The 53,381-nt window shown below is 59.8% G+C and carries 65 protein-coding genes (1 of these 65 running past the window's edge); 40 read left to right on the top strand and 25 right to left on the bottom strand.

The genetic code is table 11. The features are described from left to right. The 31 genes from tuf to bfr form a co-directional block, all read left to right on the top strand. Window positions 1-1,164 (top strand): elongation factor Tu (gene tuf, locus ACTJK7_RS18845; RefSeq protein ID WP_440780296.1); only part of this gene is annotated, 1,164 nt, incomplete at its 5' end. 157 nt (window positions 1,165-1,321) lie between these two features. Then, the gene (gene rpsJ / locus ACTJK7_RS18850; protein ID WP_003186070.1) at window positions 1,322-1,633 is read left to right on the top strand and encodes a 30S ribosomal protein S10; all 312 of its coding nucleotides are present in this window, start codon (window positions 1,322-1,324) and stop codon (window positions 1,631-1,633) included. An 80-nt stretch (window positions 1,634-1,713) separates the two neighbouring features. Continuing rightward, entirely contained in the window at window positions 1,714-2,349 is a 636-nt protein-coding gene (gene rplC, locus ACTJK7_RS18855; RefSeq protein ID WP_007955641.1) for a 50S ribosomal protein L3, read from the top strand. 12 nt (window positions 2,350-2,361) lie between these two features. Next, on the top strand, window positions 2,362-2,964 hold the full coding sequence (gene rplD / locus ACTJK7_RS18860; RefSeq protein ID WP_003228735.1) for a 50S ribosomal protein L4: 603 nt from the start codon (window positions 2,362-2,364) through the stop codon (window positions 2,962-2,964). Next, window positions 2,961-3,260 (top strand): 50S ribosomal protein L23, encoded by a 300-nt coding sequence (gene rplW / locus ACTJK7_RS18865; RefSeq protein ID WP_002555488.1) that lies wholly within the window; start codon window positions 2,961-2,963, stop codon window positions 3,258-3,260. Before rplD ends, rplW begins: the two co-directional genes overlap by 4 nt. Window positions 3,261-3,274: 14 nt before the next feature. Then, entirely contained in the window at window positions 3,275-4,099 is an 825-nt protein-coding gene (gene rplB, locus ACTJK7_RS18870) for a 50S ribosomal protein L2 (RefSeq protein WP_003186055.1), read from the top strand. Window positions 4,100-4,115: 16 nt separating this feature from the next. Beyond that, complete coding sequence (gene rpsS / locus ACTJK7_RS18875; RefSeq protein WP_011336172.1) at window positions 4,116-4,391, top strand: 30S ribosomal protein S19; 276 nt, start codon at window positions 4,116-4,118, stop codon at window positions 4,389-4,391. An 11-nt stretch (window positions 4,392-4,402) separates the two neighbouring features. Further along, complete coding sequence (gene rplV, locus ACTJK7_RS18880; RefSeq protein ID WP_003103908.1) at window positions 4,403-4,735, top strand: 50S ribosomal protein L22; 333 nt, start codon at window positions 4,403-4,405, stop codon at window positions 4,733-4,735. Between the two features lie 13 nt (window positions 4,736-4,748). Continuing rightward, on the top strand, window positions 4,749-5,435 hold the full coding sequence (gene rpsC / locus ACTJK7_RS18885; protein WP_003176422.1) for a 30S ribosomal protein S3: 687 nt from the start codon (window positions 4,749-4,751) through the stop codon (window positions 5,433-5,435). Window positions 5,436-5,447: 12 nt separating this feature from the next. After that, window positions 5,448-5,861 (top strand): 50S ribosomal protein L16, encoded by a 414-nt coding sequence (rplP, locus tag ACTJK7_RS18890; protein WP_003228729.1) that lies wholly within the window; start codon window positions 5,448-5,450, stop codon window positions 5,859-5,861. Continuing rightward, entirely contained in the window at window positions 5,861-6,052 is a 192-nt protein-coding gene (gene rpmC / locus ACTJK7_RS18895) for a 50S ribosomal protein L29 (protein WP_002555481.1), read from the top strand. The genes rplP and rpmC overlap by 1 nt, the downstream gene beginning before the upstream one ends. 2 nt (window positions 6,053-6,054) lie before the next feature. After that, window positions 6,055-6,321 carry a 30S ribosomal protein S17 gene (gene rpsQ / locus ACTJK7_RS18900; RefSeq protein ID WP_003194644.1) on the top strand — a complete coding sequence of 89 codons (267 nt, stop codon included), beginning with the start codon at window positions 6,055-6,057 and terminating at the stop codon, window positions 6,319-6,321. 23 nt (window positions 6,322-6,344) lie between these two features. Then, complete coding sequence (rplN, locus tag ACTJK7_RS18905) at window positions 6,345-6,713, top strand: 50S ribosomal protein L14 (protein ID WP_002555479.1); 369 nt, start codon at window positions 6,345-6,347, stop codon at window positions 6,711-6,713. An 11-nt stretch (window positions 6,714-6,724) separates the two neighbouring features. Beyond that, window positions 6,725-7,039 (top strand): 50S ribosomal protein L24, encoded by a 315-nt coding sequence (gene rplX / locus ACTJK7_RS18910; RefSeq protein WP_003186046.1) that lies wholly within the window; start codon window positions 6,725-6,727, stop codon window positions 7,037-7,039. A gap of 20 nt (window positions 7,040-7,059) precedes the next feature. Further along, complete coding sequence (rplE, locus tag ACTJK7_RS18915; protein WP_003210069.1) at window positions 7,060-7,599, top strand: 50S ribosomal protein L5; 540 nt, start codon at window positions 7,060-7,062, stop codon at window positions 7,597-7,599. Window positions 7,600-7,612: 13 nt separating this feature from the next. Next, complete coding sequence (rpsN, locus tag ACTJK7_RS18920; RefSeq protein ID WP_007955639.1) at window positions 7,613-7,918, top strand: 30S ribosomal protein S14; 306 nt, start codon at window positions 7,613-7,615, stop codon at window positions 7,916-7,918. 209 nt (window positions 7,919-8,127) lie between these two features. Further along, window positions 8,128-8,520 carry a 30S ribosomal protein S8 gene (rpsH, locus tag ACTJK7_RS18925; RefSeq protein WP_011336171.1) on the top strand — a complete coding sequence of 131 codons (393 nt, stop codon included), beginning with the start codon at window positions 8,128-8,130 and terminating at the stop codon, window positions 8,518-8,520. Window positions 8,521-8,532: 12 nt separating this feature from the next. Then, the gene (rplF, locus tag ACTJK7_RS18930; RefSeq protein ID WP_011336170.1) at window positions 8,533-9,066 is read left to right on the top strand and encodes a 50S ribosomal protein L6; all 534 of its coding nucleotides are present in this window, start codon (window positions 8,533-8,535) and stop codon (window positions 9,064-9,066) included. 10 nt (window positions 9,067-9,076) lie between these two features. Beyond that, window positions 9,077-9,427: a 50S ribosomal protein L18 gene (gene rplR / locus ACTJK7_RS18935; protein WP_003186037.1), complete on the top strand. Its 351-nt coding sequence runs from the start codon at window positions 9,077-9,079 to the stop codon at window positions 9,425-9,427. 3 nt (window positions 9,428-9,430) lie between these two features. Then, a complete protein-coding gene (gene rpsE / locus ACTJK7_RS18940) occupies window positions 9,431-9,931 on the top strand; it encodes a 30S ribosomal protein S5 (RefSeq protein ID WP_007955637.1) in 501 nt (166 codons plus the stop codon). Between the two features lie 2 nt (window positions 9,932-9,933). Continuing rightward, entirely contained in the window at window positions 9,934-10,110 is a 177-nt protein-coding gene (gene rpmD / locus ACTJK7_RS18945; RefSeq protein WP_003176408.1) for a 50S ribosomal protein L30, read from the top strand. Between the two features lie 3 nt (window positions 10,111-10,113). Continuing rightward, window positions 10,114-10,551 (top strand): 50S ribosomal protein L15, encoded by a 438-nt coding sequence (gene rplO, locus ACTJK7_RS18950; protein ID WP_003228720.1) that lies wholly within the window; start codon window positions 10,114-10,116, stop codon window positions 10,549-10,551. Continuing rightward, window positions 10,552-11,880, top strand: coding sequence for a preprotein translocase subunit SecY (gene secY / locus ACTJK7_RS18955; protein ID WP_003228718.1), 1,329 nt, complete (start codon window positions 10,552-10,554; stop codon window positions 11,878-11,880). It abuts the gene before it with no gap. 27 nt (window positions 11,881-11,907) lie between these two features. After that, a complete protein-coding gene (gene rpmJ, locus ACTJK7_RS18960; RefSeq protein ID WP_002555468.1) occupies window positions 11,908-12,024 on the top strand; it encodes a 50S ribosomal protein L36 in 117 nt (38 codons plus the stop codon). Window positions 12,025-12,154: 130 nt separating this feature from the next. Continuing rightward, a complete protein-coding gene (gene rpsM / locus ACTJK7_RS18965; RefSeq protein WP_009045849.1) occupies window positions 12,155-12,511 on the top strand; it encodes a 30S ribosomal protein S13 in 357 nt (118 codons plus the stop codon). Window positions 12,512-12,541: 30 nt separating this feature from the next. Continuing rightward, window positions 12,542-12,931 carry a 30S ribosomal protein S11 gene (rpsK, locus tag ACTJK7_RS18970; RefSeq protein ID WP_002555466.1) on the top strand — a complete coding sequence of 130 codons (390 nt, stop codon included), beginning with the start codon at window positions 12,542-12,544 and terminating at the stop codon, window positions 12,929-12,931. Between the two features lie 18 nt (window positions 12,932-12,949). Then, window positions 12,950-13,570, top strand: coding sequence for a 30S ribosomal protein S4 (gene rpsD / locus ACTJK7_RS18975; RefSeq protein ID WP_011336168.1), 621 nt, complete (start codon window positions 12,950-12,952; stop codon window positions 13,568-13,570). Between the two features lie 26 nt (window positions 13,571-13,596). After that, on the top strand, window positions 13,597-14,598 hold the full coding sequence (locus tag ACTJK7_RS18980) for a DNA-directed RNA polymerase subunit alpha (RefSeq protein ID WP_003186012.1): 1,002 nt from the start codon (window positions 13,597-13,599) through the stop codon (window positions 14,596-14,598). A gap of 42 nt (window positions 14,599-14,640) precedes the next feature. Further along, a complete protein-coding gene (gene rplQ, locus ACTJK7_RS18985; RefSeq protein WP_007955635.1) occupies window positions 14,641-15,027 on the top strand; it encodes a 50S ribosomal protein L17 in 387 nt (128 codons plus the stop codon). 238 nt (window positions 15,028-15,265) lie between these two features. Beyond that, window positions 15,266-16,720 carry a catalase gene (locus ACTJK7_RS18990; protein WP_108563379.1) on the top strand — a complete coding sequence of 485 codons (1,455 nt, stop codon included), beginning with the start codon at window positions 15,266-15,268 and terminating at the stop codon, window positions 16,718-16,720. A gap of 149 nt (window positions 16,721-16,869) precedes the next feature. Then, complete coding sequence (bfr, locus tag ACTJK7_RS18995) at window positions 16,870-17,337, top strand: bacterioferritin (protein ID WP_064382244.1); 468 nt, start codon at window positions 16,870-16,872, stop codon at window positions 17,335-17,337. Window positions 17,338-17,402: 65 nt separating this feature from the next. Here the strand turns inward: bfr and uvrA are convergent, their stop codons facing one another. Further along, entirely contained in the window at window positions 17,403-20,237 is a 2,835-nt protein-coding gene (gene uvrA / locus ACTJK7_RS19000; protein WP_011336165.1) for an excinuclease ABC subunit UvrA, read from the bottom strand. Between the two features lie 191 nt (window positions 20,238-20,428). On the opposite strand from uvrA, the gene ACTJK7_RS19005 reads away from it, so the two are divergent. Both ACTJK7_RS19005 and ACTJK7_RS19010 read left to right on the top strand, forming a co-directional pair. After that, window positions 20,429-21,826 carry an MFS transporter gene (locus ACTJK7_RS19005; RefSeq protein WP_007955631.1) on the top strand — a complete coding sequence of 466 codons (1,398 nt, stop codon included), beginning with the start codon at window positions 20,429-20,431 and terminating at the stop codon, window positions 21,824-21,826. A gap of 9 nt (window positions 21,827-21,835) precedes the next feature. Continuing rightward, the gene (locus ACTJK7_RS19010; RefSeq protein WP_007966163.1) at window positions 21,836-22,354 is read left to right on the top strand and encodes a single-stranded DNA-binding protein; all 519 of its coding nucleotides are present in this window, start codon (window positions 21,836-21,838) and stop codon (window positions 22,352-22,354) included. 75 nt (window positions 22,355-22,429) lie between these two features. Here ACTJK7_RS19010 and ACTJK7_RS19015 read toward each other — a convergent pair whose 3' ends face one another. The 7 genes from ACTJK7_RS19015 to ACTJK7_RS19045 all read right to left on the bottom strand — a co-directional run bounded on the left by ACTJK7_RS19015 (window position 22,430) and on the right by ACTJK7_RS19045 (window position 27,606). Further along, complete coding sequence (locus tag ACTJK7_RS19015; protein WP_323151263.1) at window positions 22,430-23,587, bottom strand: glutathionylspermidine synthase family protein; 1,158 nt, start codon at window positions 23,585-23,587, stop codon at window positions 22,430-22,432. A 2-nt stretch (window positions 23,588-23,589) separates the two neighbouring features. Beyond that, window positions 23,590-24,282 carry a DUF1190 domain-containing protein gene (locus ACTJK7_RS19020; RefSeq protein ID WP_108563377.1) on the bottom strand — a complete coding sequence of 231 codons (693 nt, stop codon included), beginning with the start codon at window positions 24,280-24,282 and terminating at the stop codon, window positions 23,590-23,592. A 17-nt stretch (window positions 24,283-24,299) separates the two neighbouring features. After that, entirely contained in the window at window positions 24,300-24,725 is a 426-nt protein-coding gene (locus ACTJK7_RS19025; protein WP_074691674.1) for a DUF350 domain-containing protein, read from the bottom strand. A gap of 13 nt (window positions 24,726-24,738) precedes the next feature. Next, window positions 24,739-25,389, bottom strand: a complete 651-nt coding sequence (locus tag ACTJK7_RS19030; protein ID WP_323151264.1) for a DUF2491 family protein — start codon at window positions 25,387-25,389, stop codon at window positions 24,739-24,741. A gap of 124 nt (window positions 25,390-25,513) precedes the next feature. Beyond that, the gene (locus ACTJK7_RS19035; protein ID WP_064382239.1) at window positions 25,514-26,212 is read right to left on the bottom strand and encodes a PspA/IM30 family protein; all 699 of its coding nucleotides are present in this window, start codon (window positions 26,210-26,212) and stop codon (window positions 25,514-25,516) included. 17 nt (window positions 26,213-26,229) lie between these two features. Then, entirely contained in the window at window positions 26,230-26,898 is a 669-nt protein-coding gene (locus tag ACTJK7_RS19040) for a YjfI family protein (protein ID WP_011336160.1), read from the bottom strand. A gap of 153 nt (window positions 26,899-27,051) precedes the next feature. Beyond that, window positions 27,052-27,606 carry a cysteine hydrolase family protein gene (locus tag ACTJK7_RS19045; protein ID WP_440780303.1) on the bottom strand — a complete coding sequence of 185 codons (555 nt, stop codon included), beginning with the start codon at window positions 27,604-27,606 and terminating at the stop codon, window positions 27,052-27,054. Window positions 27,607-27,706: 100 nt separating this feature from the next. Between ACTJK7_RS19045 and ACTJK7_RS19050 the strand changes: the two genes are divergently transcribed. The 3 genes from ACTJK7_RS19050 to ACTJK7_RS19060 all read left to right on the top strand — a co-directional run bounded on the left by ACTJK7_RS19050 (window position 27,707) and on the right by ACTJK7_RS19060 (window position 30,735). Next, window positions 27,707-28,702 (top strand): GlxA family transcriptional regulator, encoded by a 996-nt coding sequence (locus tag ACTJK7_RS19050; RefSeq protein WP_440780304.1) that lies wholly within the window; start codon window positions 27,707-27,709, stop codon window positions 28,700-28,702. A gap of 178 nt (window positions 28,703-28,880) precedes the next feature. Next, the gene (locus tag ACTJK7_RS19055; RefSeq protein WP_323151267.1) at window positions 28,881-29,987 is read left to right on the top strand and encodes a DUF3182 family protein; all 1,107 of its coding nucleotides are present in this window, start codon (window positions 28,881-28,883) and stop codon (window positions 29,985-29,987) included. After that, the gene (locus ACTJK7_RS19060; RefSeq protein WP_064382234.1) at window positions 29,977-30,735 is read left to right on the top strand and encodes an alpha/beta hydrolase family protein; all 759 of its coding nucleotides are present in this window, start codon (window positions 29,977-29,979) and stop codon (window positions 30,733-30,735) included. The genes ACTJK7_RS19055 and ACTJK7_RS19060 overlap by 11 nt, the downstream gene beginning before the upstream one ends. Here ACTJK7_RS19060 and ACTJK7_RS19065 read toward each other — a convergent pair. The 5 genes from ACTJK7_RS19065 to ACTJK7_RS19085 all read right to left on the bottom strand — a co-directional run bounded on the left by ACTJK7_RS19065 (window position 30,723) and on the right by ACTJK7_RS19085 (window position 36,038). Further along, window positions 30,723-31,724 (bottom strand): lysylphosphatidylglycerol synthase domain-containing protein, encoded by a 1,002-nt coding sequence (locus tag ACTJK7_RS19065; protein ID WP_011336156.1) that lies wholly within the window; start codon window positions 31,722-31,724, stop codon window positions 30,723-30,725. The two genes, ACTJK7_RS19060 and ACTJK7_RS19065, sit on opposite strands and share 13 nt — an antisense overlap. Then, the gene (gene clsB / locus ACTJK7_RS19070; RefSeq protein ID WP_011336155.1) at window positions 31,721-33,007 is read right to left on the bottom strand and encodes a cardiolipin synthase ClsB; all 1,287 of its coding nucleotides are present in this window, start codon (window positions 33,005-33,007) and stop codon (window positions 31,721-31,723) included. The genes ACTJK7_RS19065 and clsB overlap by 4 nt, the downstream gene beginning before the upstream one ends. Beyond that, the gene (locus tag ACTJK7_RS19075; RefSeq protein WP_440780305.1) at window positions 33,004-33,801 is read right to left on the bottom strand and encodes an endonuclease/exonuclease/phosphatase family protein; all 798 of its coding nucleotides are present in this window, start codon (window positions 33,799-33,801) and stop codon (window positions 33,004-33,006) included. Before ACTJK7_RS19075 ends, clsB begins: the two co-directional genes overlap by 4 nt. Next, complete coding sequence (locus ACTJK7_RS19080) at window positions 33,798-34,724, bottom strand: DUF72 domain-containing protein (protein WP_440780306.1); 927 nt, start codon at window positions 34,722-34,724, stop codon at window positions 33,798-33,800. Before ACTJK7_RS19080 ends, ACTJK7_RS19075 begins: the two co-directional genes overlap by 4 nt. 102 nt (window positions 34,725-34,826) lie before the next feature. Further along, window positions 34,827-36,038: an MFS transporter gene (locus tag ACTJK7_RS19085; RefSeq protein ID WP_440780307.1), complete on the bottom strand. Its 1,212-nt coding sequence runs from the start codon at window positions 36,036-36,038 to the stop codon at window positions 34,827-34,829. A 243-nt stretch (window positions 36,039-36,281) separates the two neighbouring features. On the opposite strand from ACTJK7_RS19085, the gene ACTJK7_RS19090 reads away from it, so the two are divergent. Beyond that, window positions 36,282-38,387, top strand: coding sequence for a mechanosensitive ion channel family protein (locus ACTJK7_RS19090; RefSeq protein WP_323151272.1), 2,106 nt, complete (start codon window positions 36,282-36,284; stop codon window positions 38,385-38,387). Between the two features lie 151 nt (window positions 38,388-38,538). On the opposite strand, the gene ACTJK7_RS19095 is transcribed toward ACTJK7_RS19090, so the two are convergent. After that, complete coding sequence (locus ACTJK7_RS19095; protein WP_440780308.1) at window positions 38,539-42,834, bottom strand: DEAD/DEAH box helicase; 4,296 nt, start codon at window positions 42,832-42,834, stop codon at window positions 38,539-38,541. Window positions 42,835-43,012: 178 nt separating this feature from the next. Between ACTJK7_RS19095 and ACTJK7_RS19100 the strand changes: the two genes are divergently transcribed. After that, window positions 43,013-43,897, top strand: a complete 885-nt coding sequence (locus ACTJK7_RS19100; protein WP_074691645.1) for a sugar nucleotide-binding protein — start codon at window positions 43,013-43,015, stop codon at window positions 43,895-43,897. Then, window positions 43,890-44,819: an NAD-dependent epimerase/dehydratase family protein gene (locus ACTJK7_RS19105; RefSeq protein WP_108563365.1), complete on the top strand. Its 930-nt coding sequence runs from the start codon at window positions 43,890-43,892 to the stop codon at window positions 44,817-44,819. The genes ACTJK7_RS19100 and ACTJK7_RS19105 overlap by 8 nt, the downstream gene beginning before the upstream one ends. Before the next feature lie 178 nt (window positions 44,820-44,997). Here ACTJK7_RS19105 and ACTJK7_RS19110 read toward each other — a convergent pair whose 3' ends face one another. From ACTJK7_RS19110 to ACTJK7_RS19145, 8 genes are all read right to left on the bottom strand, one after another. Beyond that, the gene (locus ACTJK7_RS19110; protein ID WP_064382225.1) at window positions 44,998-45,696 is read right to left on the bottom strand and encodes an OmpW/AlkL family protein; all 699 of its coding nucleotides are present in this window, start codon (window positions 45,694-45,696) and stop codon (window positions 44,998-45,000) included. Between the two features lie 247 nt (window positions 45,697-45,943). Then, complete coding sequence (locus ACTJK7_RS19115) at window positions 45,944-46,462, bottom strand: DUF3299 domain-containing protein (RefSeq protein WP_064384123.1); 519 nt, start codon at window positions 46,460-46,462, stop codon at window positions 45,944-45,946. A gap of 11 nt (window positions 46,463-46,473) precedes the next feature. Beyond that, complete coding sequence (locus ACTJK7_RS19120) at window positions 46,474-47,739, bottom strand: ABC transporter permease (RefSeq protein WP_064382224.1); 1,266 nt, start codon at window positions 47,737-47,739, stop codon at window positions 46,474-46,476. A 1-nt stretch (window position 47,740) separates the two neighbouring features. After that, the gene (locus tag ACTJK7_RS19125) at window positions 47,741-48,451 is read right to left on the bottom strand and encodes an ABC transporter ATP-binding protein (RefSeq protein WP_007955587.1); all 711 of its coding nucleotides are present in this window, start codon (window positions 48,449-48,451) and stop codon (window positions 47,741-47,743) included. 14 nt (window positions 48,452-48,465) lie between these two features. Continuing rightward, entirely contained in the window at window positions 48,466-49,059 is a 594-nt protein-coding gene (locus tag ACTJK7_RS19130) for a DUF2796 domain-containing protein (protein ID WP_064382223.1), read from the bottom strand. Window positions 49,060-49,215: 156 nt separating this feature from the next. Then, the gene (locus ACTJK7_RS19135) at window positions 49,216-49,782 is read right to left on the bottom strand and encodes a hypothetical protein (protein ID WP_064382222.1); all 567 of its coding nucleotides are present in this window, start codon (window positions 49,780-49,782) and stop codon (window positions 49,216-49,218) included. Beyond that, window positions 49,779-50,738, bottom strand: a complete 960-nt coding sequence (locus ACTJK7_RS19140; protein ID WP_064382221.1) for a hypothetical protein — start codon at window positions 50,736-50,738, stop codon at window positions 49,779-49,781. The genes ACTJK7_RS19135 and ACTJK7_RS19140 overlap by 4 nt, the downstream gene beginning before the upstream one ends. Further along, entirely contained in the window at window positions 50,735-51,316 is a 582-nt protein-coding gene (locus ACTJK7_RS19145) for a PAAR domain-containing protein (RefSeq protein ID WP_223290664.1), read from the bottom strand. The genes ACTJK7_RS19140 and ACTJK7_RS19145 overlap by 4 nt, the downstream gene beginning before the upstream one ends. 125 nt (window positions 51,317-51,441) lie before the next feature. Between ACTJK7_RS19145 and ACTJK7_RS19150 the strand changes: the two genes are divergently transcribed. Then, window positions 51,442-51,801, top strand: a complete 360-nt coding sequence (locus tag ACTJK7_RS19150; protein ID WP_108563362.1) for a hypothetical protein — start codon at window positions 51,442-51,444, stop codon at window positions 51,799-51,801. A 4-nt stretch (window positions 51,802-51,805) separates the two neighbouring features. On the opposite strand, the gene trxA is transcribed toward ACTJK7_RS19150, so the two are convergent. The 3 genes in view from trxA to ACTJK7_RS19165 are tightly spaced (at most 39 nt apart) and all read right to left on the bottom strand, a layout consistent with a single transcriptional unit that may run on beyond the window. Then, window positions 51,806-52,678 (bottom strand): thioredoxin, encoded by an 873-nt coding sequence (gene trxA / locus ACTJK7_RS19155; protein WP_007955581.1) that lies wholly within the window; start codon window positions 52,676-52,678, stop codon window positions 51,806-51,808. Between the two features lie 39 nt (window positions 52,679-52,717). Beyond that, on the bottom strand, window positions 52,718-53,374 hold the full coding sequence (locus ACTJK7_RS19160; RefSeq protein WP_085747612.1) for a class I SAM-dependent methyltransferase: 657 nt from the start codon (window positions 53,372-53,374) through the stop codon (window positions 52,718-52,720). After that, on the bottom strand, window positions 53,371-53,381 hold the 3' portion of the coding sequence (locus ACTJK7_RS19165; protein ID WP_011336139.1) for a YbaY family lipoprotein. 454 nt of this gene lie beyond the right edge of the window; only the last 11 of its 465 coding nucleotides appear in the window; its start codon lies off the right edge, out of view; it ends in the stop codon at window positions 53,371-53,373. The genes ACTJK7_RS19160 and ACTJK7_RS19165 overlap by 4 nt, the downstream gene beginning before the upstream one ends.

Genomic DNA, 53,381 nt, shown 5'->3' on the forward strand with positions numbered 1-53,381 from the left:
CCGCACGTCAACGTTGGCACCATCGGTCACGTAGACCATGGTAAAACCACGCTGACCGCTGCTCTGACTCGCGTTTGCTCCGAAGTTTTCGGTTCGGCCGTAGTTGAATTCGACAAGATCGACAGCGCTCCAGAAGAAAAAGCTCGCGGTATCACCATCAACACCGCGCACGTTGAGTACAACTCGAACATTCGTCACTACGCTCACGTTGACTGCCCAGGTCACGCTGACTACGTGAAGAACATGATCACTGGTGCTGCGCAGATGGACGGCGCGATCCTGGTTTGCTCGGCCGCTGATGGTCCGATGCCACAAACCCGTGAGCACATCCTGCTGTCCCGTCAGGTAGGCGTTCCGTACATCGTGGTTTTCCTGAACAAGGCTGACCTGGTGGACGACGCTGAGCTGCTGGAACTGGTTGAGATGGAAGTTCGCGACCTGCTGTCCACCTACGACTTCCCAGGCGACGACACTCCGATCATCATCGGTTCGGCTCGTATGGCGCTGGAAGGCAAAGACGACAACGAAATGGGCACCACCGCTGTTAAGAAGCTGGTGGAAACTCTGGACAGCTACATCCCAGAGCCAGAGCGTGCTATCGACAAGCCATTCCTGATGCCAATCGAAGACGTATTCTCGATCTCGGGTCGCGGTACTGTTGTAACCGGTCGTATCGAGCGCGGTATCGTTCGTGTTCAAGACGCCCTGGAAATCGTTGGTCTGCGTGACACTACCACCACCACCTGCACCGGTGTTGAGATGTTCCGCAAGCTGCTGGACGAAGGTCGTGCTGGCGAGAACTGCGGCGTTCTGCTGCGTGGCACCAAGCGTGACGACGTTGAGCGTGGTCAGGTTCTGGTTAAGCCGGGTTCGGTTAAGCCGCACACCAAGTTCACTGCAGAAGTTTACGTTCTGAGCAAGGAAGAAGGCGGTCGTCACACTCCGTTCTTCAAAGGCTACCGTCCACAGTTCTACTTCCGTACTACTGACGTGACCGGTAACTGCGAACTGCCAGAAGGCGTTGAAATGGTAATGCCAGGTGACAACATTCAGATGACTGTTACCCTGATCAAAACCATCGCGATGGAAGACGGTCTGCGTTTCGCAATCCGTGAAGGCGGCCGTACCGTTGGTGCTGGCGTCGTAGCTAAAATCATCGAGTGATCTCTTTATTGAGTCAGCTTTGATGAGTTGAAAAAGCCCCCGCTTAGCGGGGGCTTTTTTATTGGGTTGACACCTATCTGGGGCGTCTATAGAATTGCGCCTCCTTTTAACGGGCGTATTGCGCCCGGTGGGAATAGCAGCCGGAGTCTGAAATCCAATGCAAAATCAGCAAATCCGTATCAGGTTGAAGGCTTTTGACCATCGCCTGATCGACCAATCAACCCAGGAAATCGTGGAAACCGCGAAACGTACTGGTGCTCAAGTGCGTGGTCCAATTCCACTGCCTACCCGTAAAGAGCGGTTCACCGTTCTGGTTTCCCCGCACGTCAACAAAGACGCGCGTGACCAGTACGAGATCCGCACTCATAAGCGCGTTCTGGACATCGTCCAGCCAACGGATAAAACCGTTGATGCACTTATGAAGCTTGATCTTGCGGCCGGTGTGGAAGTGCAGATCAGCCTCGGCTAAGACTCGGTCTTGGTCGTGTAACGCTCTGAAATGGGCGGCCATAGCGGGTGAAAGCCCCGTACACTCATGAGGTTTACAACATGACTATTGGTGTAGTCGGTCGTAAAGCGGGTATGACCCGTATTTTCACCGAAGAAGGTGTCTCCATTCCGGTCACGGTCATTGAGATCGAGCCGAATCGCGTCACCCAGTTCAAAACTGAAGAAACCGATGGCTATCGTGCAGTGCAAGTCACTGTCGGCGAGCGTCGTGCTTCCCGTGTAACAGCTGCTCAGGCTGGCCACTTCGCCAAGGCGAACGTTGCCGCTGGTCGTACCGTAATGGAATTCCGCCTTGAAGAAGGCGAGTACCAGGCCGGCGATCTGATCAACGCTGAAATCTTCGCTGCTGGTCAACTGGTTGATGTAACCGGTCAGTCCAAAGGTAAAGGCTTCCAGGGTACGATCAAGCGTTGGAATTTCCGCGGGCAAGATAACACCCACGGTAACTCCGTATCCCACCGCGTCCCAGGCTCTATCGGCCAGTGCCAGACTCCTGGTCGTGTATTCAAGGGCAAAAAAATGTCCGGTCATATGGGCGCTGAGCGCGTGACCGTGCAGTCCCTGGAAGTAGTGCGCGTGGACGCTGAACGCAATCTGTTGCTGGTCAAGGGTGCTGTTCCTGGCGCTACTGGCGGCAACCTGGTTGTACGTCCAGCAGCCAAGGCTCGCGGTTAAGGGGAAGCTGACATGCAATTAAATGTAAATGACGCTCAAGCGATCGAAGTTTCCGAACTGACATTTGGCGGCGAATTCAACGAGACGCTGGTTCACCAAGCAGTCGTGGCCTACATGGCCGGCGGCCGTCAAGGTAGCAAGCAGCAAAAGACCCGTTCCGACGTTCGTGGTGGCGGTAAGCGCCCATGGCGTCAGAAAGGTACTGGCCGTGCTCGTGCCGGTACTATCCGTAGCCCAATCTGGCGCGGCGGCGGCACCACTTTCGCAGCTCGTCCACAGGATCACTCCCAGAAGCTGAACAAGAAGATGTACCGCGCAGCAATGCGTTCCATCCTTGCTGAGCTGGTGCGTACTGATCGTCTGGTCGTGGTTCAGGATTTCGCAGTTGAAACTCCGAAAACCAAAGACCTGCTGGGCAAACTGAACAACATGAGCCTGACCGACGTTCTGATCGTGTCGGACGCTGTTGATCAGAACCTGTACCTGGCTGCTCGCAACCTGCCGCACGTAGATGTGCGTGACGTGCAAGGTTCCGATCCAGTTAGTCTGATCGCATACGACAAGGTGTTGATCACCGTGTCGGCCGTGAAGAAATTCGAGGAGCTGCTGGGATGAACCAGGAACGCGTATTTAAAGTTCTGCTTGGCCCGCACGTTTCCGAGAAGGCTACGGTTCTGGCAGACAAGAAAGGCCAGTTCGTTTTCAAGGTTGCTACTGACGCAACCAAGCTGGAAATCAAGAAGGCCGTCGAAAGCCTGTTCAGCGTGAAAGTTGAGCGTGTTACTACCCTGAACGTTCTGGGTAAGAGCAAGCGCACCGCTCGCGGTCTGGGCAAGCGTAATGACTGGAAGAAGGCAGTTATCTCCCTTCAGCCAGGCCAAGATCTCGATTTCAGCAGCAGTGCTGAGTAAGGAAGGGGTGCATCATGGCAATCGTTAAATGCAAACCGACTTCCCCTGGCCGCCGTTTTGTGGTCAAGGTGGTCAACCAGGAGCTGCATAAAGGCGCTCCTCACGCACCGCTGCTCGAGAAAAAGTCGAAGTCTGGTGGTCGTAACAACAATGGCCGTATTACCACTCGTCACATCGGTGGTGGTCATAAGCAGCATTATCGTCTGGTCGACTTCCGTCGCAACGACAAAGATGGCATCGCTGCCACTGTCGAGCGTATCGAATACGATCCAAACCGTACTGCTCACATCGCTCTGCTGCTGTACGCAGATGGCGAGCGTCGCTACATCATCGCCCCTAAAGGCGTGAGCGCTGGCGACCAGCTGATCGCAGGTGCTCTGGCGCCGATCAAGCCGGGCAACGCTCTGCAACTGCGCAACATTCCAGTTGGTAGCACCGTACACGGCATCGAACTGAAGCCAGGTAAGGGCGCACAAATCGCTCGTTCCGCTGGTGCTTCGGCTCAGCTGATCGCTCGTGAAGGCGTTTACGTGACCCTGCGTCTGCGTTCCGGTGAAATGCGTAAAGTACTGGCTGAGTGCCGTGCGACCCTGGGCGAAGTCTCGAACTCCGAGCACAGCCTGCGTTCGCTGGGTAAAGCTGGTGCCAAGCGCTGGCGTGGCGTTCGCCCAACCGTTCGTGGTGTTGCCATGAACCCGGTTGACCACCCACATGGTGGTGGTGAAGGTCGTACCTCTGGTGGTCGTCATCCGGTATCGCCATGGGGCTTCCCGACTAAGGGCGCGAAGACTCGTGGTAATAAGCGTACCGACAAAATGATCGTCCGTCGTCGCAAGTAAATAGAGGGATACGACAGTGCCACGTTCTCTGAAAAAAGGTCCTTTTATTGATCTTCACCTACTGAAGAAGATCGAAGTGGCGGCGGAAAAGAACGATCGCAAACCAATTAAGACTTGGTCGCGTCGTTCGATGATCCTGCCACAGATGGTCGGTCTGACCATCGCAGTACACAACGGTCGTCAGCACGTCCCAGTTCTCGTTAACGAAGACATGGTCGGCCACAAACTGGGCGAGTTCGCCGGTACCCGCAACTATCGCGGGCACGTGGCAGACAAGAAAGCCAAGCGTTAAGGGGTAAGGAAATGGAAGTAGCCGCTAAGTTGTCGGGCGCTCGAATCTCCGCCCAGAAAGCCCGCTTGGTCGCCGACCAGATCCGCGGGAAGAAGGTGGGCGAAGCGCTCAACCTGTTGGCTTTCAGCAGTAAGAAAGCCGCCGAGATCATGAAAAAAGTGCTGGAGTCGGCCGTAGCCAACGCCGAGCATAACGAAGGCGCAGACGTTGATGACCTGAAGGTCAGCACCGTTTTCGTCAACGAAGGGCGTTCGCTGAAGCGCATCATGCCACGTGCCAAAGGCCGTGCTGATCGCATCGTCAAGCGGTCTTGCCATATCACTGTCAAGGTTGCTGACAAGTAACGGAGTCGAAGAGATGGGTCAGAAAGTACATCCCATTGGCATTCGCCTGGGAATCGTCAAGGAGCACACCTCCGTCTGGTACGCAGACGGTCGGACTTATGCGGACTACTTGTTCGCTGATCTGAAGGTGCGTGAATACCTCCAAGACAAACTAAAAAGCGCGTCCGTAAGCCGTATCGATATCCATCGTCCGGCCCAAACTGCACGCATCACCATCCACACCGCTCGTCCAGGTATCGTTATCGGGAAGAAAGGTGAAGATGTTGAGAAACTGCGTCAGGACCTGACCAAGCAAATGGGTGTGCCTGTGCACATCAATATCGAAGAGATCCGCAAGCCGGAACTCGACGGTATGCTGGTTGCGCAGAGCGTAGCTCAGCAGCTGGAGCGTCGTGTAATGTTCCGTCGCGCCATGAAGCGCGCTGTACAGAACGCCATGCGCATTGGTGCCAAAGGCATCAAAATCCAAGTGAGCGGTCGTCTCGGCGGTGCTGAAATCGCACGTACTGAATGGTATCGCGAAGGTCGTGTGCCACTGCACACCCTGCGTGCCGACATCGACTATGCCAACTACGAAGCTCACACCACTTACGGTGTGATCGGTGTAAAGGTTTGGATCTTCAAAGGCGAAGTAATTGGTGGTCGCCAAGAAGAGCTGAAGCCACAAGCACCAGCGCCTCGTAAAAAAGCTGCTAAGTAAGGGGTACGCCAAATGTTGCAACCTAAGCGTACGAAGTTCCGCAAGCAGATGACCGGCCACAACCGTGGTCTGGCACTGCGCGGTAGCAAAGTCAGCTTCGGCGAGTTCGCGCTGAAGTCTGTAGCTCGTGGTCGTCTCACCGCTCGTCAGATCGAGTCAGCGCGTCGTGCTCTGACCCGTCACGTAAAACGTGGCGGCAAGATCTGGATCCGTGTATTCCCGGACAAGCCGATCTCCAAAAAGCCTCTCGAGGTTCGTATGGGTAAAGGTAAGGGTAACGTGGAGTACTGGGTTGCCCAGATTCAGCCAGGCAAAGTCCTGTATGAAATCGAGGGTGTTTCTGAAGAGCTGGCGCGTGAGGCTTTCGCCCTGGCTGCTGCAAAGCTGCCGCTCGCCACCTCCTTTGTTAAACGGACGGTGATGTGATGAAAGCGAATGAACTTCGTGAAAAATCCGCACAGCAGCTGAACGAGCAACTGCTCGGCTTGCTGCGCGACCAGTTCAATCTGCGTATGCAGAAAGCAACTGGCCAGTTGGGGCAGTCTCATCTGCTCTCGCAAGTTAAGCGTGACATCGCTCGCGTGAAGACTGTGCTCAACCAGCAGGCAGGTAAGTGATCATGGCTGAAGCCGAAAAAACTGTCCGTACGCTGACTGGCCGTGTTGTCAGCGACAAGATGGACAAAACCATCACCGTTCTGATCGAGCGTCGCGTTAAGCACCCGATCTACGGTAAATACGTTAAGCGTTCGACTAAGCTGCACGCGCACGACGAAACCAACCAGTGCCACATCGGCGACAAAGTCACTATTCGTGAAACTCGTCCGATGGCCAAGACCAAGTCTTGGGCGCTGGTTGATGTTCTCGAACGCGCTGTGGAAGTCTAAGGGCTAGGGGTCGGAGAAATTATATGATTCAGACTCAATCCATGCTCGATGTGGCCGATAACAGCGGCGCTCGCCGCGTTATGTGCATCAAGGTGCTGGGTGGCTCCCATCGTCGTTACGCTGGTATCGGTGACATCATCAAAGTTACCGTGAAGGAAGCAATTCCTCGCGGTAAGGTGAAAAAAGGCCAAGTGATGACTGCTGTTGTAGTCCGCACTCGTCACGGCGTACGTCGTGCTGATGGCTCCATTATCCGCTTTGATGGCAACGCTGCTGTTCTTCTGAACAACAAGCAAGAGCCGATCGGCACCCGTATCTTTGGGCCAGTGACCCGTGAGCTTCGTACTGAGAAGTTCATGAAGATCGTCTCGCTCGCCCCAGAAGTGCTGTAAGGAGATCCGACATGCAAAAGATTCGTCGTGACGACGAGATCATCGTGATCGCCGGCAAAGACAAAGGTAAGCGCGGTAAGGTGCTGAAGGTTCTTGCTGACAACCGTCTGGTTGTTGGTGGTCTGAACCTGGTCAAGCGTCATACCAAGCCTAACCCGATGTCGGGCGTACAGGGCGGTATCGTCGAGAAAGAAGCGCCACTGCACGCTTCCAACGTCGCCATCTTCAACGGCGAAACCAACAAGGCTGACCGCGTTGGTTTCAAAGTAGAAGACGGTAAGAAAATTCGTGTCTTCAAGTCGACCCAAAAAGCGGTTGATGCTTGAACACTGCTAGGTAGAAGACCATGGCACGACTAAAAGAGATTTACCGGAAGGAAATCGCTCCGAAACTTAAGGAAGAACTTAAGCTTTCGAACGTGATGGAAGTTCCGCGCGTTACCAAAATCACCCTGAACATGGGTCTGGGCGAAGCGATCGGCGACAAAAAAGTCATCGAGCACGCTGTTGCTGACCTGGAAAAGATCACCGGCCAGAAAGTCGTTGTGACCTACGCTCGCAAATCCATCGCTGGCTTTAAAGTCCGTGAAGGTTGGCCGATCGGCGTCAAAGTGACCCTGCGCCGTGAGCGTATGTACGAGTTCCTGGATCGTCTGCTGTCGATCTCCCTGCCTCGGGTTCGCGACTTCCGCGGCCTGAATGCCAAGTCCTTCGATGGTCGTGGCAACTACAGCATGGGCGTGAAAGAGCAGATCATTTTCCCGGAAATCGACTACGACAAGATCGATGCTCTCCGCGGTCTGGACATTACCCTGACCACCACTGCCAAGAACGATGATGAAGGCCGCGCTCTGCTGCGTGCTTTCAAATTCCCGTTCCGCAACTGATTGGAGTAGGAAAATGGCCAAGAAGAGCATGAAAAACCGTGAGCTGAAGCGTCAGCTCACCGTTGCCAAGTACGCCGTCAAGCGTGCAGCGCTTAAAGCTATCATCGTCGATCTGAACGCAAGTCCAGAAGCGCGTTGGGAGGCTACCGTAGCTCTGCAGAAGCAACCACGTGACGCAAGCGCTTCGCGTATGCGTAACCGTTGCCGTCTGACCGGTCGTCCGCACGGCGTTTACCGCAAGTTCGGCCTCGGCCGTAACAAACTGCGTGAAGCGGCAATGCGTGGTGACGTACCAGGTCTGGTTAAAGCCAGCTGGTAATTGCTGTCAAAGCCTTGATGGTCGGGGTCGAAAGAACCTGACCATCGGTGGCCTTGAGATTGAATCAAGCCCCTTTTGGGGCTTGATTCATTTCTGGGGTATGTCTAGAATGACCGGCTCGCCTGAGCCCGTGTTTTTTATGCCCGGAGTTTCTCGGCGACAAGTAGTAGCCGCAAGGCTAATTTTTCTGTATTAGGAGCGTCTAGCCCATGAGTATGCAGGACCCGTTAGCGGACATGCTAACTCGAATCCGTAATGCCCAGATGGCTGAAAAGTCCGTCGTAAGCATGCCGTCTTCCACGTTGAAGGTGGCTGTAGCAAAAGTCCTGAAGGACGAAGGTTACATCGCGGGTTATCAGATCAGCAGCGAAACCAAACCGCTGCTGTCCATCGAGCTGAAATACTTCGAAGGCCGTCCGGTCATCGAGGAAGTGAAGCGCGTTAGCCGTCCAGGCCTGCGTCAGTACAAGTCCGTCGAAGAGCTGCCAAAAGTACGTGGCGGTCTCGGTGTGTCTATCGTCTCCACCAACAAAGGTGTGATGACTGATCGTGCTGCGCGCGCTGCCGGTGTCGGCGGCGAAGTTCTTTGCACTGTGTTCTAAGGGGGGATAAGCATGTCTCGCGTCGCTAAGAACCCCGTTAAGCTGCCAGCCGGTGTCGAAGTAAAATTCGCAGGCCAACAGCTTTCGGTGAAGGGTGCCAAGGGTACTCTTGAACTGAACGTCCATTCGTCCGTTGAAGTCGTTGAAGAAGCCGGTGAGCTGCGTTTTGCTGCTCGCAATGGCGATCAACAGACTCGCGCAATGGCCGGTACCACTCGTGCGTTGGTAAACAACATGGTCCAGGGCGTAAGCCAAGGCTTCGAGCGCAAGCTCCAGCTGGTCGGTGTTGGTTACAAAGCGCAAGCAAAAGGTCAGGTGCTGAACCTGGCTCTTGGCTTCTCGCACCCAGTGGATTACGAACTGCCGGAAGGCATCACCGCTGAGACTCCTAGCCAGACCGATATCCTGATCAAGGGCATCGACAAGCAGCTGGTAGGTCAAGTGGCCGCCGAGATCCGCGACTTCCGTCCACCAGAGCCGTACAAAGGCAAAGGTGTGCGCTACGCGGACGAAGTCGTCCGTCGTAAAGAAGCCAAGAAGAAGTAGGGCATAGCAAATGACCGACAAAAAAGTTACTCGACTGCGTCGCGCTCGCAAAGCACGCCTGAAAATGCACGAACTCGAAGTCGTGCGTCTCTGCGTGTTCCGCTCTTCGCAGCACATCTACGCCCAGGTCATTTCGGCCGACGGCAACAAAGTCCTGGCAAGCGCCTCGACTTTGGATAAAGAACTGCGTGATGGCGCCACTGGCAACATCGACGCGGCCACTAAGGTTGGCCAGCTGGTCGCTACGCGTGCTAAGGCCGCTGGCGTCTCGCAGGTGGCTTTCGACCGCTCTGGCTTCAAGTACCACGGCCGCGTTAAAGCGCTGGCTGATGCTGCTCGTGAAGCTGGGCTGGAGTTCTAAGTTATGTCAAATAACGACCAAAAGCGCGACGAAGGCTACATCGAGAAGCTGGTTCAAGTTAACCGCGTAGCCAAAACCGTAAAAGGCGGCCGTATCTTCACTTTCACCGCGTTGACCGTGGTTGGTGATGGTAAAGGGCGTGTTGGCTTCGGCCGTGGCAAGTCGCGTGAAGTGCCTGCTGCGATCCAGAAGGCAATGGAAGCTGCTCGCCGCAACATGATCCAGGTTGATCTGAACGGCACTACTCTGCAGTACGCAATGAAGTCTGCTCATGGCGCTTCGAAGGTGTACATGCAGCCTGCTTCTGAAGGTACCGGTATCATCGCTGGCGGCGCTATGCGTGCTGTCCTCGAAGTTGCTGGCGTTCAGAACGTTCTGGCCAAGTGCTACGGCTCGACTAACCCTGTAAACGTGGTTCACGCCACTTTCAAGGGTCTGAAGGCTATGCAGTCTCCTGAATCCATTGCAGCCAAACGTGGCCTGCGTGTTGAGGAGATCAAGTAATCATGGCTACCGTTAAAGTTACGCTGATCAAAAGCATGACCGGCCGCATCCCTAACCACAAACTGTGCGTTAAGGGTCTGGGTCTGCGTCGCATCGGTCACACTGTAGAAGTCCAGGATACTCCCGAGAATCGCGGGATGATCAACAAGGCTTACTACATGCTGCGTGTCGAGGGTTAATCGATGAAACTCAATGATCTGAGTCCAGCGCCGGGTTCCCGTCGCGAAAAGCATCGTCCGGGCCGTGGTATCGGTAGTGGTTTGGGTAAGACTGGTGGCCGTGGTCACAAAGGTCAGACTTCCCGCTCCGGTGGCACCATTGCTCCAGGCTTTGAAGGCGGTCAACAGCCGCTGCATCGTCGCCTGCCGAAGTTCGGTTTCGTTTCCCTGAAGGCTATGGATCGCGCAGAAGTGCGTCTGTCCGAGCTGGCTAAAGTGGAAGGCGACATCGTCACCGTGCAGTCCCTGAAAGATGCCAACGTGATCAACGTCAACGTACAGCGTGTGAAAATCATGCTGTCCGGTGAAGTGACTCGCGCTGTCACTATCGGCAAGGGAATCGGCGCCACCAAAGGTGCGCGTGCGGCTATCGAAGCAGCTGGCGGCAAGTTCGAGGAATAAATGGCTAAGCAAGGTGCTCTCTCTGCGCTCGGCAAAGGCGGTATGTCTGAACTTTGGGCTCGTCTGCGTTTTCTGTTCCTGGCGATTATCGTCTACCGAATAGGCGCACACATCCCGGTTCCAGGTATCAACCCGGACCGACTCGCAGACCTGTTTCGACAGAATGAGGGGACCATTCTTAGCTTGTTCAACATGTTTTCCGGCGGCGCGCTGGAGCGGATGAGCATCTTTGCGTTGGGGATCATGCCGTACATTTCGGCATCGATCATCATGCAGTTGATGACCGCCGTCAGCCCGCAGCTGGAGCAGTTGAAGAAGGAAGGTGAAGCTGGCCGTCGCAAGATCAGCCAGTACACCCGCTACGGCACCGTCGTCCTCGCTCTCGTTCAGGCCATTGGCATGTCCATTGGTCTGGCGGGGCAGGGCGTTGCGTTCACTGGTGACTTTGGCTTCCATTTCGTCGCGGTTTCCACGTTTGTGGCTGGCGCGATGTTCATGATGTGGCTGGGTGAGCAGATTACTGAGCGTGGTGTAGGCAACGGTATCTCGATGTTGATTTTTTCGGGTATCGTCGCCGGTCTTCCGAGAGCAATCGGGCAGTCTTTCGAGTCTGCGCGTCAGGGCGATATCAACATCTTCGCCTTGGTTGCCATCGGTTTGCTGGCAGTAGCGATTATCGGTTTCGTGGTGTTCATTGAGCGTGGTCAGCGTCGTATCGCTGTTCACTACGCCAAGCGTCAGCAGGGCCGCAAGGTTTTTGCTGCACAGACAAGCCACTTGCCGCTGAAGGTGAACATGGCCGGTGTTATTCCGGCTATTTTCGCGAGCAGCATTTTGCTGTTCCCGGCTTCGTTGGGTGCCTGGTTTGGTCAGTCTGAAGGTATGGGCTGGTTGCAGGACATCTCGCAGTCGATCGCTCCTGGTCAGCCGTTGAATATTCTGCTGTTTAGTGCAGGGATTATTTTCTTCTGCTTCTTCTATACGGCGTTGATGTTCAATCCGAAAGACGTAGCGGAAAACCTGAAGAAGTCCGGTGCCTTTATTCCGGGCATCCGTCCAGGTGAGCAGTCCGCACGCTATATTGATGGCGTTCTGACTCGCTTGACCATGTTCGGTGCTCTTTACATGACGGCCGTGTGCTTGTTGCCCCAGTTCCTGGTGGTTGCAGCAAACGTTCCGTTCTACCTTGGCGGGACCTCGTTGCTGATCGTGGTCGTGGTTGTGATGGACTTCATGTCCCAAGTACAATCGCACCTCGTTTCGCACCAGTACGAATCCCTGATGAAGAAAGCCAACCTGAAGGGTTACGGCAGCGGCATGTTGCGCTGAGTACCCATAAGGTTCGAGGAGTTGGTGATGAAAGTTCGTGCATCGGTGAAAAAGCTGTGCCGTAACTGCAAGATTATTCGCCGCGAAGGTGTTGTTCGAGTAATTTGCAGCGCGGAACCGCGTCACAAACAGCGCCAAGGCTGAGTGTGATTGTGCTTCAAGCCCGGTAGCTAGTGCGCTACCGGGTTGATTATTTGTTATTACAGCGATATTATCTCGCGCCCTATTTCTTGGCTTCCGGGGCGTAGGTAGCTGTCAATTGGAGTCCCACTGAATGGCCCGTATTGCAGGCGTTAACATTCCAGATAACAAGCATACTGTTATCTCGCTGACCTACATCTATGGTGTTGGTCGCACTACTGCACAGAAGATCTGTGCAGAGACTGGGGTAAACCCAGCCGCAAAGATCAAGGATCTGAGCGACGAGCAGATTGAACAGCTGCGTGGCGAAGTGGCGAAGTTCACCACTGAAGGTGACCTGCGTCGCGAAATCAACATGAAAATCAAGCGCTTGATGGACCTCGGTTGCTATCGCGGTCTGCGTCATCGTCGTGGTCTGCCAGTACGCGGTCAGCGTACCAAGACCAACGCGCGTACCCGTAAAGGTCCGCGTAAGCCGATCCGCAAGTAATCGCCCCAGCGAATCGACAGGAATTTAATCATGGCAAAACCTGCTGCTCGTCCTCGTAAAAAAGTTAAAAAGACAGTGGTTGATGGCATCGCCCACATCCATGCCTCTTTTAACAACACCATCGTGACCATCACCGACCGTCAAGGTAACGCTCTTTCCTGGGCTACCTCCGGTGGTTCGGGTTTCCGCGGTTCCCGCAAGTCCACCCCGTTCGCTGCTCAGGTAGCCGCTGAACGTGCTGGTCAAGCTGCGCTGGAATACGGCCTGAAAAACCTCGACGTGAACGTCAAGGGCCCAGGTCCAGGTCGTGAATCCGCAGTCCGCGCTTTGAACGGCTGTGGCTACAAGATCGCCAGCATCACCGACGTGACGCCAATCCCGCACAACGGGTGCCGTCCGCCGAAGAAGCGCCGCGTGTAATCCAGGAGATTGTAAAGAATGGCTCGTTACATTGGTCCAAAATGCAAACTCGCTCGTCGCGAAGGCACCGATCTCTTCCTGAAGAGCGGCGTGCGCGCGATCGAATCGAAGTGCAACATTGAAGCAGCACCTGGTATCCACGGCCAACGCCGCGGTCGCCAGTCCGATTACGGCACCCAACTGCGCGAAAAGCAGAAGGTCCGTCGTATCTACGGCGTTCTCGAGCGTCAGTTCAGCGGCTACTACAAGGCTGCTGCCAGCAAGAAAGGTGCAACCGGTGAAAACCTGCTGCAACTGCTCGAATGCCGTCTGGACAACGTTGTATACCGTATGGGCTTCGGTTCGACTCGTGCCGAATCCCGTCAGCTGGTATCGCACAAGTCGATCAGCGTTAACGGTCAGACCGTAAACGTTCCGTCCTACCAGGTTCGTGCTGGTGACGTGGTTGCTGTTCGCGAGAAGGCAAAGAACCAACTTCGCATTGTCCAAGCTCTCGAGCTGTGCGCCCAACGTGGTCGCGTAGAATGGGTAGAGGTAGATGCTGAGAAGAAGTCGGGCGTTTTCAAGAACGTTCCTGCTCGCAGTGATCTGTCCGCCGACATCAACGAAAGCCTGATTGTCGAGCTCTACTCCAAGTAAGTAAGGGCTAGAAAATAGGTGCATCCATGCAGATTTCGGTAAATGAGTTCCTGACACCCCGCCACATTGATGTGCAGGTTGTCAGTCCAACCCGCGCCAAGATCACTCTCGAGCCTCTCGAGCGTGGTTTTGGCCACACCCTGGGCAACGCGCTGCGCCGCATCCTGTTGTCCTCAATGCCCGGCTGCGCAGTAGTCGAGGCCGAGATTGACGGTGTGCTCCACGAGTACAGCGCCATCGAAGGTGTACAGGAAGACGTAATTGAAATCCTGTTGAACCTTAAAGGTCTGGCCATCAAGCTGCACGGTCGTGACGAAGTTACGCTGACCTTGTCGAAGAAGGGTTCGGGGGTGGTTACCGCTGCCGATATTCAGCTGGATCATGATGTCGAGATCGTTAATCCCGATCACGTAATCGCTAACCTGGCGTCTAACGGCGCCCTGAACATGAAGCTCACCGTAGCTCGTGGTCGTGGTTATGAACCAGCCGACTCGCGTCAGAGCGATGAAGACGAAAGCCGCAGCATCGGTCGCTTGCAGCTCGACTCTTCGTTCAGCCCGGTTCGCCGTATCGCATACGTGGTGGAAAACGCCCGTGTCGAGCAGCGTACCAACCTGGACAAGCTGGTTATTGATCTGGAAACCAACGGTACCCTGGATCCTGAAGAGGCTATCCGCCGCGCTGCAACCATCCTGCAACAGCAGTTGGCTGCGTTCGTCGACCTCAAGGGTGACAGTGAGCCAGTGGTTGTCGAGCAGGAAGACGAGATCGATCCGATCCTGCTTCGCCCGGTTGACGATCTGGAACTGACTGTACGTTCGGCTAACTGCCTTAAGGCGGAAAACATCTACTACATCGGCGACCTGATTCAGCGTACCGAAGTAGAGCTGTTGAAGACTCCGAACCTGGGCAAGAAATCCTTGACCGAAATCAAGGACGTTCTGGCCTCCCGCGGTCTGTCCCTCGGCATGCGCCTCGACAACTGGCCGCCTGCAAGTCTTAAGAAGGACGACAAGGCGACTGCCTGATCGTCGTAATCACCGAACGTAGTGTTTGGTAAGGAATGAACCATGCGTCATCGTAAAAGTGGGCGTCACCTGAGCCGCACCAGCTCGCACCGCAAGGCCATGTTCCAGAACATGGCGGTGTCGCTGTTCGAGCACGAGCTGATCAAAACTACTCTGCCAAAAGCCAAAGAACTGCGCCGCGTTGCCGAGCCGCTGATCACTCTGGCCAAGACAGACAGCGTTGCTAACCGTCGTCTGGCTTTCGACCGTACTCGTTCGAAAGCTATCGTTGGTAAGCTCTTCAACGACCTGGGCAAGCGTTACGCTACCCGTGAGGGTGGCTACCTGCGCATCCTCAAGTGCGGTTTCCGCGCTGGCGACAACGCGCCTATGGCGTACGTCGAGCTGGTTGATCGTGCTGTCGGCGGTGAAGCTGTATCCGCTGAGTAAGACATCAGTCTGAAACAAGGAACCGGGCCTAGTGCCCGGTTTTTTGTGCCTGTAAGAAATGCGCTGTTCGTACAAGCTTCTACCCTGTTTGGGTCTGCACTATGTGCGGGGATTTATCGTTAGTTTTTATCTATTGCTGACCATAAGTTAATGAATTTGTGGCTGTCATATTGATGATCGATACTCCCCAACAAGCCGATTAGCCGGCAGTTCAAGACCGATAGAGGATGAAGATTGCATGAGCCAGAACAAGACGCTTACGACCGCCAGTGGCGCACCTGTCGCCGATAACCAGAACTCTCGCTCCGCCGGCCCTCGTGGTCCGTTGTTGCTCGATGATTTCCACCTGATCGAGAAGCTTGCTCACTTCAACCGGGAAAACATTCCTGAGCGTCGTGTACACGCCAAGGGTTCGGGCGCATACGGCACTTTCACGGTCACTCGCGACATTACGCAGTACACCAGCGCCAAACTGTTCTCTGCTGTCGGCAAGCAGACACCGACCTTCCTGCGTTTCTCCACGGTCGGTGGTGAGCGTGGTTCGGCCGACACCGAGCGCGATCCACGTGGCTTCGCCCTCAAGTTCTATACCGAAGAAGGCAACTGGGACATCGTTGGCAACAACACGCCCGTTTTCTTCATCCGTGATCCATTGAAATTCCCTGACTTTATCCACACCCAGAAGCGACTGCCGCAAAGCAATCTGAAAAGCGCGCAGATGATGTGGGACTTCTGGTCGCATTCGCCTGAAGCGCTGCACCAGGTCACGATTCTGTTCTCTGATCGCGGTATACCGGACGGATATCGCCACATGCACGGTTTCGGCAGCCACACCTACAGCCTGATCAGTGCTCAAGGCGAGCGTCACTGGGTGAAGTGGCACTACAAGACCAAGCAAGGGATCAAGAACCTTGCGCCGGCAGACGCTGCACGCCTGGCGGGCACTGATCCGGATTACGCACAGCGTGACCTGTTCGAAGCCATCGAGCGTGGTGACTTCCCGAAATGGAGCGTATGCATCCAGGTCATGACCGAAGCCCAAGCCGCTGCGCACTATGAGAACCCGTTCGACGTGACCAAGACCTGGTCGCAGAAGGAGTTTCCACTGATCGAGGTGGGTGAGTTGGAGCTGAACCGTAATCCGCTCAACTACTTTGCCGAAGTCGAGCAAGCCGCATTCGGCCCGAGCAACATGGTGCCTGGCGTAGGTCTGTCGCCAGATCGCATGCTGCAAGGTCGGGTATTCGCGTACGCCGATGCCCACCGCTACCGCGTAGGTACCAATCACCAGCAACTGCCAGTGAACGCCCCACGCAGCCCTGTGAATACTTACCAGCGTGATGGCTCGATGGCTTTTGGCAGCAATGGTGGCGCAGCGCCTAACTACGAGCCGAACAGCTACGTAGAGTCGCCGAAACAGGCGCCGCATTACGCTGAACCTGCGCTGGCCTTGAGTGGTGCGGCTGATCGCTACGATCACCGCGAAGACACCGACTACTACAGCCACGCCGGTGCGCTGTTCCGCTTGATGAGCGACGAACAGAAGGCGTTGCTGGTCAGCAACATCGCCGGTGCGATGGCGGGTGTTTCGAGTGATGTGATCGACCGTCAGCTGCAGCATTTCTACAAGGCCGATCCGGCGTACGGAGAAGCAATTGCAAAGCTGCTCAACGTACAGCTTAACGAAGTCTAAACGAGAAGCAGAACCGCCCTCATTCGGGCGGTTTTTGCGTTATTTAGGCTGCTTTTCTCAGAATATCTTCGCTTTTATTGCGCGAAGTGAGTGACCTTCCAGTCAGGTTGGTTCAAACTACAGACTTTCAAGCAGGGAGATGTAGGGCGATGCAAGGCCACCCAGACGTTATCGATTACCTCAACACGTTGCTGACCGGCGAACTGGCCGCGCGTGACCAATATTTTGTTCACTCGCGGATGTATGAGGACTGGGGATTCACCAAGCTCTACGAACGAATCAACCACGAGATGGAAGAAGAGGCCGGTCACGCCGATGCGCTGATGCGCCGGATTCTGATGCTCGAAGGCACTCCGCGCATGCGCCCGGATGATCTGGATGTCGGCACTACCGTGCAAACCATGCTCGAAGCGGATCTGCGCCTTGAATACAAGGTGCGCGCCGCGCTGTGCAAGGGCATCGAACTGTGCGAACAGCACGGCGACTATGTCAGTCGCGAGATCCTGCGGGTTCAGCTCAATGACACCGAAGAAGATCACACCTACTGGCTTGAAAAGCAGTTGGGCCTGATCAAGCTGATCGGTATCCAGAACTACCTGCAGTCCCACGCGTCCTGATTGCAATTGATACAAAAAAGCCCCTGTCACTGACGAAGTGACAGGGGCTTTTTCATGCCCGGCAATCAGGCCCGATCACGAATCAACAGCGGCTTGAGATAGTGACCGGTGTGAGATTGCTTCATCTCGGCCACTTCCTCAGGCGTACCGGTGGCAATGATCTGTCCACCTTTCGAACCACCCTCGGGGCCAAGATCCACCAGCCAGTCGGCGGTCTTGATCACGTCGAGGTTGTGCTCGATCACCACCACGGTGTTGCCGTGGTCGCGCAGGCGATGCAGTACGTCGAGCAGTTGCTGGATATCCGCGAAATGCAGGCCAGTGGTCGGCTCATCGAGGATGTAGAGGGTTTTGCCGGTATCGCGTTTGGACAGCTCGCGGGACAACTTGACCCGCTGGGCTTCACCCCCGGACAGCGTGGTAGCCGACTGCCCGAGCTTGATGTACGACAGCCCCACATCCATCAGCGTTTGCAGTTTGCGCGCCAGCGCCGGCACCGCGTCGAAGAACTCGCGCGCTTCCTCGATGGTCATCTCGAGGGTTTCGTGGATGTTCTTGCCCTTGTATTTGATCTCCAGGGTTTCGCGGTTGTAGCGCTTGCTCTTGCACACGTCGCACGGGACGTAGATGTCCGGCAGGAAGTGCATTTCCACCTTGATCAGACCGTCGCCCTGGCAAGCCTCGCAACGTCCGCCCTTGACGTTAAACGAGAAACGTCCAGGGCCATAACCACGGGAGCGGGACTCGGGTACGCCGGCGAACAGCTCGCGGATTGGCGTGAACAGTCCGGTATAGGTCGCCGGGTTGGAACGTGGCGTACGACCGATCGGGCTCTGGTCGATGTCGACGACCTTGTCCAGATGCTCCAGGCCCTTGATGCTGTCATGAGCTGCCGCTTCCAGGGTGGTCGCGCCATTGAGTGCCGTGGCGCTCAAAGGGAACAGCGTGTTGTTGATCAACGTCGATTTGCCCGAGCCGGAGACACCGGTCACGCAGGTCAGCAAGCCGATCGGGATTTCCAGGTCGACGTTGCGCAGATTGTTGCCCCGCGCGCCCTTGAGCGACAGCACCTGCTTCTTGTTACGCGGCGTGCGCTTGGCCGGTACTTCGATCTTGACCCGGCCCGACAGGTATTTGCCGGTCAGCGAGTCAGGGTGCGCCATGACTTCGTCCGGCGTGCCTTCGGCGACGATCTGCCCGCCATGAACACCGGCGCCCGGGCCGATATCCACTACGTAGTCGGCCAAGCGGATCGCGTCTTCGTCATGCTCTACTACGATGACCGTGTTGCCTATGTCGCGCAGGTGTTTGAGGGTGCCGAGCAGGCGATCGTTGTCGCGCTGGTGCAGGCCAATGGACGGCTCGTCGAGGATGTACAGAACACCCACAAGGCCCGCGCCGATCTGGCTGGCCAGACGAATCCGCTGCGCTTCACCGCCAGACAACGTATCGGCACTGCGATCCAGCGACAGGTAGTCGAGACCGACGTTAACCAGAAACTGCAGGCGCTCGCGAATTTCCTTGAGAATCTTGTCGGCGATTTCGCCGCGGCGGCCGGTCATCTTCAGCGCGCCGAAGTAATCGCAGGCGTCGCCGATCGGCAGGTTGGTCACCGCCGGCAGGGTTTTCTCGCCGACCCACACGTGCCGAGCTTCGCGACGCAGGCGGGTGCCACGGCAATCCGGGCAGGACTGGGTGCTGAGGAACTTCGCCAGTTCTTCGCGCACGCTCGCCGATTCGGTTTCGCGGTAGCGGCGCTCAAGGTTCGGCACGATACCTTCGAACGGGTGCGAGCGTTTGACGATGTCGCCCCGGTCGTTGAGGTATTTGAAATCGACGTTCTGCGAGCCACTGCCGTGCAGGATGTATTTCTGTTGATCGGCCGGCAGCTCGTTGAACGGCTGCTCCAGGCTGAAACCATAATGCGCGGCCAATGAGCCAAGCATCTGGAAGTAATAGACGTTGCGCCTGTCCCAGCCACGGATCGCGCCTTCGGCCAGGGTCAAGTCACCGTTGACCAGTCGCTTGATGTCGAAGAACTGCTTCACGCCCAGACCGTCGCAGGTCGGGCAGGCGCCGGCCGGGTTGTTGAAGGAAAACAGTTTGGGTTCCAGCTCGCTGATCGCATGGCCGCAGATCGGGCAGGCGAAGCGCGCGGAGAAAATCATCTCTTCGCCCGGCTCGTCGTCCATCGGCGCCACCAGGGCGATGCCGTCGGCCAGCTTCAGTGCGGTCTCGAAGGATTCCGCCAGACGCTGCTGCAGGTCGGCGCGAACCTTGAAACGGTCGACCACGACTTCGATCGTGTGCTTCTTCTGCTTATCCAGTTTCGGCAGTTCGTCCAGCTCGCAGAGCCGACCGTTGACCCGGGCCCGGACGAAGCCCTGGGCGCGCAGCTCTTCGAACACCGACAGGTGCTCGCCCTTGCGCTCGCGGATCACCGGCGCCAGCAGCATCAGCTTGCTGCCTTCCGGCTGCGCCAGCACCAGGTCGACCATCTGGCTGACGGTCTGGGCTTCCAGCGGGATGTCGTGATCCGGGCAGCGTGGCGTACCGACGCGCGCATAAAGCAGACGCAGGTAGTCGTAGATTTCGGTGATGGTGCCGACCGTGGAGCGCGGGTTGTGCGAGGTCGACTTCTGTTCGATGGAGATCGCCGGCGACAGGCCTTCGATGGTGTCGACGTCGGGTTTTTCCATCATCGACAGGAACTGCCGGGCGTAGGCCGACAGGGATTCGACATAGCGGCGCTGACCTTCGGCGTACAGCGTGTCGAAAGCCAGGGACGACTTGCCGGATCCGGACAGGCCGGTGATGACGATCAGTTTGTCCCGTGGCAGGGTCAGGTCGATGTTCTTCAGGTTGTGGGTGCGGGCCCCACGAATCAGGATCTTGTCCAAAATGGCCTCGCTCGGCGGGCGTCGAAAACACAGGAGTATACGGCCAAATACTGGATGGATGCACACTATCAAGTGAAGGGTTTTTTGCCTTACATGAAGAGAGTTTCATCTATACGCGTCAAAGCGTCGCGATATACCCCGTCTCTCGATGGGACTGGTAGAATCGCCGCCGGTTCACACGAGGTTTTTCCATGCACGATCCCCACAGCGAACGCATGAGTGGCAGCGAGACCCGCGCGGCGAGCGGTCTGGCCCTTGTGTTCGCCTTCCGTATGCTTGGCATGTTCATGGTGTTGCCGGTACTGGCGACCTACGGCATGGATCTGGCGGGAGCGACCCCGGCCCTGATCGGGCTGGCGATCGGCGCTTACGGCCTGACTCAGGCGATCTTCCAGATTCCGTTCGGGATCATTTCCGACCGTATCGGCCGACGTCCGGTGATTTACCTGGGGCTGATCGTCTTCGCCCTCGGTAGCGTGCTGGCGGCTCAGGCCGATTCGATCTGGGGTGTGATCGCCGGGCGGATCCTGCAGGGCGCCGGCGCTATTTCCGCAGCGGTCATGGCCTTGCTCTCTGACCTGACTCGCGAACAGCACCGCACTAAAGCCATGGCCATGATCGGCATGACCATCGGCCTGTCGTTCGCCGTGGCGATGGTGGTCGGGCCGCTGTTGACCCGTGCGTTCGGCCTGTCCGGTCTGTTCCTCGCCACGGGTGGGATGGCGCTGGTGGGGATAGTGATCGTGATGTTCATGGTGCCGAAATCCACCGGGCCGCTGAGCCATCGTGAGTCCGGCGTTGCACGCCAGGCGTTGATGCCGACGCTCAAGCACCCGGACCTGCTGCGGCTGGACCTGGGCATTTTTGTGTTACATGCGATGTTGATGTCGAGCTTCGTCGCACTGCCCCTGGCGCTGGTCGAAAAGGCCGGTCTGCCCAAGGAGCAGCACTGGTGGGTGTACCTCACCGCGCTGCTGATTTCTTTCTTCGCCATGATTCCGTTCATTATCTACGGCGAGAAGAAACGCAAAATGAAACGAGTTTTGCTCGGTGCCGTGATGACGCTGATGCTGACTGAGCTATTCTTCTGGCAGTTCGGTGACAGCCTGCGGGCTCTGGTGATCGGAACGGTGGTGTTCTTCACCGCGTTCAATCTGCTGGAAGCATCGCTGCCGTCCCTGATCAGCAAGGTTTCACCGGCAGGTGGCAAGGGCACGGCCATGGGCGTGTACTCCACCAGTCAGTTCCTCGGTTCGGCACTCGGCGGGATTCTCGGCGGCTGGATGTTCCAGCATGGCGGTCTGTCGGTTGTGTTCCTTGGATGTGCCGGGCTGGCTGCACTTTGGCTGGCCTTTGCTGTTACCATGCGCGAACCTCCCTACGTGACGAGCCTGCGCCTGCCGCTGTCGCCCGAAGCGATCCGCGAAGCGGGTCTGGTCGAGCGTCTCAAGGCCCTCGTAGGGGTAACTGATGCAGTCATAGTCGCTGATGAAGCGGCGATCTACATCAAACTGGACACCGAATTAATGGATCGCACCACTCTCGAACGCCTGGTGAACAACCCGGCGCAGACTGCGTGCGAAGCCTAGGAGAACGTTATGGCCCGTGGGGTTAACAAAGTCATTCTGGTCGGTACTTGCGGCCAGGATCCCGAAGTACGCTACCTGCCCAACGGTAACGCCGTGACCAACCTGAGTCTGGCGACCAGCGAGCAGTGGACCGACAAGCAGACCGGTCAGAAGGTCGAGAAGACCGAGTGGCACCGCGTATCGATGTTCGGCAAGGTTGCCGAAATCGCCGGCGAATACCTGCGCAAAGGTTCGCAGGTCTACATCGAAGGCAAGCTGCAGACCCGTGAGTGGGAAAAAGACGGTATCAAGCGTTACACCACCGAGATCGTGGTCGACATGCAAGGCACCATGCAACTGCTCGGCGGCCGTCCACAACAGGGCGACCAACAAGGCGGTGGCAACAACTATCAGCAGCAGGCGCCACGCCAGCAGGCTCCGCGTCCGCAGCAGTCGGCACCTCAGCAGCGTCCGGCCCCGGCTCCACAGCAGGCCGCACCGCAACCGGCTCCGGATTTCGACAGCTTCGATGACGACATTCCGTTCTGATTCGCTGCAGTATCCGCGCTAAATAAAAAAGGCCTGTCGCTGAACACGACGGGCCTTTTTCATGTGCGCGGGTTTTCAGTCAAGAATCAGATGCGGCAGGAACCGGCTCGAATCCTTGGTGATCAGGCTGTTGTCTTCGCGCACACCAATCCCCGCCGCCTGGTCGCCGATCACCCACGAGCCAATCAGCGTGTAGCTGTCGTCGAACTTCGGCAAAGGGGAAAATTCCTGCAGGATGAAGGGCGCATCGGTGTAGGGCCCATCCTCTTTGACGATCAGGCCTTCAGCGGTCTGCAACTCGATATTGGCGCCTTCCCGCGAGAAGTACGGTTTACGCACCCAGCCCTTGGGCACCACGCTGCCCGGATTCGGGTCAAGGTGTGCGGCCAGCAGATTCGGGTGGCCCTTGTGCAACTCCCATAGAAGGGGCAGGGCACCCTTGTTGGAAAGAATCGACTTCCACGCCGGTTCGAAAAACTGGGTGTCGCACTCGGCAATCGCTGCGCCGAACGGTTCGTGGAAGATGAACTCCCAGGCGTGCAGTTTGAACAGGTGCGGGATCCAGCGATCCTCGAGATCCACGAAACGACCGTCAGCGCTCAGGCCGATGTCTTCGATATCGATGTGCCGCGATTCGATGCCGACCTTTTCTGCGATCAGCCGCAGGTAATCCGTGGTGCCCTTGTCTTCGACCGAGTCTTTCATCGAGGCGAAGTAAAACGGCCGCGTGAGTTTCAGTTGGGCGAAGGCTTCGTGCAGCCGGGTGTCGATGCTGTTGAACTGGTCGGCATGGCGCGGCAGCATCCCGCGCTCGATGCACTGCTCCAGCCAGCCCCATTGGAACGCCGCCGCTTCGTAAAGACTGGTGGGCGTGTCGTAGTTGAGCTCGAGCAGCTTCGCCGGGCCATTGCCGCTGTAGGAGAAGTCCATGCGCCCGTACAGATGCGGATGACCTTCCAGCCAGGACGTTCGGATCATGTCGTAGTACGACGCCGGAATGCTCAGGCGATCCAGCAGTTCTTCGCTGTGCACGACGCGGTCGACCAGGTCCATGCACATCTCGTGCAGCTCGGTGGTTGGATCCTCCAGATCGTTTTCGATCTGTGCGAGCGTGAACTGGTAGTAGGCGCGCTCGTCCCAGTACGGCTCGTCGTCGATGGTGTGAAACAGAAAGCCGAGGCTTTCGGCGGTCTGTTTCCAGTCGTGGCGCTTGGCGCAGTGGATCTTCTTCATGGTCAGCTGCTCGAACGGCCCCAGCCGCCCCAACCACTGCGTGCGCTGGACTGGCTGCCGAAGCCGCCACGGGAGGTGGACGCAGCGACGTTGACCGGTTTGCGGTAATCGCTGTCGTAATCCCGCTGGTTGCGGCTCGGCGCCGATTCGATGCGACGGTTCAGCGTCGAGGTGTCGTAGGTCTGGCGGGTATTGCGTTCACGATAAACCGGCCGCGAATCACTCGCGCGGTTGTTGCTCATGGCATTGCCGATCAGCCATCCGGTGAGCCAGCCATTGCCTGCACCGCTGGACGAGTGTGAAGTGCTGGTCTGATTGCTCTGCACGGCGGCCGCGTCGCCGGCGGGCATCTGGGCATTGGCGATCGCATCGAGGTTCTGCGCCGGCTCACCGTCCTGCGGCACCTTGAAGCCGCCGAGTTTCGGCACGAAACGGCCGGCAGAATTTTTCTGACACCAGTCGGCGGCAAAGTCCGCGTCGCAGGCAGCCTTGTCGTCGTAGGCCGGGGAGATCCGCCGGTGTTCGGCCAGGGCGGCGACGTAGGCATTCGAGCAGACATCCGGCGCCACTTCGGCATCGACGCATTGTTCGACGCTCTGGAAGTTGCGTTGCTGTTCCTGGGCGGCCACTTCACCAGAAATCGCCAGGGCTACCGAAGCGGCCAGCGACAGTTGAACGTACTTGCTTCGTTTCATCTCAGGCTTCCTGCCGATCAGTAGGACGGGGTCATGCACGCGGCGTTGAGCATGCCGACGCTGATCGCCACCGCCGCCACATAGATGCCCGCGGCGATTTCACCGTTGGCGATGCGTTGGGACGTGCCCTTGAGCACCAGCCCGGTCGCCAGGAACGCCAGCAATTGCACCGCGGCCGCGATCACCGCCCAGAGGACGAAGTCGAGGACGTTGATCGAATGAGCGATCACGTTGCTCGCCGGAATCGCGAAACCGATGATCGCGCCGGACAGGGCAATGGCGGCGGCGACGTTGCCGGAACGGATCAGCTCGAATTCCTTGTGCGGCGTGACGCGGGTGTAGACGAACTGAAACAGCATGAACAGCAGCACGGCGCCGATCAGGTAGGCAACGAAACCGACCAGCGCGGCTTTGTTCAGGGAAATGGACAACGCTTCCAGCATGGAAAACTTCCTTTTAAATGGTGCTCAAATCGGTGGTGTACAGCGAGATGCCCAGCGAGGTGCTCAGGCTGACGGTGCCTTCTTCGTCCTGTTCGACGGAGAACAGCAAGAGTTCGCGGCGATCGGTCAGGCCGGTGTCCCGGGCGTAGAGCATCGAGTGATGGTTGATGGTGTAGGACTCGTCCGGGTTGATCACCTGTTCGGTCAGCGGCACCAGTTCGGTCTGGCCGCGTTCGGTGCCCCACTCACGGGTGTATTCGACGCCTTCGTGGCGATAGGTCGGTAGGCCGATCAGGCTGTTCGGGCCGGCCAGACGCTGCAATTCGGCGTCACTGTTGACCGTCACGTAGCTAACGTAGTTGAACAGCGTCACCGACTCGATCTGGTCATCACCGGTGACATGGATCTGTACCCAGAATTCTTCATCGTTCAGATAGTAGCGATGCAGTTTGTTCGACTGGCCGAGGTCGATCCAGCCGGCGCTCCAGATGGCCTGGGCGTCGGGAACCCGCACTGACGTGCTGCCGTCGAGCAACAGGCCGAGGGTCGTGTCGAAGCGGATCGCCTTGCCCTGCGCCAGTCCGAGCGGGCCGCCGGCGGGCTCGGACGCCGGCGCGGCCGACTGCCAGTTGCTGGTGCCGAGCAAATCTTTGAACCATCCCATGGGTACATTCCTTGAAGCGGGTATCGATATTCGTTGGCAAAACGCCGCTAGTGTACCGGGCCGCGCGGCGAACGAGCAGGCAAAAAAGAAGGGCACCCGGTGCCCTTCTGTTTTCTCGCCGCCGTTATTGGGCGGACTTCTGCTTCAGACGCTCGAGGATGGCGTTGGCGCTGCCTTCGTTCGGCGTGATGCCGGCTTCGCGCAGCTTGCGATCCAGGTCGTTGCCGGTCGACGCATCGGCCAGTTCGTCGGCAGCGCTCAGCTCGGCAGCGCGTTGCTGCTGCTTGGCTTGCAGACGGTTCAGAGTACCGACAGCGGTTTCCAGCTTGCCGTTGGCGCCGCCGCTGGCGATCGAGGCGCTGACCTGCGCTTTCTGCACGCTCTCACGGGCCTTGGCCATGTCCACTTGCTGGCGCAGGCTCTTGATCCGCGCTTCGGCCTTGTTGATGTCCTTGCGCATGTTGTCGGCGTAGGTGCCGAACTCGTCGGTCTGCTTTTTCTCGACGCCCAGGTCGTTGGTCAGGGTCGAAATCGCTTCGGCCACTTCCAGCGCCAGGTCTTCACGGCCGGCGTTCAGGGCGGAAACGGCCTTGGCTTCCAGGTCCCTGATCTTGGCTTCGTACTCGCTCACGCGGTCGGCGGAGAGTTTGTGCTTGGCCATGATGGTGACCAGTTCGCGACGGGCATTGGACAGCGCGCTGTCGGCGTCACGGATTTCCTGATCGAGGATGCGCAGGGCCTGTTGGTCGGCGATCGCTTCGCCGACTTCGTTGGCGCCGCCGCGCAGCGCGGTGAACAACTTGCTCCAGATGGACTGAGTCATTGGATATTCCCTGTTGATTACTTGAAGAAGTGTTCGAAGGCTTCGCTGGCGCGCTGTACGTTGTCGACCAGGGTTTTCACCTCGGTGACCACGTTGGTCAGGCTCGAGTCGGCACTCAGTGCACCGAACATGTTGTAGACGGTCTGGCCGTTGGGCATGGTCTCGATGCCGATCGACGACAGCGGGAACATTTCCCGGCTGCGCAGTACCGCGTCGTTGAAGGCGCGCACATCGGTGATCGAATCGATGTCCACCAGCACGGTGTCGACGATGATCTGCTGACCGGCGAGGGCGATGTGAATCGGCAGACCGCCGAATTCGTTCATTTCCAGCTTGAGGCTGGGTTCGGAGCTCTGGATCAGAGACAGCGTGATCTCTTGCGAAGCCACCTCGTCCAGCGCCTTGAAAGCGTTGTAGAGGCTATCGATGTTCCAGTTGTTGCCTGCGCTCATGTAATTCTCCGACATGAAAGAGCCAGCCAGAATCGGTTGGCGTAGCTGTTGCTCCATTTGCTTGAGCAAGCTTCGGTTTTCCGGAAGCACCCAAGTTTCGTGTTTCACATAACCGGCGGCAGCCAGGCCCGCGCGCATCTGCTTCATGTAGAAGCTCGACGGCTTTTTCGCGGACGGTGTCGAGCGCACTCCCTTTGGGCTCTCTGACTTGGTGACAGGGGAGCGGCTTTTCATGGCGATGACTCCGTTATGAACATCTCACGCGTGAGCCACACTACAACCAAATCAAAGTGCCATCAATGGCTCACGCGTGAGATTTTCATGACACGCGAAAAAACGCCCGCAACGTGGCGGGCGCAGATTTTTCCGGGTGTGTCGGAGCAGGGCTTAGCGGCTGGCAGCGAGGGACTCGTCGGTGGATACCACGCTGGCATAGGCAAACCCCAGCGCCGACATGAACGCCGCATGCACGTGGGCGGCGGGCACGGTCAGACCGTTGAATTCCAGGTCGCGGGTGGCGCAGGCATCGTGGATGACCGTGACGGTATAACCCAGATCGGCCGCCGCACGGGTAATGCCGTCGACGCACATGTGGCTCATGCTGCCGACCACCACCAGCTCCTTGATACCTTGCTCGTCGAGGATCGATTGCAGCTCGGTTTCGCGGAACGAGTTGACGAAGTGCTTGAGCACCACCGGCTCGTCGGCGCGGTTGAGCACTTTCGGATGCAGCTTGGCGCCCTCGGAGCCCGGAGTGAAAAACGGCGCCTCGGGCGAGGTGAATTCGTGGCGGATATGCACCACAGAATTGCCGGCCTCGCGGAAGGCCGCGATCAACCGGGCGGCGTTGTCGGCGGCGGCGTCGGCACCGGCCAGCGGCCACTTGCCTTGGGGGAAGTAGTCGTTCTGGATATCGACTACGATGAGCGCTTGCTTGGCCATGGGTGTGTCCTCGAAGTGTGGGTGGGTGTGGGTTCAGTATTGGCGCTGGCCACGTCTTCGAGGATTGGCCGCACCGACAATACACAGGGGAAAACTGACAATGGGTGCAGAAAGGACCGTCGCGGAACTGGGCGTGCTGATGTATCCCGGCGCGCAAATGGCGGCGGTGCATGGCCTGACCGACCTGTTCGGGGTCGCCAACCGGATCGCCGCCGAACACCAGGCCACACAGCTGCCGCTGCTGCGGATCAGCCACTGGCAGGTCGATGACGACCACCCGCCCGTGCGGGTTTACGACAGTCATCCCGGAGCCGACAACGGTTTGCTGGCGGTGTTGATCCCGCCGTCCATTGCCGGTTTTTCCGCGGCACAGATGCCGGCCGGGCTGCTGCCCTGGCTGCGTGAACAACATGCGCGTGGCGCGACGCTTGGCGGTGTGTGTGTCGGCTCGTGGCTGCTGGCGGAGAGCGGGTTGCTCGACGGTCGCAGCGCTACCACGCACTGGACTTCGGCCAAGGCCTTCGCCGAGTGTTACCCGAAGATCAGGCTCAAGGCAGACACGCCGATTGTCGACGACGGTGACCTGATAACGACGGCGGGGCTGATGGCCTGGTCAGAGCTTGGTTTGCGACTGGTGGACCGCTTGCTCGGGCCGAGCATCGCCAGCAGCACCGCGCGGTTTCTGGTGGTGGAGCACAGCGACAGCGCCAGTGCGTGCGGGAGTAATTTTGCGCCGATCCTCAACCACGGAGACGGTGCGATTCTTCAGGTTCAGCATTGGTTGCAGGGCACCGGGGCGACTGACGTCTCGCTGACGGCAATGGCCGAACGTGCGGGCCTGGAGGAGCGCACATTCCTGCGTCGGTTCCGCGCGGCGACCGGCCTGAAACCCACTGAATACTGCCAGCACCTGCGCGTCGGCAAGGCTCGGGAAATGCTCGAGTTCACCAACGGCACCATCGACCACATTGCGTGGACGGTGGGCTATCAGGATCCGGGCGCCTTTCGCGCGATATTCAAGAAAATCACCGGGCTGGCGCCGAGTGAATATCGCGCGCGATTCGGCGTCAGTCCGCCGCCTGCCGTGGCGAAGTAAAACGCACTCTTCGTGCAAAATGCCGGACCCTGCAGCGCGGTCGTGCAGATTGAAACAGGCGCGGTGCCAGCACGTTTTTTTCAACTGGCTGATTTTCAGCGTGTTTCACGCCAGCGCCGGTTGGCCTGATCTCTGCACCCTCTGACCTACATTCACGCAGCCATTGGAAGGGGGAACAATGACCCCGACATCCCGCAGGAAAGTGGTCGTCGCCCATTCGGTTCGGCCCGGCGCACCACAGCATGAAGTGCAGACCAACAAGGCCCTCGCGCGATGGCTGGCGCAGATCCTCGGCCTCAAGTTCGGCGGCAGTTACGACGCCGAAAAGCATCGCGGCCGGGATATTTATCTGCTGCCGACCCAGACCCTCGTCGGTGCGGCGGCCCGTGAACTGGGTGTGAGCGGCCCGGATGATCTGTGGGGCGGTTTCGTCGAGCACGATTTCATCTGCACCAAAGCCATCAGCCACGGCTTGCGCAGCCATCAGGCTCATGCGCCGCAAGGCTGGTCGCCCTTGTTTTCCGAGCGGGTGCGCACCGTGGTGCTGGACGGACTCAGCGTCTTTGCATTGGAGGATGCGCGACCTGCCGCCGAACATCTGTTGTACAGCGGGCCGATCCGGATCAAGCCGATTCACGCTTGTGCCGGGCGGGGTCAGGAAGTGATCAAGAGCCTGGATGCGTTCGACGAAATCCTCGCCCGACCCGAGGCTAAAGAATTGTTCAGCGATGGCGTGGTGCTGGAGCAGGACTTGAGTCAGGTAGTTACCCACAGCGTCGGCCAGTCGTTCATCGGCGGCACGGTGCTGAGTTACTGCGGTGATCAATACTTGACCAAGGACGCCCACGGCGAAGAGGTGTACGGCGGCTCGAACCTGCTGGTGGTGCAGGGCGGTTACGAGGATCTGCTGGCGCTGGATCTGCCCGACGACGTGCGTCTGGCGATCCAGCAGGCGCAGGTGTTCGACCGGGCGGCGGACGAAGCCTATCCGCGTTTCTACGCCTCGCGGCGCAATTACGACATCGCCCAGGGCCTGGACAGCGAAGGCCGGCCGCGCAGTGGCGTGCTCGAGCAGTCCTGGCGCATGGGCGGCGCCAGCAGCGCGGAAGTGGCGGCGCTGCAAAGTTTCGTCAACGATCCTTCGATGCGCGCGATCCGCGTGTCGTCGGTGGAAACCTATACCGATCAGGCCCTGCCGGCGGATGCCATCGAGGTGTATCGCGGGCCGGCCGAGAACAGCGACTTTCTCCTCAAATACGTAACGGTCAAATCCTATGACGGCTAGAAGCGAAAGCATTCAAATCGACATTGATGATGAAAAGATGAGCGGGACGTTCCTCAGTCCCAAATCGAAAGTCCCCGGCGTGTTGTTCGTGCACGGCTGGGGCGGCAGTCAGGAGCGGGATCTGGAACGGGCCAAAGGCATCGCCGGCCTGGGTTGCGTGTGCCTGACCTTCGACCTGCGCGGGCATACCGGCGGTACCGGCATTCCGCTGAGCCGGGTGACCCGTGAAGACAATCTGCGTGATTTGCTGGCGGCCTACGACCGGCTGCTCGCCCATCCGGCGCTGGACACCTCGGCCATTGCGGTAGTGGGCACCAGCTATGGCGGTTACCTCGCTTCGATTCTGACCTCGCTGCGCCCGGTGCGCTGGCTGGCGCTGCGGGTGCCGGCGCTGTACCGCGACGAGCAATGGCACACGCCCAAGCGCGATCTGGACAAGGCCGACCTGCGCGATTATCGCGGTACGCTGGTGCGCGCCGACAGCAACCGCGCCTTGCACGCCTGCTCGCAATTCACTGGCGACGTGCTGCTGGTGCAGTCGGAAACCGATGACTACGTGCCCCACGCGACGATCATGAGTTACCGCGCCGCATGCCAGCAGACTCACTCGCTGACTCACCGCATCATCGACGGCGCCGACCATGCCCTGAGCGACCCGACCTCGCAGCAGGCCTACACCTCAATCCTGGTCGACTGGATCACCGAGATGGTGGTGGGCGAGCGGTTGAGCATCATTCAGTCCCGCTGATCAGATTTAGGTTTCTTCTCGATCCGCAATGCCTTGGCCTTGGCTTCCACCACCAGGTACATCAGCACGGTGATCAGCAGCGGCAGCAGGAAATAAATCGCCCGGTACGCCAGCAGCCCCGCCACCAGGCTGCCGCGCGAAGCCTCGTGTTGCAGCAGCGCCACGAACACCGCTTCCAGCACGCCGAGCCCAGCGGGAATGTGGGTGATGACCCCGGCAATCGCGCTGATCAACAGCACCCCGAGCACCAGCGGATAGTCGAGCTTGCTCGGCAGCAAGGTGAAAATCACCGCTGCCATCAGCGACCAGTTCAATGCCCCGAGCAGCAATTGCAGGACCGCCATGCGCAGCGACGGCAGGTTGATTTCTACCCCGCGAATCGACCACTCGCGCCGCCGGGAAAACTGGCAGGCCACCAGATAGCCGACACTGACCAACAGCAGCAACACGCCAATGCCCTGCAACGCACCGCTGCTGATTTTCCAGCCCGGTGGCATCCGCACCAGCCCGCTGGCGAACACCACGCCGGCGATGGTCATGTAGCCGAACCAGTTGGTCGCCAGGCTCAGGCCGAGGATCTTGGCGATGTTGCTTTTGCTCACCCCGAGCCGCGAATACAACCGATAACGCATGGCGATCCCGCCGACCCACGCGCTGAGGTTGAGGTTGAACGCATAGCTGATGACGCCCACCGGCAGGATCTGTTTCCACGTCAGGTCCTGACGAATGTAGGTGCGGCCGATCAGGTCGAAACTGGCGTACACCAGAAAGCTCAGCAAAGTCAGGCTGGAGGCAATGATCAGGGTGCGCACCTTGAAGTCGGCGAGGGTTTGCAGCACTTCGGCCCATTCGATGCGACTGGCGAACATCGTCAGCAAAACGATCAGCGCCAGAAAGAACAACAAGGTCAGCGGACGTTTCCAGCGACTCCAGCGGGACTTGCCCGCCGGTGTCGGATGCACCGCCGCGTGGGCTTCGGATTGGCTCATGAATGATCGCTCCCGGCGGCATGGGAAAAGGGTTTGAGTCGTGGTTTGTGCGCCGGCAGCCAGCCGGCCATGGCCGGAAAATGCCGCAGGAAGTGAAACACCAGAAAGCCCACGGTCATGTGCCAGATTCGCCCGCGTGGCGACTTCGCGGCGTCCATCGCTTTGCAGTGGTTGTGGCTGAGGTCTTCGAGACGTTCGAACAGGTGGCGATTGAAGGCGCGGTCGCGAATCAACACGTTGGCTTCCAGGTTCAGCGACAGGCTCAGCGGATCGAGATTGCTCGAGCCGACGGTGCTCCATTCCTCGTCCACCAGCGCCACCTTGCCGTGCAGCGGCCGCTCGCAATATTCGTGAATCTGCACCCCGGCCTTGAGCAGGTAGTCGTAGGTCATGCGCGCGGCGAGTTTGGCCACCAGCATGTCCGGCTGCCCCTGCAGAATCAGCCGCACCTCGACCCCGCGTCGGGCGGCGTTGCGAATCTCGCGCAGCAGGCGATAGCCGGGAAAGAAGTAGGCGTTGGCGATCACCACCCGCCGTTGGGCGCGGCGCAGTACCTGCAAATAAACGTCTTCGATATCGGTGTGGTGCCGGTCGTTGTCGCGGAACACCAGGCGCACCTGACCGTCGTGATCGTCGAACGCCATCTCGGCACGCCGTTGCCGGCGACGCTGCCACCAGAATCTCGCCCGTCCCGGTCGGCCGCTTTGCAGCAAAGCGAAATGATGGATGTCGGTCACCGCCGGGCCCTGAATCTCCACCGAGTAATCCTGCTTCGCTTCGGGGCCGAAATCGGCCAGGTGATCGCCGGAGAAATTGATCCCGCCGATGAACGCGATCAACCCGTCGACCACCACGATCTTGCGATGCAAACGACGGAACCAGTTGGTGCGAATGCCCAGGCGTTTGGGGGCCGGATCGAAGATTTGCAGATGCACGCCGGCTTCACTCAGCGCGGCGAGATAGCCGGTGCTCAATTCGCCGCAACCGAAGCCGTCGAGGCTGACGGTGGTGCGCACGCCACGCCGAGCAGCATCGATCAGAATCTCCTGCAATTCCTTGCCGACCTTGTCTTCGAAGACGATGAAGGTCTCCAGCAGGATTTCGCTTTTCGCCGCGCGCATCGCTTCGAACACCCGGGGAAAATATTCCTCGCCGTTTTCCAGCAGCTCGATCCGGTTGTTGCCCTGCCAGCGATACTCGACATCGACGGTGCCGGGCTCGCGCACGGGCGGGGTGATGCTGACGGGCTCCACGGCGGATTTCTCCAACGGTGCACTGCTCATAGTTCAATCTCCACCGATAGCGGTGCGTGGTCGGAAAGGTGTGACCAGGGACGGTTCGCCAGTACTTTTGGCTGACTGGCCTTGAGGTTGCGTACATAAATCCGGTCCAGGCGCAGCAGCGGCATGCGCGCCGGAAAGCTGCGCGCCGGTTTGCCGTGATGCGCCGCAAACACTTCACGCAGGCCACAGGGTTCAAGCAAGGCATCGGCGCGCTGGCGCCAGTCGTTGAAATCGCCGGCGACGATCACCGGCGCATCCTCGGGCAGTTCGGCGAGGCGCTCCCGCAGCAGGCGCAACTGGTCGTTGCGATGACTTTCGCGCAGGCCCAGATGGACGCAGATCGCATGCACTTCACGGTCGTCTCCCGGCAGGCGCAGCACGCAATGCAACAGGCCGCGGTTTTCATGGCCGCTGATCGAAACGTCGAGGTTGTCATGGCGCACGATCTGGAATTTCGACAACACCGCATTGCCGTGATCGCCGTCCGGATACACCGCGTTGCGCCCGTAGGCGAACTGCGGCCAGAGGCTGTCGGCGAGAAACTCGTACTGCGGCATCGTCGGCCAGTTTTCGTAGCGTTTGGGATGGTGCTCGTGGGTGCCGTGGACTTCCTGCAGGAACACCACATCGGCGGACACGCTGCGCACCGCTTCGCGCAGTTCCGGCAGGATGAAACGCCGGTTCAGTGCGGTGAAACCCTTGTGGGTGTTGACCGTCAGCACGGTGAAACGGCGCACCGTGGTGATGACCGTGGACTGCTCGTCGGTGAATCCGAGCGGTTCGGGAATGCTCATGCGAGTACCCCTTCGGCGGCTGGCTCACCGGGCACGGTTTCAAGGTTTTTATCCAGATCGAAGCGCTGCAAAAGGCTGCGGGCATCGAAAGGCGCGCGAACCTTGATGTCGTTGTCGAAGTAGCAGAAAACCTCGCGGGATTTACGGGCCCGAGGTTTCAGGCGCGGCGCGATCAAATGGGCATCGCGCGGTTGCCGGCCATGGTGCCAGGCGTCGATCCGGTCGGCCCAGCGTCGCAGCGCAGCTGCGGTGTAGCCGCTGGCGTAGAGTTCTTCGGCACCATGCAGGCGCAGGTAGACGAAATCGCTGGTCAGGTCTTCGCGGTACGGCCATTTCCCGGCGGTGTCGGCGATCACCAGCGCAGTGTTGTAGCGCTTGAGCAGGCGCACGAAGTCGGGGTCGATGAAACTGTCGTTGCGGATTTCCACGGCATGGCGCAGCGGTTTTTTGCCGTAGGCCTTCAGGCTCGCGTGGCCGTGCAGGTGTGAGTCGTGTCGGCGGGCGAGGTCAGCGGCGGCCTGGGTGTCGTGGGGCAACTGGTCGAGAAAGGCTTCGAAACGTTCGGGGTCGAATGTGAAGTTGGGCGGGAACTGCCAGAGGATCGGGCCGAATTTTTCCTTCAATTCCAGCACCCCGGAGGCAAAGAAATTGGCCAGGGGTTTCTCGATATCGCGCAGGCGGCGGATGTGGGTGATGAAGCGGGGCGCCTTGATGCTGAACACGAAGTCATCCGGCGTTTCGGCGTACCACTGGGCGTAGCGTTCGGGCCGTTGCAGGGCGTAGAACGATCCGTTGATTTCGATGCTGTTGACCGCCCGTGAGGCGAACTGCAATTCGCGTTTCTGCGCCAGCCCCTTGGGGTAAAAGTCCCCGCGCCACGGGGCGTAACGCCAGCCTGAAATACCGATGTGAATCGTTGCCATGCCGCCCTCCCGTCGAAAGTCCCCATACGGCCTCTGTCTGTGGATGACTGCGGGCGGTCGGGGAAAGTTTCGACGGGATTACGGACGGTCGGGCTGGCTTGATCAGTGCCCGGTGACGATCCGGGCCGAGCCTTCGGCGGGTTCGGCGTACACCGGGCCCAGGCGATCGAGGCGACCGCTCCATGCGGTCAGGGCCAACGCCACCAGCACCACCAGGCCACCGATCCAGGCGGTATGGATCAGGCCGATGTGCGCGACGATCAAACCGCCACCCCACGCGCCACCGGCAATACCGAGGTTGAACGCGGCAATGTTCAACCCCGATGCCACGTCCACGGCGTGCGGTGTGTGATGTTCAGCCTGACGCACTACATACACCTGTAAACCCGGCACGTTGCCGAAGGCGACTGCGCCCCAGACCAGCACGGTGGCCAGCGCCAGCCATGGGTTGCCAGCGGTGAAGGTGAGCACGAACAGCACGGCGGCGAGCAGGGCGAAGATGATTTTCAGCGCACTGATCGGCCCGCGCTTGTCCGCCAGTTTGCCGCCCCAGAGGTTGCCGACTGCCACTGACACGCCGTACACAAGCAACACCAGGCTGACGGTGCCGGCGCTGAAGCCGGAGATGTCCTGAAGGATCGGTGCCAGAAACGTGAAGGCGATGAACGAGCCGCCGTAACCGATGGTCGTCATGGCATAGACCAGCAACAGACGCGGTTGCTTGAGCACCTGCAATTGCTGCAACAGCGATGCCGGTTTGCTGTGGGCAATGTTGTTCGGCACATACAGCAGGCTGCCGATAAACGCGATCACGCCCAGTGCTGAAACGGCAAGGAAGGTTTCACGCCAGCCGAAATGCTGACCGATGAACGTGCCCAGCGGTACGCCGGTGACCAGCGCCACGGTCAGACCGGTGAACATGATCGCAATCGCACTGGCGGCTTTTTCCTTGGGCACCAGGCTGGTGGCGATGGTCGAGCCGATGGAGAAGAACACGCCATGGGCCAGCCCCGTGACGATCCGCGCCACTACCAGCGATTCATAACCCGGCGCCAGCCAGGCCAGCAGATTGCCGAGGGTGAACAGCACCATCAGCGACAGCAGCAACAGTTTGCGCGGGACTTTGCCGGTGAGGGCGGTCAGCACCGGCGCACCGATGGCTACGCCCAGCGCGTAGAGACTGACCAGCAGACCGGCGGACGGCAGGCTGACGCCGAGATCGGCGCCGATGGTGGGAAGCAGGCCAACGATGACGAACTCGGTCGTCCCGATGGCGAAAGCGCTGAGGGTCAGCGCGAGCAAGGCAATGGGCATCACGGCACTCCGGTGGGGGATTGAATGGAGCGCAGTGTCGGGGTTTGGTGGGAGTGGAAAAATACAGGGATGGGCATTTGATATTTGCGTGCGACGCAAATATCAGCCCCTTGAGGTGATCGTTCCCACGCAGAGCGTGGGAACGATCAGTGAGGGGGAGTGGGCGTGGGAACGATCAAAACCGAACTTGCCAAGCCAAAACCGATCAGTTCCTTACAGGTTCAACCAAGGGAGCTCTGCGTTTTGACCAGGTTCAGGATCGCGATTCTATTGGGGGCATTGCTGTTGTTCGGCGGCAATGCAGTGCAAGCCGCCAGCCTGCCGGGTGTTCCGGCGGCCAGTGAAGAGCCGGCCAAACCGGAACCGATTGTGCAGGGCGGGCTGCTCGGCGCCATCAGTTCCGGCATCGACGACGTGCAGGACAAACTCGATCTCAACGAGCATCTGGTCGACGCCTGGCGCCTGCGCGCCGACCGGGCGGCGGATGAGGTCGACAGGCTGGTCAATCAACCTTCGAACCGGTCCGGCTGGAGCGTGGCGGGGGATTTCCTGATGCTGTCCGGCGTGTGGCTGGGCACGTTTGCCGTGTTGACGGTGCTCGGCAGCGTACTGGGCAAACGACTGCGGGAAGGTCGGTGGTTGCGCACCCGTCAGCGCAGCCAGGATTTGCTCGGTTACCTGTTGCCCTACACGCTGCCCGCACTCATCTGCCTGCCGCTGACCCTGTACGTCAGCCATTTTCTGTCGGCCTCGGTGGGTCGGGCGCTGGCGCTGTGTTTTGCCTACGCCACCAGCAGCGGGATATTTTCCACGTCGATGCTGTTGTGTGTGGTGGTGATGTTCAACGTCGGCCACAAGCGCCGCGCCGTGCAGATCATCCGTGACTACTGCCCGAAACCGCTGTTCCTGATCGGCTTTCTTGCCGCGTTGAGTGACGCCCTGACCAGCCCGCAGATCGCCCGGCAACTGGGCGGCAACATTACCAGTAGCATCGCCGTATTCACTGGCTTGCTGGCGTCGATCATCTTCGGTCTGCTGGTGATTCGCCTGCGTCGGCCGGTGGCGCACCTGATCCGTAATCGCCCGCTGGCCCAGCGCCTTAAACAACCGTCGCTGCAGGAATCGCTGCGGATTTTTTCCGGGCTTTGGTATTGGCCGATCGTGCTGATGGTGCTGGTCTCGGCGGTCAACCTGATCGGCATCGGCGAGGACAACCAGAAAGCCCTGCGCTGCGCGTTGCTCACCACGGTGCTGCTGATCGGCACGGTGTTTCTCAGCACTGTGCTGCAACACCTGTTCAAGTCGCGCAGGGCCGAGGCGATCCAGCGCAGCAGTGCCTACAAGGAACGTTTCCTCAGCCTGTTGCACGCCTTGCTGCGGATCGTCGTTGCGATTGCATTCATCGATATTCTCGGGCGGATCTGGGGCGTGTCGCTGCTCGACTTTGCCCAGAGCAGCACGGTCGGCCGGGCGATCAGCAATGCCCTGAGCAGCATCGGCCTGATCCTTCTCGTGACGTGGCTGCTGTGGGTGGTGCTCGACACGGCGATCCAGGAAGCACTGAAACCACCGGTCAGCAAACGCTCAGCGCGCCAGCCAAGCACCCGGGTGAAAACCATCCTGCCGCTGCTGCGCAACGCGATCAAAATCATCCTGGTGGTGATCTGCGCGATCACCACCATGGCCAATCTCGGGATCAACGTCGCGCCACTGCTGGCCGGTGCCGGGGTGGTCGGCCTGGCCATCGGTTTCGGCTCGCAGCAACTGGTGCAGGACGTCATCACCGGGCTGTTCATCATCATTGAAGACACCCTGTCGATCGGCGACTGGGTGGTGCTCGATTCCGGGCACGCCGGCACGGTCGAAGGCCTGACCATTCGCACCCTGCGCCTGCGCGACGGCAAGGGCTTCGTGCACTCGGTGCCGTTCGGTCAGATCAAGGCTGTGACCAACCAATCGCGACAGTTTGCGTTCGCGTTTTTCTCGGTGCAGTTCACCTACGACACCGATGTCGACAAGGCTATCGAGCTGATCCGCGAGGCGGGGGATTCGATCCGCGAAGATCCGTTTCTCAAGTACAACCTGCAAGGGCCGCTGGATGTGTTTGGCGTCGATAAAATGGACCTGAACGGCGTGGTGCTGACGGCGCAATTCCGCACGGTGTCGGGCGGGCAGTATGCGGTGAGCCGCGCGTTCAACCAGCGTCTGAAAAAGCTTGTGGATAACAGCCCGTGGGTGCATTTCGCCCAGACTTATCCACAGCAGGTTTTGCTGCCCAAGCGCCAGGAAGAAGAGGTGGCGCCGGCGCATTCGTCGGTGGTGTTACCAGCGCAATCGCCGACTCAATAGGAGTTCTTGTGGTGCATGTGCCGGCCTCTTCGCGGGCAGGCCCGCTCCCATAGGGTTCTTTTTGATGCCGAAATAGCAGGCACCGCCCAATTACTGTGGGAGCGGGCTTGGTCCGGGCGGCGATCCGACGAAGAGGCCAGACCGGTTTACATCAATGCCGGATCAGTTTGCTGCGCACCTGCTCCATGGAAACCTGATCCAGTTCCGCCCAGAATTGCGGCTTGCCCGCGACCTCGGCAGCGACCGGCAACCCATCGCGATACACCAGCCGATTGCTCGCCAGCGCCGGCACTTTCGCCCCCGGCAGCAAGGTCCCGGCGAGGTTCAGCGGGTCGACACCGCACACCGCGATCAGGCTGCCGTCATGGGGGCGACGGCGGACTTCGCGCAGCAGCGGAATCGCCTCGGACAGGGCGAATTGCTCGCCGGCCAGACCGCTGACAAACCGCCCGCCACGAATCTCGCCCCGCGCTTCCAGCCGATGGAAAGTACGCAGCAGTTCGCGCCAGCTCGGCAACCAATCTGCTTCGCGTTCCAGCAGGCGCCAGAACACCACGCCATAGCGGCGTAACAGGGTCATGGCGATGTGTTCGAGGGTTTCGGGCGACGCCGTTTGTCGGTTTTCCACAACCGGCCCGCGACGCAATAACGCCCAGCGTCCGGCATCGTCCATGCCTCCGACAAACGCCCCGCGCCCGCGTCGACTGCTGCGCTGCTGGCGCTTGCTCGCCGGGGTGATCAGTGCGCGCAATCCGGCAAAGCTGTCGGCATTCACCAGACCGGCACCGACCAGTTCCTGCAAGGCGATTTCCAACTCGGTGCGCAGCAGGTGCGCTTCATGAATCAGTTCATCGAAAAACAGCGCGCCGTGCTGACTCAGTGCGTCGAAAACTTTGCGGGTCTTGGGCGAGAGTTCACTGACCGGCGTCTGCTCGGCCAGTGCACTCCACAAGCCGACCTGACTGCGTGGCAGCAACACGATCGGTGTACTGCGCAACGCCGTGCCGCTGATGTTTTGCCGGGCGCTGAGGCGCGTCCACACCAGTTTGCCGCTGCGGCACAGATCGTCCAGCCAGCTCGGTGAATAGTCCTTGAGCCGCAGGGGAAGGAGGTCGCTGTCCCAGGCTGAAGCAGCGGCCGGGTAGCCCTCGAACTGAGCGACAATCGCCGGCAATACGGCGTTGCCCTGACCACGGGTGGACGGAGCCAAATGCTGCCAGTCGAACAGAAACCGCATGAAATCCTGCAACGCCACCGGCTCGATTTCCCGGCGCAGACGCTTGACCGTGTAGCGGTGAATGCGCGCCAGCAGGTGTCGTTCGCACCACTCTTCAACGGTCGATCCCGGCGTGAACTGGCCGCGCAGCACATAACCTTCACGCTCCAGATGAGCGAGGGCTTGATGAACAGCAGCCGGCATCAAGGCCAGCGGTTCGGCAATCGCCGCCAGCGGTAGCGGTCCGAATGCGCCGAGCCGCGCACGGATCACTTCGATCAGCGCGTCATCGGCCGTCCATGGTTCGTCGAAACCGGGCAGCGCGGGCAGTGCCGACTGCGCCTGTGGATAAAGCGCTTGCAGACAGGTCAGGCGTTCCCGCGCCAGCCACAGTGAGTGCTCGGGATCGATCTGCAATCGGCAGGCTCGCCCGGTTTCGGCCAAAGCATTCTGCCACTCGCGCCATTGCGGATTGGCCTCGACTTCGCGGTCGCTGATGCACGCCAGGCTCATCAGCGCTTCGTGCATTTCGTCGGTGCTATTCGGCGTAGGCCAGGCTTCTTCGCGCACGGCGTTGATCGCGTCGGCGTCCAGCGCGCCGAGGTCATCGGCGGATTGCGGATCACTCCAGCGGCGGTTGAGCACAGCCTGGGTGCGACGCTCTTCCAGCGGCGCATCGTCGAGAAAGGTGTAGGGGCGGGCGCTGAGGATTTCCGCCGCCAACGGCGAGGGCGCCGGCAGGTCACGGGCGATCAGGCGCACTTCGCCGCGCTCCATGCGCCGCAGGAGTTCGAGCCAGCCTTCGCTGTCCATCGCTTCGTGCAGGCAATCGTCGAGGGTCTGCTCCACCAGCGGATGCTCGGGAATTTCCCGTTCACCGGCGAGGTTTTCCAGGCAGGCGATCTGATCGGGAAACACGCTGGCGATCAGGTCTTCGCTTTTCATCCGCTGCAATTGCGGCGCGACCTTGCGCCCGCCGGTAAAGCGCGGCAGGGCCAGCGCCACCCCGGCATTCCAGCGCCAGCGCACACCGAACAGCGGCGCATCCAGCACCGCTTGAATCAGGATGTGCTCGGCGCTGTTGCTGTGCAGGTAACGCCAGACTTCATCGAGTTCGAAACTGTGGCTGGTGGACAGCGACAGCACGATCGCGTCTTCGCTGGCGGCGGCCTGCAATTCGAAGTTGAAGGTGCGGCAGAAGCGCTTGCGCAGGGCCAGGCCCCAGGCGCGGTTGATCCGACTGCCGAACGGCGAATGGATGATCAACTGGGTGCCGCCGGACTCGTCGAAAAAGCGCTCCATCAGTAGCGTGTCCCTCGACGGCAGGGCGCCGAGGGCGAGGCGGGCGCGGGCCAGGTAATCCACCAGTTGTTCGGCGCTGGCCAGGTTCAGGCCGAGGGTGTCGGTCAGCCAGTCGAGGGCCGGTTGCAGGTTGCCGGGGCTGGCGCTGAGCAATTGATCGAGCTGCGCGTGCAGGCGCGCTACGGCCGCCGACAATTCATCGCTGCGTCCCGGCGCCTCGCCGAGCCAGAACGGAATGGTCGGTGGCTGGCCTTGAGCGTCCTCGACCCGCACCTTGCCGGCCTCCACCCGCAGGATCCGATAAGAAGCGTTGCCGAGCTGGAACACATCGCCGGCGATGCTTTCCACGGCGAAGTCTTCGTTGACGCTGCCGATGTTCAGACTCTGGGGTTCGAGCAAGACGCTGTAGTCGGCGTTGTCGGGGATGGTGCCGCCGCTGGTGACAGCCGTCAGCCTTGCACCGCGTCGTCCGCGCAGGGTTCGGCTGACGGCGTCGCGGTGCAGATAAGCGCTGCGGATGCCCTGACGGCCGTTGTAGCCCTCGGCGAGCATGCCCAGCAGTGCCTGAAAGTGTTTTTCGTCGAGGCGGGCGTAGGGCTCGGCCCGGCGCAGCAGCGCGAGCAAATCGTCCTCGGCCCATTCCTGGCAACTGACCTCGGCGATGATCTGCTGCGCCAGCACGTCCAGCGGCGCTTCAGGGATGTGCAGCGTATCGAGTTCACCCCGGCGCACGCAGTCGAGCAGGGCGGCGCATTCGATCAAATCGTCGCGGGTGGTGGCGAACAGGCGGCCCTTGGGTGTGCCGCCGACCTGGTGCCCGGAGCGGCCAACTCTTTGCAGAAAACCGGCAATCGAGCGCGGTGAAGCGATCTGGCAGACGAGGTCGACTTCGCCGATGTCGATCCCCAGTTCCAGCGACGCGGTGGCGATCAGCACTTGCAACTCGCCGCGCTTGAGCCGCTGCTCGGCGTCGAGGCGAAACTCCTTGGCCAGACTGCCGTGGTGCGCGGCCACGGCGTCTTTTCCGAGGCGTTCGCTGAGGTGTCGACTCAGGCGCTCGGCCAGACGTCGGGTGTTGACGAAAATCAGCGTGGTGCGGTGTTCACGGGCCAGTGTGGCGAGGCGGTCGTAGACCAGTTCCCAGACGTCATTGGTCATCACCGCCGACAACGGCACCGGCGGTACTTCGATGCCCAGATCCCGTGGGCGCGCGTGGCCGATGTCGATGATTTCGCAGGGGCGCCCATGGCCGACCAGAAACCGCGCCACCGCATCGATCGGTTTTTGCGTGGCGGACAGGCCGATGCGGGTCAGAGGTTCAGGACACAGCGCCTGCAAGCGTTCGAGGCTCAGGGCCAGGTGACTGCCGCGTTTGCCGGCGGCGATGGCGTGGATTTCATCGACGATCACCGTGCGCGTGGTACCGAGCATTTTGCGGCCGGACTCGGAGCCGAGCAGCACGTAGAGCGATTCTGGGGTGGTCACCAATATGTGCGGCGCGCTCTTGCGCATGGCGGCGCGGTCTTTCTGCGGGGTGTCGCCGGTGCGCACGGCGGTGGTGATTTCCAGCGCCGGCAGGTCCATTTGGCGTAGCTGCTCAGTAATCCCGGCCAGAGGGTTCTGCAGATTGATGCGGATGTCGTTGGACAGCGCCTTGAGCGGCGAAATGTAGACCACCAGGGTTTCGTCCGGCAGACCGTCCGGGGTTTCCAGGCCACGGTGGACCAGATCGTCGAGCACCGCGAGGAACGCGGTGAGGGTCTTGCCGGAACCGGTGGGCGCGGCGATCAGCGTCGAGCGGCGCTGGCGGATCAATGGCCATGCACGGGCCTGGGCGGCCGTCACCGTCGGGAAGGTGCTGCTGAACCAGGCGCTGACGGCGGGGTGGAAGCCTGCCAGGGCCGCGTCCTTGGGGAGGGGCAGATTCATGGCTTCAGTTATGCGGGCGGGCGGACGAAGTTGCAAGTACCGCTCGGGATCTACACTTTACGGGTGACGGTTGCGCACTAAACCCGCAAAATGCAACGATTCCGGCAATTATCGACGACGGTGTCACAAGCATCGTCGCCAAAGCCATCGTTCCAATCAGACTGGGCCTGCTGACTCTATGCGAATGCGCCTTATGTTACTGGGCGGCGGAAATGCCCTTGGGCAGGCGCTGATTCGCCTCGGTGCGGAGGAAGACATCGGTTTCCTCGCCCCCCGCCCGCCCGAAGACGGCTGGGATGCCGCGAGCCTGACCCAATTGCTCGACGACACCCGTCCCGATGCATTGATCAACCTTGCCTACTATTTCGACTGGTTCCAGGCCGAGGTCGTCAGCGAAAGCCGTCTGGCCGGACAGGAACGCGCCATCGAACGCCTGGCCGAACTGTGCCAGCACCACAACATCGTGCTGGTGCAGCCGTCCAGTTATCGGGTGTTCGACGGTTCCCGCGCCACTGCCTACAGCGAAAAGGACGAACCGGTGCCGCTGGGCCTGCGCGGTCAGGCGCTGTGGCGGATCGAGCAGAGCGTACGCGCCACTTGCCCGCAACATGTGCTGCTGCGCTTCGGCTGGCTGCTCGACGACAGCCCGGAGGGGATCCTCGGGCGCTTCCTGGCCCGTGCCGAACAACCGGAAGAATTGCTGCTGGCCGATGACCGGCGTGGCAATCCGACACCGGTCGACGATGCGGCGCGGGTGATCATCTCGGTGCTCAAGCAACTCGATTGCGCCGCGCCGCTGTGGGGCACTTACCACTACGCCGGCCACGAGGCGACCACGCCGCTGGCGCTGGGCCAGGCGATTCTCTCCGAGGCGCGCAGTCTGCACCCGCTGGCCATCGAAGCGCCGACCGCCCAGGCCCACGCCGCGCGCCCGGATGCCGCCGAAGAGCCGCAACATGCGGTGCTCGCCTGCAAGAAAATTCTGCACACCTTCGGGATCAAGCCGCGCGCCTGGCGTGCCGCGCTCCCGGGCTTACTGGATAGGTTTTATCGTCATGGCTGAAGGCCCTGTTCTCATCACCGGCGGCGCCGGTTTCATCGGCTCGCACCTGACTGACGCGCTGCTTGCCAAGGGCCATTCGGTGCGGATTCTCGATGACCTGTCGACCGGCAAGCGCAGCAACCTGCCGCTGGATAATCCCAGGGTCGAACTGATCGTCGGCGATGTGGCCGATGCAGCTCTAGTCGCACAAGCGATGCAGGGTTGCAGCGCGGTCGCCCATCTGGCCGCCGTCGCTTCGGTGCAGGCGTCGGTGGACGATCCGGTGAAAACCCACCAGAGCAATTTCATCGGCACGCTGAACGTCTGCGAAGCCATGCGCGAGGCCGGCGTCAAACGTGTTTTGTACGCCTCCAGCGCAGCCGTCTACGGCAACAATGGCGAAGGCGAATCGATTGACGAAGACACGCCCAAGGCACCGCTGACGCCTTATGCGTCGGACAAACTGGCCGGCGAGCAGTACTTCGATTTCTACCGCCGCCAGCACGGTCTGGAACCGGCGATCTTCCGCTTCTTCAACATCTTCGGCCCGCGTCAGGATCCGTCCTCGCCGTACTCCGGGGTGATCAGCATCTTCAGCGAGCGCGCGCAGAAAGGCCTGCCGATCACCGTGTTCGGCGATGGCGAGCAGACTCGGGATTTCATGTACGTCGAAGACCTGGTCGATGTCCTGGTGCAGGCGCTCGAAAAGCCGCAAGTGGATGTCGGTGCGGTGAACGTCGGCTGGAATCAGGCGACCAATCTGAAGCAGATGCTGGCCGCGCTCGAAGCGGTGGTCGGCGAGTTGCCGCCCGTCAGCTATGGCCCGGCGCGCTCCGGTGACATCCGTCATTCACGGGCGAACAACCGCCGGTTGCTTGAGCGATTCAAGTGCCCGACGCCAACGCCGATGAAGGTCGGCCTGGCTCGTTTGCTCGGCCGCTGAGCTTCCCGCAGACGTGAAAAAGGCGCCTTTTGACAGGCGCCTTTTTCACGGCCGGAAATCGGGTTTCAAAAACATTTCCTGTAGCGAGGGAGCTTGCTCCCCGGTCGATGGCTTAACATCGCCGTCAGTTCTGAGCCTGCCCGCCACCAAGCCTCATTCACCACCACGTGAACGTTCTTTAGAACTTGTAGCCTAGACCAACCATGTAGATGAAGGGATCAACGTCCACATTCACCCGTGCACGGGTGCCCGGGGCTACGGCGTTGTTCTCGACGGTGGCGCGGGTGTCGATGTCGATGTAGCGCACCTGGGCGTTGAGCATGATGTTGTCGGTCAGCATGTAGTCGGCGCCGACCTGCCAGGCCAGGCCCCAGGAGTTTTTCGCCTTGAAGTTGCTGAAGCCGTTGGACTGGGCTTCGCTGCCGACGTGCTCGTCGTAGATCCAGGTGTAGTTGATACCGCCGCCGATGTACGGCTGGAACGGCGACTTCGCGTCCAGCGGGTAGTAGACGACGCTCAGGGTCGGCGGCAAGTGTTTGAGGGTGCCGAGTTTGCCGTTGGCGGCTGGCAGGGCGGTGCCCTTGATCTTCACGTCATGCTCGAACGGCGAGGCGGCCAACAGCTCGATACCGATGTTGTTGGTCAGCATGTAGGCGAAGTTCAGACCCAGTTGGGTGTCGCTGCTCATGGTCGCCTTGCCGCCCAGGTTGGCGCCGCTCAGCGGACCCTGATCGACCTTGACGCTGGAGCTGTCGGCCTTCGGGTTGACGGTGATCGCACCGGCGCGAACGATGATGTCGCCGGCTTCGTGGGCGTGGGCGAGCGGGGCTGCGAGCGCTAGGGCAAACAGCGAGGCGCTGAGCAAGGACTTGTTCATGGAAGCTCCCAAAGGACGTTAAAAATGTTCGATGTCCTATGGTACGAATCCGTCTGATACGGTCTTTTGACTCAGCTCAATGAAACAGTGATGGCCCGGGTTTTTGTGGAACTTTCATGGCCTCATCGCTGGCAAGCCAGCTCCCACAGTGATCGAGTTGTTCACAAATTTTGCGATCACCAACAACACCTGTGGGAGCTGGCTTGCCAGCGATAGGGCCCTACCAAACAATAAAGAACCAGCAGATTTACTCCGGTAGCTCGTACACATAAATCTTGTCCGCTTCCATCTGATACCCGGCATCGGCCAGTTCGCTGGTGGACTGCTTGACCTGCAACGGCCCCTCGACCCAGTAAGGCTGATACAGCTCGTCGAGCTTCACGCCGAGTTCGCTTTTCACGTGCACGATCTGGTTCGAGGGTGGCGGCGGCACGTGGATGCAGGCGCCGAAATACGGCACCAGCAGGAAGTCCGTGGTGCGACCTTCTTCGCTGACTTCCAGCGGTACGATGTAGCCCGGCAGGCGGATGTTCTGGCCGTCGAGGCTTTGCACCACGGGGGCGTTGGGCATGTCCTGCTTGGCCGCTGGCGCGGACTCGGCGGACAGCGCATCGCTCATCTTCGACAGGTCATGCAGCGGCGTCATGTTCGGCACTTCGGGTGCTGCGTCCGGCGGGATCATCTCCGACCAGGTCAGGTCTTTCGGCGCCGCCGCCCACACGGGCAGGGCGACCAGCAACAGCAGCGCAAGGACAGCGCGGGGCATGGTGAACATCCTCATAAACGGATCGACAGGCCATCGGCCAGAGATTGGCGATACGCGCGCCAGGCCGGCACGCTGCCCATCAGCAGCGCGGCAGCCAGAATGCCACCGAGCAGCGTCCATTCATACTCGCTTGGCCAGGCCAGCGGCAGATACAGCCCGTAATTGGCCTGCACATAACCTTGTGCCGCAGCGATGCCGAGGTACAGCAACGCCAGCCCGGCGATCACCCCGGTCAGTGCCAGAGCAAACGCCTCCAGCACCAGCAGGCTTGCGATGTGCCACGGTCGCGCGCCCACCGAACGCAGGATCGCCATTTCGCGGCGACGCTCGTTGAGGCTGGTGAGAATCGCCGTGAGCATGCCGATCAGCCCGGTCAGCACCACGAACAGCGAGACCACGAACAACGCTTTTTCAGCGGTGCTCATCAGGCTCCACAACTCTTGCAAGGCCACGCCCGGCAGGATCGCCAGCATCGGCTCGCCACGGAATTCGTTGATTTCCCGTTGCAGGGCAAAGGTCGAGATCTTGCTATTGAGGCCGAGCATGAACGCGGTGATCGCTTGCGGCGTCAGGTCCATGTTGCGCGCCTGATCGGCGCTGATCCGGCCGTTGCCACGGGCCGGTACGCCGTTGTGCCAGTCGATGTGGATCGCCTCCATGCCGCCGAGGCTGATGTGCAGCGTGCGGTCCACCGGGGTGCCGGTGCGCTTGAGAATGCCGACCACGGTGAACGGCTTGTCATCGTGCTTGACCAGACTGATCGCCGCCACGCCGTGGGCCAGCACCAGTTTGTCGCCAAGCTTGTAATGCAGCGCCTCGGCCACTTCGGCACCGAGCACCACTTCGAACGGATCGGTGGCGAAGGCGCGACCGTCAGCCAGTTGCAGATGCTGCTGGCGACCGTACTGGTAATGCTCGAAATAGGCTTCGGTGGTACCCATCACCCGGTAACCGCGATGGGAATCGCCGAGGGACATCGGGATCGCCCACTTCACCTTCGGGTTGCTGGCGAAGTGTTCGAAGCTATCCCAGCGAATGTTGTTGGTGGCGTTGCCGATGCGGAATACCGAGTACAGCAACAGGTTCACCGAACCGGAACGGGCGCCGACGATCAGGTCGGTGCCGCTGATGGTGCTGGCGAAACTGGCCTTGGCTTCGGTGCGCACCCGCTCCACCGCCAGCAGCAGGCAGACGGAAAGCGCGATGGCGAAAGCGGTGAGCAGGGCGGTGAAACGCCGGTTGGCGAGGCTGGCCATGGCCAGACGGAACAGATACATCTCAGACCTCGGCAGACGTGGCGGCGCGATTGAGTTCGGCCAGGGACAGGTGACGGTCGAACAGCGGCGCCAGGCTCTGGTCGTGGCTGACGAACAACAGGCTCGAGCCGGCCTCACGGCACTCGGCGAACAGCAGGCGAATAAAGTTTTCCCGGGCGTCGTAATCCAGTGCCGAGGTCGGTTCGTCGGCGATCACCAGTTCCGGTTGACCGATCAACGCACGGGCAGCGGCGACCCGCTGTTGCTGACCGATCGACAGCGAATCGGCGCGGCGACTCAGGATGCTTTCGTCCTTCAAGCCCAAGTGGGCCAGCAGGGTGGCGGCGGCCTGATCGACGCTGCCGTGGCGCTGTTTCGCACGCTCGGCCCGCAGCTTCGAAAAGTGGCACGGCAGCTCGACGTTCTCGCGTACCGAGAGAAACGGCAGCAGGTTGAACTGCTGGAAAATGTAGCCGGTGTGGTCGACCCGAAAGCGATCACGGGCGCCGGCACCCAGTTCGGTCAGTTCCTGGCCGAGCAGGCGAATGCTGCCGCGGCCGGGTTTCTGCACCCCGCCCAGCAGGCCGAGCAGGGTGGTCTTGCCGCTGCCGCTGGGGCCCTTGAGGAACAGGGTTTCGCCGGCTTCCAGACGAAACGCCGGGATGTCCAGCAGTGGCGGGTGACCGGGCCAGTTGAAGCCCAGGTCGGACAGTTCGATGAGTGCTTGGGTCATGGCGCCGTTTCGTGTCAGAACTTCAGGGCGGCGGCCTTGGCCGTCACTTCCGTGCCTTGCTGGCCGCTCGGGCCGATCAGTTGCACCTGAATTTTCTGGGTGGCCGGGAAGGTAGTGAACAGGTTCGCCAGATCCAGGGTTTTCAACGCACCCGGCGCCGCGCAGCTGAACTGGTAGTGGGCGTGGATTTCGCTGTGGTCGTGATGATGCTCATGACCATCCTTGCCGGCTTCTTCTTCGTCGTGGTCGTCGGCATCCGGCTTGTCGCCGAACAGCGGGCTTTCCAGTTCCTGGCTGGTGACTTTGCAACCGGCGGCGGCCGGCAGACTGAACAACGCCTGCGGTTTTTCCAGTTGCGCGCGGGCGGCTGCGACCTTGGCCTTGTCGGCATCACTGGTGGCGACGTGTTCGAAACCCACGAGGTTCATCGCCGGGCTTTCCAGTTCCAGCTCCAGGGTCTGGCCGTCCAGCGCGGCGTTCAGGCGACCGACGCCATGTTCGTGAGCACCGAGGCTGCCGTGCTCATGGTCGTGATCATGCTCATCGGCGGCATGGGCGATGGCCAGCGGCAACAGGGCAAACGGCAAAGCGAGGAGCAGACGACGCATGGCGGTCTCCGGGAAGTAAAGTGAAGAGTTTGTTATGTAATCTTATAACGAAAGTGCGCAGAGTTTGCCCGCCTGCCACGCTTTGCGCAAGGTATGGCTGCGCACCGCCCGGAACTCGGTCCGGACGGTGCGTAGATCAGCGAGAGGTGACGTGCTTCAGAATCCGCTACCGGGATAGTCGAACCAATAACGACCCGATAACACTTGAGTGATCAATCCGGTGTCCAGCAACTTCGGCGCATCACGGTGGAAGCGTTCACGCCATGCCGGCAGCCACCAGTAGTTGATAGCTGTGCCGCGGGGTTGAAGAATCAGGATCATTACGTCGCGATCAATCCTGCCTTGGGTATAGAGCAGATGGCCGTTGTCCATGAATCCCATGTACTGTTTGATCGGCAACTGGAACATCAATGCTGTGGTGAAGATTTTTTCACTCTGACTGAACGCGGGGCTTTGCAGAAGCTGTAACGCTTCACAGACATGTGCTTGGGGTTGGCTGGCGATTTTCTGTCCTTCAGGTGTCGATAGCACATCGAATCGATCATCCAGTTCGCGCCAGTCGACACGATCATTGCGCTCGAAGTAGTCCCGTATGAACGCTGTCAGTGGTCCGGCTGTGGATGTGCCGGTGGTACAGATCGACAGGTCGGCGGGCGACCAAAGTCGCCACGCCATGATCAGCAGGAGTGGAATGGCGAGGAGTATCCAGAGCAGTCGTTTCATTGTGGTGTGCTGTATTTGTATCGTCGAAAAATGGTGAAGTCATGATCGCTATCAATGGCGTTGCCGGACGCCCGTCGGAAGCCGACATCGTTGACTTCGATTTTTTCCCAGCTGGCGGATATGCAGACACCTTGGGCAAGCACGAAGCCGACATGGCCGCTGGCGTCCGAATAGTTGACAGCATACGCACCTATGTCACCGGGCAGCGCGGAGCGTTGCACGCTCCAGCTTTTAAGTAATCGATTCTCGTCGGCCCACTCTCCGGCAAGTGGCGGACTGACTTTTGAGTACCCCCAAATGTACTTCGACTTGCCGTGTTCGATTAGCGCTACGTTGATTCCGACAGCTGTCAGCACGTCATAAACGAACAAGTTGCATTTGTTGGTATTGGCGGGGAATTCCACGCTCTTGCTTGATTCATCGGCGGTTCTATGAGGCAAGGATTTTTTGCTTGTGTTGCCTGCCCATGCTGTGGAGTTTCGGTGAGAAAGTGCCTCCAGCAAGATTTTTCGCGGCAGATCCTGAATGAAAACCCTCACCGTATTGGTCTTGTTCTGACGCTTCACCCCGTATTCCACCTCGTAAAACGTATCACCGGTGACGGCTCCGCTGTTGGACAAAGGCACCTTCACCCAAGGTGAAACGGCCACGATGGTCAGCAACTTGCCCTGATTCAGAGTGGCCTTGTGAATCGCTTTCGTTACTCCGCTGCCTCCGATGATCTGCAACGTGATCTCATAGCTATCGCGGCTCTTTATCGTCGATACCTTTTTTTCTTCATCGCGGATGACGGTTGTTTGTCCTTTATCCGATAAAAGAGTGTAGGTAGTTGGTGTGTCTTTTCTCTGGACGATATTGCCATCAACGAGTTGTTCGTTGATCAGCAATTGAAACTGCACGCCCTTGGGGGGCTGCATCAGAAAATCCTTGAAGGCAAGTTTGATTTTCGATTTCATGACGCGTCCTGTTTCAACGGTTCTTCATAGGAATAGAACGTCCATTCGGCATCTTCACCAATCAGGAGAGTGTCGTAGTCCTCAGGGTTCTCGACCTGGTGTTCGCAACCTTCACCTGTGGCAGTGCAGGTACTGTCCTGCAGAATGGCCGCCTTTTTCTTGTCCTTGAGTTTGTAGGCAAGTCCCGGTTTCCGGGTGTCGTCCAGGCGTTCGATGATGACTTGCAGATAACGATGCGAAGCCAGGGCGGCAACGGGTGGGCCCATATCGATGGGGGCCGGGCGGCCTATGCCGGCGAAACCGCTGTGTTGCTGTGTGAGCAGTTTGTTGGCCATGGGCGGGCAGCCGCAGGCGACGTAGTCACCCTCCAGTGCAGCCGGGCCGGCAGGCAGGATCAGCGTTCTTTCACCAACGGCGACGATCGCTCCCTGGCCAGCACTGCACGCAGGGCAACTGGCAAGTTGTCCGATCGAGGCGATGATTTCGCCTTCTATACGCAGGTTTTCGTTTCCTTCGAGAATCACACCACCTGTAGAGGTAGGGCCTCCCTTCGACGCCAGTTTTCTTCCTGAAGACATGGGGTTCCTTCCCATGAAAAAAGAAGAAATGTAGCCGATAAGGTAAACGTCGCCAGCTCCTGACACTTGGCGTTACACAAGTCCCATGGGAGCATGCAGGTCAGAAATGTGCGGGAGCGAAGCTTATGTTGCGGATACGCGGAACCGTCGGCGAGTCGCCGGTGGATTTGACCCTGGAACTGGATGAAAGCGACTGGGCGCGGCTCGGTTCGCAGTTTGGCGTGCAGGTGCAAGCCGCCCAGCCGCAGACTGCAGCAACGGCGCCTGTGGCGAAACCGGTGAATCAGGATGACGCGTTGTGGCAGGTCGCCAGGGATTTGCTGCGCAAGGCCGGGCAGCTCAGCGGGCCGGATCTGCTGGATCAGCTCGAAGGACTGACCGGCAGCGCGGCGGCGGGCAAGCGATTGCTGGTTCGCCTGCGCCATTCATCCGATGTGAAGGTGGCGAGCGGCGGGGATACGCCGCTCTACAGCTGGATCGAGTAAGCGCTTAGTACAGCGCGGCAAACACCTTGCGCCGGTAAGCGGTCACCAGCGGGTGATCGTTCCCCAGCAGTTCGAACACTTGCAGCAAGGTTTTGTGCGGCAGACCTTCGCCGTAGCTGCGGTTGCGGATGAACAGCTTGAGCAGTGCGTCCAGCGCCGCTTCGTATTGCTGACGGGCCAGTTGCTGGATCGCCAGTTGATACACCGCTTCGTCGTCCTGCGGGTTTTGTGCCAGACGGCTCTTCAGGTCCGCGGCATCTGGCAGGTCACGGGCCAGGCCGAGGAACTTGATCTGCGCCTTGGCACCGGCCAGCGCAGCCTTGTGCTCGTCGCTCTTGACCGCGTCGAGCACGGTTTGCGCTTCGCCCAGTTCACCGCGTTCGGTCAGGCAGCGAGCGTAGAGAATCAGCGCCTTGGCGTTGGTGTTGTCTTCGCCCAGCAGCGTAACCAGCGTCGCTTCCGCGTCGGCGTAACGGCCTTCGTCGAACAGTGCCTGAGCCTGTTCGAACGGATCGGCGGCGGACGGCGCCGGCATCTGCACATGCGGTTCGAGCAGGGCGCGCACGGCGGATTCCGGTTGCGCACCGGCAAAGCCGTCCACCGGTTGACCGTCCTTGAACAGCACCACGGTCGGCAGGCTGCGGATGCCGAAGCGGGCGACGATGTCCTGCTCGATATCGCAATTGACCTTGGCCAGCAGCAACTCACCCTGATAGCTCTCGGCGATGCCTTGCAGCATCGGCATCAGCGCCTTGCACGGCGCACACCATTCGGCCCAGAAATCCACCAGCACCGGTTTTTGAAAGGAAGCCTCGATCACCGACTGGTCGAAGTCGGCCGTCGTGGCGTCGAAGATGTACGGCGTTTGCTGACTCATGGGGTATCTCGTAAAAGCGTGAATGGAGCAACTATACGGTCAGGCGCGGGCCGCATGGTAGAGGCTGACATGGCGAAACTCTTCGGGCTCGGCCAGATCCGGAAGGGTCATGGCCTCGAGCATTTCGATGCGCCGGTACAGTGGGTGACGGAAATCCCGAACCCGCGAATCCGCCACCAGCGCTTCGCGGCCACGGCTCAGGAAGGCGTCGAGCAGCGGCAGGTTTTCCCGGTCGTAGAGAACGTCGGCCACCAGGATCAGATCGAAGCGATCGGCCTCGGCGAAGAAGTCCGTGGAATAGCTCATCTGCACATCATTGAGTTCGGCATTCGCCCGACAGGCGGCAATCGCCAGCGGGTCGAGGTCGCAGGCCACCACTTCCAGCGCGCCGGCCTTCACCGCCGCGATGCCGGCGATTCCGGAACCAGCGCCGAAATCCAGCACCCGTTTGCCTCGAACCCACTCGGGGAATTCCGCCAGATAGCGCGCCACCGCCAGACCGCTGGCCCAGCAGAAACTCCAGTACGGCGGTTCATGCAGGATGCGTTGGGTTTCCTCCTGACTGAATTCGCGCGCCATGTTGTCGCCGTCAATCAGCCACAGCTGCAAATCGGTGTCCGGCAACGCACAGGCTTTCAGTCGGGCGTCGCCGAGCAATTCGCCCAGCGACTGTTGCAGGTCTAGCGGTGCATTCATGGTGCTT

Source organism: Pseudomonas sp. 22085 (assembly GCF_052045815.1).
GTDB lineage: Bacteria > Pseudomonadota > Gammaproteobacteria > Pseudomonadales > Pseudomonadaceae > Aquipseudomonas > Aquipseudomonas glycinae.

Excerpts from the sequence above, each read along its gene's own strand:
- ACTJK7_RS18980 (WP_003186012.1), top strand. The coding sequence starts at position 13,597 with ATGCAGATTTCGGTAAATGAGTTCCTGACACCCCGCCACATTGATGTG.
- ACTJK7_RS19040 (WP_011336160.1), bottom strand. The coding sequence starts at position 26,898 with ATGAAAAGCCGCTCCCCTGTCACCAAGTCAGAGAGCCCAAAGGGAGTG.
- rpmC (WP_002555481.1), top strand. The coding sequence starts at position 5,861 with ATGAAAGCGAATGAACTTCGTGAAAAATCCGCACAGCAGCTGAACGAG.
- rplD (WP_003228735.1), top strand. The coding sequence starts at position 2,362 with ATGCAATTAAATGTAAATGACGCTCAAGCGATCGAAGTTTCCGAACTG.
- ACTJK7_RS19145 (WP_223290664.1), bottom strand. The coding sequence starts at position 51,316 with ATGTCTTCAGGAAGAAAACTGGCGTCGAAGGGAGGCCCTACCTCTACA.
- rpmD (WP_003176408.1), top strand. The coding sequence starts at position 9,934 with ATGGCTACCGTTAAAGTTACGCTGATCAAAAGCATGACCGGCCGCATC.
- rplF (WP_011336170.1), top strand. The coding sequence starts at position 8,533 with ATGTCTCGCGTCGCTAAGAACCCCGTTAAGCTGCCAGCCGGTGTCGAA.
- ACTJK7_RS19095 (WP_440780308.1), bottom strand. The coding sequence starts at position 42,834 with ATGAATCTGCCCCTCCCCAAGGACGCGGCCCTGGCAGGCTTCCACCCC.
- rpsQ (WP_003194644.1), top strand. The coding sequence starts at position 6,055 with ATGGCTGAAGCCGAAAAAACTGTCCGTACGCTGACTGGCCGTGTTGTC.
- rplC (WP_007955641.1), top strand. The coding sequence starts at position 1,714 with ATGACTATTGGTGTAGTCGGTCGTAAAGCGGGTATGACCCGTATTTTC.
- ACTJK7_RS19125 (WP_007955587.1), bottom strand. The coding sequence starts at position 48,451 with ATGACCCAAGCACTCATCGAACTGTCCGACCTGGGCTTCAACTGGCCC.
- ACTJK7_RS19110 (WP_064382225.1), bottom strand. The coding sequence starts at position 45,696 with ATGAACAAGTCCTTGCTCAGCGCCTCGCTGTTTGCCCTAGCGCTCGCA.
- rpsH (WP_011336171.1), top strand. The coding sequence starts at position 8,128 with ATGAGTATGCAGGACCCGTTAGCGGACATGCTAACTCGAATCCGTAAT.
- rplB (WP_003186055.1), top strand. The coding sequence starts at position 3,275 with ATGGCAATCGTTAAATGCAAACCGACTTCCCCTGGCCGCCGTTTTGTG.
- ACTJK7_RS19160 (WP_085747612.1), bottom strand. The coding sequence starts at position 53,374 with ATGAATGCACCGCTAGACCTGCAACAGTCGCTGGGCGAATTGCTCGGC.
- rplV (WP_003103908.1), top strand. The coding sequence starts at position 4,403 with ATGGAAGTAGCCGCTAAGTTGTCGGGCGCTCGAATCTCCGCCCAGAAA.
- rpsM (WP_009045849.1), top strand. The coding sequence starts at position 12,155 with ATGGCCCGTATTGCAGGCGTTAACATTCCAGATAACAAGCATACTGTT.
- ACTJK7_RS19050 (WP_440780304.1), top strand. The coding sequence starts at position 27,707 with ATGGGTGCAGAAAGGACCGTCGCGGAACTGGGCGTGCTGATGTATCCC.
- rplR (WP_003186037.1), top strand. The coding sequence starts at position 9,077 with ATGACCGACAAAAAAGTTACTCGACTGCGTCGCGCTCGCAAAGCACGC.
- secY (WP_003228718.1), top strand. The coding sequence starts at position 10,552 with ATGGCTAAGCAAGGTGCTCTCTCTGCGCTCGGCAAAGGCGGTATGTCT.
- rplN (WP_002555479.1), top strand. The coding sequence starts at position 6,345 with ATGATTCAGACTCAATCCATGCTCGATGTGGCCGATAACAGCGGCGCT.
- rplX (WP_003186046.1), top strand. The coding sequence starts at position 6,725 with ATGCAAAAGATTCGTCGTGACGACGAGATCATCGTGATCGCCGGCAAA.
- ACTJK7_RS19130 (WP_064382223.1), bottom strand. The coding sequence starts at position 49,059 with ATGCGTCGTCTGCTCCTCGCTTTGCCGTTTGCCCTGTTGCCGCTGGCC.
- rplO (WP_003228720.1), top strand. The coding sequence starts at position 10,114 with ATGAAACTCAATGATCTGAGTCCAGCGCCGGGTTCCCGTCGCGAAAAG.
- rplQ (WP_007955635.1), top strand. The coding sequence starts at position 14,641 with ATGCGTCATCGTAAAAGTGGGCGTCACCTGAGCCGCACCAGCTCGCAC.
- ACTJK7_RS18990 (WP_108563379.1), top strand. The coding sequence starts at position 15,266 with ATGAGCCAGAACAAGACGCTTACGACCGCCAGTGGCGCACCTGTCGCC.
- ACTJK7_RS19085 (WP_440780307.1), bottom strand. The coding sequence starts at position 36,038 with ATGCCCATTGCCTTGCTCGCGCTGACCCTCAGCGCTTTCGCCATCGGG.
- ACTJK7_RS19055 (WP_323151267.1), top strand. The coding sequence starts at position 28,881 with ATGACCCCGACATCCCGCAGGAAAGTGGTCGTCGCCCATTCGGTTCGG.
- ACTJK7_RS19140 (WP_064382221.1), bottom strand. The coding sequence starts at position 50,738 with ATGAAATCGAAAATCAAACTTGCCTTCAAGGATTTTCTGATGCAGCCC.
- ACTJK7_RS19060 (WP_064382234.1), top strand. The coding sequence starts at position 29,977 with ATGACGGCTAGAAGCGAAAGCATTCAAATCGACATTGATGATGAAAAG.
- ACTJK7_RS19100 (WP_074691645.1), top strand. The coding sequence starts at position 43,013 with ATGCGAATGCGCCTTATGTTACTGGGCGGCGGAAATGCCCTTGGGCAG.
- ACTJK7_RS19080 (WP_440780306.1), bottom strand. The coding sequence starts at position 34,724 with ATGGCAACGATTCACATCGGTATTTCAGGCTGGCGTTACGCCCCGTGG.
- bfr (WP_064382244.1), top strand. The coding sequence starts at position 16,870 with ATGCAAGGCCACCCAGACGTTATCGATTACCTCAACACGTTGCTGACC.
- ACTJK7_RS19015 (WP_323151263.1), bottom strand. The coding sequence starts at position 23,587 with ATGAAGAAGATCCACTGCGCCAAGCGCCACGACTGGAAACAGACCGCC.
- ACTJK7_RS19035 (WP_064382239.1), bottom strand. The coding sequence starts at position 26,212 with ATGACTCAGTCCATCTGGAGCAAGTTGTTCACCGCGCTGCGCGGCGGC.
- rpsK (WP_002555466.1), top strand. The coding sequence starts at position 12,542 with ATGGCAAAACCTGCTGCTCGTCCTCGTAAAAAAGTTAAAAAGACAGTG.
- rplW (WP_002555488.1), top strand. The coding sequence starts at position 2,961 with ATGAACCAGGAACGCGTATTTAAAGTTCTGCTTGGCCCGCACGTTTCC.
- ACTJK7_RS19005 (WP_007955631.1), top strand. The coding sequence starts at position 20,429 with ATGCACGATCCCCACAGCGAACGCATGAGTGGCAGCGAGACCCGCGCG.
- clsB (WP_011336155.1), bottom strand. The coding sequence starts at position 33,007 with ATGAGCAGTGCACCGTTGGAGAAATCCGCCGTGGAGCCCGTCAGCATC.
- ACTJK7_RS19025 (WP_074691674.1), bottom strand. The coding sequence starts at position 24,725 with ATGCTGGAAGCGTTGTCCATTTCCCTGAACAAAGCCGCGCTGGTCGGT.
- ACTJK7_RS19115 (WP_064384123.1), bottom strand. The coding sequence starts at position 46,462 with ATGCCCCGCGCTGTCCTTGCGCTGCTGTTGCTGGTCGCCCTGCCCGTG.
- ACTJK7_RS19020 (WP_108563377.1), bottom strand. The coding sequence starts at position 24,282 with ATGAAACGAAGCAAGTACGTTCAACTGTCGCTGGCCGCTTCGGTAGCC.
- ACTJK7_RS19150 (WP_108563362.1), top strand. The coding sequence starts at position 51,442 with ATGTTGCGGATACGCGGAACCGTCGGCGAGTCGCCGGTGGATTTGACC.
- ACTJK7_RS19065 (WP_011336156.1), bottom strand. The coding sequence starts at position 31,724 with ATGAGCCAATCCGAAGCCCACGCGGCGGTGCATCCGACACCGGCGGGC.
- rplP (WP_003228729.1), top strand. The coding sequence starts at position 5,448 with ATGTTGCAACCTAAGCGTACGAAGTTCCGCAAGCAGATGACCGGCCAC.
- ACTJK7_RS19135 (WP_064382222.1), bottom strand. The coding sequence starts at position 49,782 with ATGAAACGACTGCTCTGGATACTCCTCGCCATTCCACTCCTGCTGATC.
- ACTJK7_RS19030 (WP_323151264.1), bottom strand. The coding sequence starts at position 25,389 with ATGGGATGGTTCAAAGATTTGCTCGGCACCAGCAACTGGCAGTCGGCC.
- ACTJK7_RS19010 (WP_007966163.1), top strand. The coding sequence starts at position 21,836 with ATGGCCCGTGGGGTTAACAAAGTCATTCTGGTCGGTACTTGCGGCCAG.
- ACTJK7_RS19105 (WP_108563365.1), top strand. The coding sequence starts at position 43,890 with ATGGCTGAAGGCCCTGTTCTCATCACCGGCGGCGCCGGTTTCATCGGC.
- rpsC (WP_003176422.1), top strand. The coding sequence starts at position 4,749 with ATGGGTCAGAAAGTACATCCCATTGGCATTCGCCTGGGAATCGTCAAG.
- ACTJK7_RS19075 (WP_440780305.1), bottom strand. The coding sequence starts at position 33,801 with ATGAGCATTCCCGAACCGCTCGGATTCACCGACGAGCAGTCCACGGTC.
- rpsN (WP_007955639.1), top strand. The coding sequence starts at position 7,613 with ATGGCCAAGAAGAGCATGAAAAACCGTGAGCTGAAGCGTCAGCTCACC.
- ACTJK7_RS19120 (WP_064382224.1), bottom strand. The coding sequence starts at position 47,739 with ATGTATCTGTTCCGTCTGGCCATGGCCAGCCTCGCCAACCGGCGTTTC.
- trxA (WP_007955581.1), bottom strand. The coding sequence starts at position 52,678 with ATGAGTCAGCAAACGCCGTACATCTTCGACGCCACGACGGCCGACTTC.
- ACTJK7_RS19045 (WP_440780303.1), bottom strand. The coding sequence starts at position 27,606 with ATGGCCAAGCAAGCGCTCATCGTAGTCGATATCCAGAACGACTACTTC.
- rpsD (WP_011336168.1), top strand. The coding sequence starts at position 12,950 with ATGGCTCGTTACATTGGTCCAAAATGCAAACTCGCTCGTCGCGAAGGC.
- rpsJ (WP_003186070.1), top strand. The coding sequence starts at position 1,322 with ATGCAAAATCAGCAAATCCGTATCAGGTTGAAGGCTTTTGACCATCGC.
- rpmJ (WP_002555468.1), top strand. The coding sequence starts at position 11,908 with ATGAAAGTTCGTGCATCGGTGAAAAAGCTGTGCCGTAACTGCAAGATT.
- rpsE (WP_007955637.1), top strand. The coding sequence starts at position 9,431 with ATGTCAAATAACGACCAAAAGCGCGACGAAGGCTACATCGAGAAGCTG.
- rplE (WP_003210069.1), top strand. The coding sequence starts at position 7,060 with ATGGCACGACTAAAAGAGATTTACCGGAAGGAAATCGCTCCGAAACTT.